At 62.7% G+C, this 44,118-nt stretch carries 40 protein-coding genes and 1 rRNA gene; 20 read left to right on the forward strand and 21 right to left on the reverse strand.

Annotation, left to right across the window (positions count from 1 at the left end):
• Positions 1 to 171 precede the first annotated feature (171 nt).
• Together rrf and Q390_RS0115410 are read left to right on the forward strand one after the other, a co-directional pair.
• Positions 172 to 284, forward strand: a 5S ribosomal RNA gene (rrf, locus tag Q390_RS0115405).
• A 98-nt stretch (positions 285 to 382) separates the two neighbouring features.
• Positions 383 to 1,132 (forward strand): 16S rRNA pseudouridine(516) synthase, encoded by a 750-nt coding sequence (locus Q390_RS0115410; RefSeq protein WP_027996868.1) that lies wholly within the window; start codon positions 383 to 385, stop codon positions 1,130 to 1,132.
• 14 nt (positions 1,133 to 1,146) lie between these two features.
• Here the strand turns inward: Q390_RS0115410 and Q390_RS0115415 are convergent, their stop codons facing one another.
• On the reverse strand, positions 1,147 to 1,572 hold the full coding sequence (locus Q390_RS0115415) for an RNA-binding S4 domain-containing protein (protein ID WP_027996869.1): 426 nt from the start codon (positions 1,570 to 1,572) through the stop codon (positions 1,147 to 1,149).
• Positions 1,573 to 1,937: 365 nt separating this feature from the next.
• Between Q390_RS0115415 and Q390_RS0115420 the strand changes: the two genes are divergently transcribed.
• Entirely contained in the window at positions 1,938 to 2,168 is a 231-nt protein-coding gene (locus Q390_RS0115420) for a hexameric tyrosine-coordinated heme protein (protein WP_027996870.1), read from the forward strand.
• A gap of 150 nt (positions 2,169 to 2,318) precedes the next feature.
• Here the strand turns inward: Q390_RS0115420 and Q390_RS0115425 are convergent, their stop codons facing one another.
• The 10 genes from Q390_RS0115425 to Q390_RS0115470 all read right to left on the reverse strand — a co-directional run bounded on the left by Q390_RS0115425 (position 2,319) and on the right by Q390_RS0115470 (position 11,293).
• A complete protein-coding gene (locus Q390_RS0115425; RefSeq protein WP_027996871.1) occupies positions 2,319 to 3,632 on the reverse strand; it encodes a glycerate kinase type-2 family protein in 1,314 nt (437 codons plus the stop codon).
• Positions 3,633 to 3,646: 14 nt separating this feature from the next.
• The gene (locus Q390_RS18715; protein WP_051603285.1) at positions 3,647 to 6,178 is read right to left on the reverse strand and encodes a Lon protease family protein; all 2,532 of its coding nucleotides are present in this window, start codon (positions 6,176 to 6,178) and stop codon (positions 3,647 to 3,649) included.
• Between the two features lie 133 nt (positions 6,179 to 6,311).
• Entirely contained in the window at positions 6,312 to 7,400 is a 1,089-nt protein-coding gene (hemH, locus tag Q390_RS0115435; RefSeq protein ID WP_027996872.1) for a ferrochelatase, read from the reverse strand.
• Between the two features lie 88 nt (positions 7,401 to 7,488).
• A complete protein-coding gene (locus Q390_RS18720) occupies positions 7,489 to 8,154 on the reverse strand; it encodes an Lcl C-terminal domain-containing protein (protein WP_245606942.1) in 666 nt (221 codons plus the stop codon).
• Between the two features lie 77 nt (positions 8,155 to 8,231).
• A complete protein-coding gene (locus Q390_RS19230) occupies positions 8,232 to 8,591 on the reverse strand; it encodes a TraR/DksA family transcriptional regulator (RefSeq protein ID WP_051603286.1) in 360 nt (119 codons plus the stop codon).
• Positions 8,592 to 8,736: 145 nt separating this feature from the next.
• Positions 8,737 to 8,907 (reverse strand): rubredoxin, encoded by a 171-nt coding sequence (locus Q390_RS0115450; RefSeq protein ID WP_027996873.1) that lies wholly within the window; start codon positions 8,905 to 8,907, stop codon positions 8,737 to 8,739.
• Positions 8,904 to 9,647 carry a cytochrome b/b6 domain-containing protein gene (locus Q390_RS0115455; RefSeq protein WP_027996874.1) on the reverse strand — a complete coding sequence of 248 codons (744 nt, stop codon included), beginning with the start codon at positions 9,645 to 9,647 and terminating at the stop codon, positions 8,904 to 8,906. Before Q390_RS0115455 ends, Q390_RS0115450 begins: the two co-directional genes overlap by 4 nt.
• 13 nt (positions 9,648 to 9,660) lie before the next feature.
• A complete protein-coding gene (locus tag Q390_RS0115460; protein WP_027996875.1) occupies positions 9,661 to 10,212 on the reverse strand; it encodes a diheme cytochrome c in 552 nt (183 codons plus the stop codon).
• A gap of 8 nt (positions 10,213 to 10,220) precedes the next feature.
• Entirely contained in the window at positions 10,221 to 10,643 is a 423-nt protein-coding gene (locus tag Q390_RS0115465; protein WP_027996876.1) for a DUF1924 domain-containing protein, read from the reverse strand.
• A 113-nt stretch (positions 10,644 to 10,756) separates the two neighbouring features.
• Positions 10,757 to 11,293: a cyclic nucleotide-binding domain-containing protein gene (locus Q390_RS0115470; RefSeq protein WP_027996877.1), complete on the reverse strand. Its 537-nt coding sequence runs from the start codon at positions 11,291 to 11,293 to the stop codon at positions 10,757 to 10,759.
• 146 nt (positions 11,294 to 11,439) lie between these two features.
• Here Q390_RS0115470 and Q390_RS18730 point away from each other — a divergent pair, with 146 nt between their 5' ends.
• The 3 genes from Q390_RS18730 to Q390_RS0115485 are packed head-to-tail and all read left to right on the forward strand — an operon-like array spanning position 11,440 to position 13,916.
• Positions 11,440 to 11,820 carry a PepSY domain-containing protein gene (locus Q390_RS18730; protein ID WP_084153958.1) on the forward strand — a complete coding sequence of 127 codons (381 nt, stop codon included), beginning with the start codon at positions 11,440 to 11,442 and terminating at the stop codon, positions 11,818 to 11,820.
• A gap of 24 nt (positions 11,821 to 11,844) precedes the next feature.
• Positions 11,845 to 12,504 (forward strand): response regulator transcription factor, encoded by a 660-nt coding sequence (locus Q390_RS0115480; protein WP_027996878.1) that lies wholly within the window; start codon positions 11,845 to 11,847, stop codon positions 12,502 to 12,504.
• Entirely contained in the window at positions 12,501 to 13,916 is a 1,416-nt protein-coding gene (locus tag Q390_RS0115485) for a sensor histidine kinase (RefSeq protein ID WP_027996879.1), read from the forward strand. The genes Q390_RS0115480 and Q390_RS0115485 overlap by 4 nt, the downstream gene beginning before the upstream one ends.
• 117 nt (positions 13,917 to 14,033) lie before the next feature.
• Here Q390_RS0115485 and Q390_RS18735 read toward each other — a convergent pair whose 3' ends face one another.
• Together Q390_RS18735 and Q390_RS0115495 are read right to left on the reverse strand one after the other, a co-directional pair.
• Positions 14,034 to 16,277, reverse strand: a complete 2,244-nt coding sequence (locus Q390_RS18735; protein WP_051603288.1) for a TonB-dependent receptor — start codon at positions 16,275 to 16,277, stop codon at positions 14,034 to 14,036.
• 109 nt (positions 16,278 to 16,386) lie between these two features.
• The gene (locus tag Q390_RS0115495; protein ID WP_156949934.1) at positions 16,387 to 16,797 is read right to left on the reverse strand and encodes a DUF2946 family protein; all 411 of its coding nucleotides are present in this window, start codon (positions 16,795 to 16,797) and stop codon (positions 16,387 to 16,389) included.
• A gap of 134 nt (positions 16,798 to 16,931) precedes the next feature.
• On the opposite strand from Q390_RS0115495, the gene Q390_RS0115500 reads away from it, so the two are divergent.
• Positions 16,932 to 17,636 (forward strand): HAD family hydrolase, encoded by a 705-nt coding sequence (locus Q390_RS0115500; RefSeq protein WP_027996881.1) that lies wholly within the window; start codon positions 16,932 to 16,934, stop codon positions 17,634 to 17,636.
• Between the two features lie 108 nt (positions 17,637 to 17,744).
• On the opposite strand, the gene hpnE is transcribed toward Q390_RS0115500, so the two are convergent.
• Both hpnE and hpnD read right to left on the reverse strand, forming a co-directional pair.
• The gene (gene hpnE, locus Q390_RS0115505) at positions 17,745 to 19,055 is read right to left on the reverse strand and encodes a hydroxysqualene dehydroxylase HpnE (RefSeq protein ID WP_027996882.1); all 1,311 of its coding nucleotides are present in this window, start codon (positions 19,053 to 19,055) and stop codon (positions 17,745 to 17,747) included.
• A gap of 55 nt (positions 19,056 to 19,110) precedes the next feature.
• Positions 19,111 to 19,950 carry a presqualene diphosphate synthase HpnD gene (hpnD, locus tag Q390_RS0115510; protein ID WP_027996883.1) on the reverse strand — a complete coding sequence of 280 codons (840 nt, stop codon included), beginning with the start codon at positions 19,948 to 19,950 and terminating at the stop codon, positions 19,111 to 19,113.
• Between the two features lie 146 nt (positions 19,951 to 20,096).
• Between hpnD and Q390_RS20575 the strand changes: the two genes are divergently transcribed.
• From Q390_RS20575 to Q390_RS0115550, 8 genes are all read left to right on the forward strand, one after another.
• Entirely contained in the window at positions 20,097 to 21,746 is a 1,650-nt protein-coding gene (locus Q390_RS20575; protein ID WP_027996884.1) for a methyl-accepting chemotaxis protein, read from the forward strand.
• 25 nt (positions 21,747 to 21,771) lie between these two features.
• Positions 21,772 to 22,866, forward strand: coding sequence for a tRNA (adenosine(37)-N6)-threonylcarbamoyltransferase complex transferase subunit TsaD (gene tsaD, locus Q390_RS0115520; protein WP_027996885.1), 1,095 nt, complete (start codon positions 21,772 to 21,774; stop codon positions 22,864 to 22,866).
• A gap of 154 nt (positions 22,867 to 23,020) precedes the next feature.
• Complete coding sequence (locus Q390_RS0115525) at positions 23,021 to 24,454, forward strand: efflux transporter outer membrane subunit (protein WP_027996886.1); 1,434 nt, start codon at positions 23,021 to 23,023, stop codon at positions 24,452 to 24,454.
• A 16-nt stretch (positions 24,455 to 24,470) separates the two neighbouring features.
• Complete coding sequence (locus Q390_RS0115530) at positions 24,471 to 25,832, forward strand: efflux RND transporter periplasmic adaptor subunit (protein ID WP_027996887.1); 1,362 nt, start codon at positions 24,471 to 24,473, stop codon at positions 25,830 to 25,832.
• Positions 25,829 to 26,590 carry an ABC transporter ATP-binding protein gene (locus Q390_RS0115535; protein WP_027996888.1) on the forward strand — a complete coding sequence of 254 codons (762 nt, stop codon included), beginning with the start codon at positions 25,829 to 25,831 and terminating at the stop codon, positions 26,588 to 26,590. The genes Q390_RS0115530 and Q390_RS0115535 overlap by 4 nt, the downstream gene beginning before the upstream one ends.
• 1 nt (position 26,591) lies before the next feature.
• A complete protein-coding gene (locus tag Q390_RS0115540; RefSeq protein ID WP_027996889.1) occupies positions 26,592 to 27,794 on the forward strand; it encodes an ABC transporter permease in 1,203 nt (400 codons plus the stop codon).
• Between the two features lie 189 nt (positions 27,795 to 27,983).
• A complete protein-coding gene (locus Q390_RS0115545; protein WP_051603295.1) occupies positions 27,984 to 29,315 on the forward strand; it encodes a branched-chain amino acid ABC transporter substrate-binding protein in 1,332 nt (443 codons plus the stop codon).
• A gap of 590 nt (positions 29,316 to 29,905) precedes the next feature.
• Positions 29,906 to 31,957, forward strand: coding sequence for a DUF4214 domain-containing protein (locus Q390_RS0115550; RefSeq protein ID WP_084153957.1), 2,052 nt, complete (start codon positions 29,906 to 29,908; stop codon positions 31,955 to 31,957).
• A gap of 192 nt (positions 31,958 to 32,149) precedes the next feature.
• Here the strand turns inward: Q390_RS0115550 and Q390_RS0115555 are convergent, their stop codons facing one another.
• The 6 genes from Q390_RS0115555 to Q390_RS0115580 form a co-directional block, all read right to left on the reverse strand.
• Positions 32,150 to 32,911 (reverse strand): ABC transporter permease, encoded by a 762-nt coding sequence (locus tag Q390_RS0115555; protein WP_027996892.1) that lies wholly within the window; start codon positions 32,909 to 32,911, stop codon positions 32,150 to 32,152.
• A gap of 5 nt (positions 32,912 to 32,916) precedes the next feature.
• The gene (locus Q390_RS0115560; protein ID WP_027996893.1) at positions 32,917 to 33,906 is read right to left on the reverse strand and encodes an ABC transporter ATP-binding protein; all 990 of its coding nucleotides are present in this window, start codon (positions 33,904 to 33,906) and stop codon (positions 32,917 to 32,919) included.
• Between the two features lie 32 nt (positions 33,907 to 33,938).
• Positions 33,939 to 35,081: a lytic murein transglycosylase B gene (gene mltB, locus Q390_RS0115565; RefSeq protein ID WP_051603289.1), complete on the reverse strand. Its 1,143-nt coding sequence runs from the start codon at positions 35,079 to 35,081 to the stop codon at positions 33,939 to 33,941.
• Between the two features lie 30 nt (positions 35,082 to 35,111).
• Positions 35,112 to 37,187 carry a transglutaminase TgpA family protein gene (locus Q390_RS0115570; protein ID WP_027996895.1) on the reverse strand — a complete coding sequence of 692 codons (2,076 nt, stop codon included), beginning with the start codon at positions 37,185 to 37,187 and terminating at the stop codon, positions 35,112 to 35,114.
• 87 nt (positions 37,188 to 37,274) lie between these two features.
• Complete coding sequence (locus Q390_RS0115575) at positions 37,275 to 38,237, reverse strand: DUF58 domain-containing protein (RefSeq protein ID WP_027996896.1); 963 nt, start codon at positions 38,235 to 38,237, stop codon at positions 37,275 to 37,277.
• On the reverse strand, positions 38,237 to 39,157 hold the full coding sequence (locus Q390_RS0115580; protein ID WP_027996897.1) for an AAA family ATPase: 921 nt from the start codon (positions 39,155 to 39,157) through the stop codon (positions 38,237 to 38,239). Before Q390_RS0115580 ends, Q390_RS0115575 begins: the two co-directional genes overlap by 1 nt.
• Positions 39,158 to 39,197: 40 nt before the next feature.
• On the opposite strand from Q390_RS0115580, the gene Q390_RS0115585 reads away from it, so the two are divergent.
• From Q390_RS0115585 to Q390_RS0115605, 5 genes are all read left to right on the forward strand, one after another.
• Positions 39,198 to 40,151, forward strand: coding sequence for a histone deacetylase family protein (locus Q390_RS0115585; RefSeq protein WP_027996898.1), 954 nt, complete (start codon positions 39,198 to 39,200; stop codon positions 40,149 to 40,151).
• A gap of 11 nt (positions 40,152 to 40,162) precedes the next feature.
• A complete protein-coding gene (locus Q390_RS0115590) occupies positions 40,163 to 40,978 on the forward strand; it encodes an enoyl-CoA hydratase (RefSeq protein ID WP_051603291.1) in 816 nt (271 codons plus the stop codon).
• A gap of 28 nt (positions 40,979 to 41,006) precedes the next feature.
• Positions 41,007 to 42,329, forward strand: coding sequence for a mechanosensitive ion channel family protein (locus tag Q390_RS18740; protein WP_051603292.1), 1,323 nt, complete (start codon positions 41,007 to 41,009; stop codon positions 42,327 to 42,329).
• A gap of 136 nt (positions 42,330 to 42,465) precedes the next feature.
• Entirely contained in the window at positions 42,466 to 43,215 is a 750-nt protein-coding gene (locus tag Q390_RS0115600; protein WP_027996900.1) for an electron transfer flavoprotein subunit beta/FixA family protein, read from the forward strand.
• A gap of 58 nt (positions 43,216 to 43,273) precedes the next feature.
• Positions 43,274 to 44,118, forward strand: an 845-nt coding sequence (locus tag Q390_RS0115605; RefSeq protein ID WP_027996145.1) for an electron transfer flavoprotein subunit alpha/FixB family protein, incomplete at its 3' end; no start/stop codon positions are given.

Consider the following 44,118-nt stretch of genomic DNA (forward strand, 5'->3'; position numbering starts at 1 on the left):
CGTGCGGCTTGACCCTATAACTTTGATAGCCTTTGCTTAAAGAAATTTAAGTGATCTTCAAAGATTGTTATGCCAAAGCTGACGCAGTCAAAATACAAATTCGAAAAAAACTGATTCCAGACTCTATGAATTGGCTGTGCTGATCAATGATCAGCGCGGCAACCCTTTATGCCTGATGACCATAGCAAGTTGGCCCCACTCCTTCCCATCTCGAACAGGACAGTGAAACGACTTCGCGCCGATGATAGTGCGGGTTCCCGTGTGAAAGTAGGTCATCGTCAGGCTCTTACAGCCAGCAAATACCCCCCGCTCAGCAATGTGCGGGGGGTTTTGTCTTTCTGCTTTGTGTTCTTGCACTAGGTAAAATTTACTGGATCTGAATATGCAATTGCAGGATATTCTTTTTTCTCAGGGCTTTGGAACGCGACGTGTGTGTTCAGGTTTGGTGCAGCATGGGCTGGTGGAGATTTACGGAGCTGATTCGAAAGAGTCCCCTGTTTTATGCACTGACTCAAGTGCTCGCTTTGAGCCAGAAAACTTATGTTTGCGGATACAGGGAGTGGATTGGCCTTACTATGCAAAAGCCTATGTAATGTTGCACAAGCCAGCAGGAACTGAGTGTTCACAAAAACCATCGACCTATCCCAGTATTTACACTTTGCTTCCGGCTGCGTTGCGCCAGCGCCCGACAAAAAGTGCCGTGCAAGGGGTGCAGGCGGTTGGGCGATTAGATCAAGATACGACCGGGCTTTTATTGCTCAGTGACGACGGACAGTTCATCCATCGCATGAGTTCGCCGAAAAAACATGTCCCCAAGATCTATCAAATCACTGCCAAACATCCAGTGACACCCGAGCAAAAGGAGCGCCTGCTGGCAGGTGTGGTTTTGGATGATGATCCCAAGCCAGTGCGCGCCGCCACCTGTACGCTAGTGGATGAACATCGGTTGGATCTGACTTTGACTGAGGGAAAATATCACCAGGTCAAGCGTATGTTGGCCGCTGTGGGTAACCGTGTGGAATCCTTACACCGCTCGCGCATTGGCGCATTGGAGTTGCCTACGGATCTCGCCGTAGGCCAATGGCGGTGGTTGGCCCAGGAAGATCTGGAAAAGCTGCGTTCGATTAGCTGATCAAAAAATAGAGATCAATCACTGCCATCCACCGAGGCACTCCAGCGGCTGCCCCAAGAGTTGGCACGCTCCATGTCACGTCGGTTGCGTTTGGTGGGACGACCTTCCATCAAAGTATGGGCCGGCTCGGGCGCCAAGCGGCGTTGTTCGGCGGTTTGTTCACGGGCACTGATACTTTCGGCCGTTTCTTCATAAAGTTGCTGCGCTACAGGTGCCGGGCCGCGTGCGTTGCTCAAGCCGCGCACCACCACTGTGCGTGCTATGAGCCCCTGCCGCAGGGCAACGGTGTCGCCACAGTGCACTTCACGTGAGGCCTTGGCCGCTTGACCATTAATGGTGACATGGCCTTTAGCGATTTCATCTGCCGCTAGGCTGCGCGTTTTGAAAAAACGTGCGCACCAGAGCCATTTGTCGATGCGCAAGATGTCGAGCTGGTTCATAGTGCTTATTTTGCCGTGGCGGGGTTTGTGCTGAAGCACGTGCATACCCGCATCAACCCGGAAAAGGATGGGGCAACGATGCCTTGGTGCAGGCCGCGCTATCCACAGTTTGTGCTCAATCTTCCCTGAGAGCGCGTTGAGCGTTCCGTATTGAGAAATCCGACTGGTGGCTGTAGAGCTGCATGTCACCGCGTAGCCGGTGCTGCACCGGGCAGGGTATGGGCCGCGCCGCTGTATCGAGCCCCCTTGCTTTGTACGGATGTAGCGCCGGGCTATGCTGTCGGCCGTGGGCGGCCCGCTGGCCGAGTGGGCGTGCACCGGATCCTTTGCATATACCGGTTTTATTTTTATAAGGAGAATTTTCTATGACTGAAAATTGGCTTCCGACGCTACTGACCGCCACGCCCCAGGAAGGATTTGAACTGGCTATTACGCTGAGCCGCCGTGGCGTCAAATATACGCAGCCTGATCCTGAGAAGTTGAAAAAAATGCGCCCTGAATACGCAGATTCGGCCGATGCACTGACGGCAGCATCCCAAGTGATTGCCATCAATTTTCAGACAGCCTCCGCTGCGAACAACTACTGGCGCAAGTGATGCGTTAATCGAGTCATGCCGTGATGAACCGCGGGCGTCTATGGGATGCCCTTTTTTGTGGATCACTTCACACACTGCATTGCATCAAAAAAATAGCTACTACTGCATGGCCGATAAAGGTTTGGCCCAGTTTTGGCCTAATATTTATTTTCAGGGCAGGTAAAGCGCGCGGAAGTCGTTGACATTGGTGAAGCTTGGCCCGGTCATGACCAGATCGCCGAGCGCGGCAAAGAAGCTGTAGCTGTCGTGGCGATCCAGATGCTCGGCAGGCGACAGGCCGAGTGCGGCGGCGCGTGCCAACGTGCTGGGCGTGGCGAGGGCGCCGGCGTTGTCTTCGCTGCCGTCGATGCCATCGGTGTCAGCGGCCAGTGCGTATACCCCAGGCTCGCCTTGCAGCGCGATGGTGCAGCTGAGCAAAAACTCGCTGGCGCGGCCGCCCCGGCTGGGTGCTTTAGTGGGTTTGCTGGCGCCTAGCGTGACGGTGGTTTCGCCGCCCGAGAGGATGACGCAGGGCCGGGTAAACGGCTGGCCATGCTGCGCCACCTGCCGGGCGATGGCGGCGTGCATCTGGCCGATGTCGCTGCTTTCGCCTTCCAGCGCATTGGACAAGATGTGTGCCGCCACGCCATGCGATTGCGCCAGTGCAGCGGCGGCTTCCAGGCTGTGCTGGGGCGTGGCGATGAGCTGCACGCGCTGGCTGGCAAAGCGCGCGTCGCCGGGTTTGGGTGTTTCAAATTGGCCGCTGCGCAGTCCGGCTAACGCGGCTGCGGGCAAAGTCAACTGATAGCGCTGGCAAATGGCCAAGGCCTCGGCGCAGGTGCTGGCGTCGGGCACGGTCGGGCCGCTGGCGATGGTGGCTGGGTCGTCGCCGGGTACGTCGCTGATCAGCAACGTCACCACGTGCGCCGGTGCGGCCAGTGCTGCCAAGCGCCCGCCTTTGAGGGCCGAGAGGTGTTTGCGCACGCAGTTGATCTCGGCAATGGTGGCGCCGCTGCGCAGCAAGGCAGTATGGATGGCCTGTTTTTCGGCCAGCGTCAGGCCAAGCGCGGGCTGCGCCATCAGCGCCGAGCCGCCGCCCGAGAACAGGGCGATCACCAAATCATCAACGTCCAAACCCTGTACCTGCTGCGCGATGCGCTCAGCGGCGTCTTGGCTGGCGGTATCCGGCACCGGGTGCGCCGCTTGGAGGATGGCAATGCGGCTAGAGGTGTGCCGAGCGCCTATCGGTACATGGCCATAGCGGGTGACAACCAAGCCGCTCAGCGGTGCCTGCACCGGCCACAGCGCCTCCAGCGCTGCGGCCATGGCCGCGCTGGCCTTGCCGGCGCCAATCACCACCGTACGCCCGGCGGGCGGTGCGGGCAGAAACGGCGCCAGCGTGTCCGCCGTTGGCTGGGCGCGCGCCACGGCGACGTCGTAGAGTGCGCGCAAGAAGGCGCGCGGTGCGTGGCTGGCGGGGGTCATGCCGTTGATACTTTCTATGGTTTCTTTGCTGGCGCGACCGTACCGTTATGGCGTGGCCGGCTGGGAAAGCGCAGGCGTGTGTGCCCTGCCACTTGGCAGGCGCGGCGAAAGTCGCGTAGGGTCCGCTCGGCTAGTGCCAAGACGCTGTCCGCTGCTGCCGGCGTGGCGCTGGCGTCTTGGCCGGTGAGCACGGTGATGCCATCGCTGACGTGACCGGCGGTGTAGATGTGAAAGCGCCCGGCGGCCACGGCATCGACCACGCGCTGCTCTAGCATCAGTTGCTGCAGGTTGCGCGCCGGAATCAGGGCGCCTTGCGTGCCGTCCAGACCGGCGGCCTCGCAGACCTTGAACCAGCCTTCGATCTTTTCATTGATACCGCCCACCGGCAGCACCTGACCATGCTGGTTCAGTGCGCCGGTCACGGCAATGCCCTGCGCCAGCGGTACGCCTGATAGGGCAGACAGCAGCGCATACAGTTCGGCGCATGAGGCCGAATCGCCTTCGACGCCGCTGTATTCCTGTTCAAAAACGACAGAGGCGTTCAACGCCAGCGGGGCAATGTGCTCAAACAGGGCGGTCAGGTAGCTGTGTAGGATCAGCACGCCTTTGTCGTGGATGGGGCCGGACATTTCGACCTCGCGCTCGATGTTCAGTAGCCCTTCGTGGCCGGCAAAAGCATGTGCCGTGATGCGCACCGGAAAACCAAAGCGGTAGTCGCCCTGGTCGATTTGCGTCAGCGCATTGACTTGCCCGATGTGGCTGCCGTGCAGGGTGATCAGGCGCTCGCCATCGGCAATGGACTCGTGCAGGCGCTGTTCGGTGTAGTTGTGGCGCAGCGTGCGCGCTTGCAGGGCGGCCTCGATATCGGCAGCTTCGACCCAGGTACCGGCGCGTGCGCGGCACAGTGCGGCGCTTTCCGTAGCCAGGGCTTCGGTCTGCGCAAACAGCGCGCTTTGGCGCGTCTGGTCGTCGGCCTCGCGGTGCGATTGCTCCAGCAGGCGCGCCACGGCGGCGGCTGAAAAATCAGGCAAGCGGCGTTTGCGTGCCATGTGCGCAATGAACACGGCGGTGGCGTGGCGCGTCTCGGGGGTGCTGCGAAAGGATTCGGCGAAATCGACCTTGGCGCGAAAGCGTTGTGAGACTTCGGGGTCGGCGGCTTGCAGGGCGTAGTACTCCTCCACCGAGCCGATCAGCACAATTTTGACTTCCACCTCGACCGGCTCGGGCTGCAGCACCAAGCGGCTGGCGTGGCCGGGGGCACTGGCCGGGGTGTCGTCTTGTTGCACCCGGGCACAGCGCAAAAAGCGGCGCAGGCGCTCCCACAACCCCTCGGCGGCAGCCACGTCGCGCAGGTGCAACATTAAAAAACCACCATGCGCCTTGAGTAGGCTGCCGGCGTGGATGGCGCCCAAGTCAGTGGGTGCGGCATCTTCGTCCGTGCTGGCCTCGACGCTGCCAAACAGACTGCGCAGCTGCGGGTTGTCTTCAATGATTACTGGCGCGGCCGTGCGCCCGCTGTTGTCTACGGCCAGGTGAATGCGGCACTGCGCCAACAAGGCCTCCAGGGCGTCCTTGCGATCTTCCTCGTCGTCTGTGGCGGCCTCGGTGCTGCTGTCGTCGCCCACGCCGTCACTGCCATCGTTGTTCGATGGCAGGAACAGCGCCAACTGTTCTAGCAGCGCTTTTTGTACCCGGCCCAGCCAGTCGGTCAGTTGGGTGTTGACTGGCGTGGGGTCTGGCAGACTGGCGCGCACTGCGCTGTGCAGCCCCTCCAGCGCCTGTGCCAGCAGTGGTGCGATGGTGGTGCGGCGCAGATCGGTGCGGGCCTGCTGGTAGCTGCGTTCGATCGGGCGCAGGGCCGCCAGCACGCGGGCAATTTCTGCACGCAATGCCTGCTCGGCCTCGGCGATGGCGGTGCGCTGCCCGGTGGGCAGGGCGCTGGTTTGGGCGGGTGTTTGTGGCTTGCCGTGGCTATCGAGCAGGGTGAACACCATGTGGCCGCTGTCGCGTGTCAGGGCAAATTGGCGCTGACGTGCAAACGTCTCCAGCGCGGCAAAGGCCTGGTCCTGTTCGGTCTGGTGGCTTTTGTCCAGATCGGTGTTGTCGGCGCGAAAGTCGGCTTCTTCCAAGCGTTTGGCGATGTCGTTTGGCAGCAATTGCAGTGCTTTGTCCATGCCCGCGCGCAGCACGCGTCCCTGGCCTGCGGGCAGGCGCAGCGCGTGCGGGCGCTCGGGTTGATCGAAGTGGTATAGGTAGCACAAATCAGGCGGCACTGGGCACAGCGCGGCGGCTTCGTGCATGGCTTGGGTCAGGAGCGAGGTGCGGCCACTGCCTAGCTCGCCCAGTACGAACAGGTGGTAGTCGGGCTGCTGCATCCCCAGGCCAAAACGTGCGGCTGCGGCGGCGCGCTCTTGGCCAATCCAGGGCAGGGGTAAGTTTTGCAGCTCGCCGGTGTGCGCAAAACCGAGCGTGGCCGGGTCAATGCGCAGGCGCAATTGCGTGGGAGCGAGGGATTGGGGCGGCGAGACAGGATCGGTGGAAGGCATGGTAGGCGCTGCGGGGCAGCACAAAATAAGAGTCAAATAAGGCTATAACGCTTACGGTGTAAGCGCTGTAAGCTATTAAATAAGGAGTATCAGTGAGGGGCTCAGGCTCAAAGGTCTGCGTTACTGGGCCTGGTCAGCGCGGTGCGCCACCGGCCACGGCGTGTGCGCGGGCGCCGGCCAAGGCGATGCTGTCCTCCACCTGCACCGGCCAACCACCCAGGTGTTGCTGCGCAATGTGGCTCAGTGCGGTGATCCAGTCGGGGCTGTCGTTCAGGCAGGGGATGTAGTGAAACTCTTTGCCGCCGGCGTGCAGAAAGGCTTCGCGCGCTTCCTGGCTGATTTCTTCCAGCGTTTCCAGGCAGTCGCCGGTAAAGCCGGGGCAGATCACATCCACCCGGCCGACACCGGCTTTGCCCATCTCGATCAGCGTTGGCTCGGTGTAGGGCTGCAGCCATTTGGCCTTGCCAAAGCGCGACTGGAAAGTCAGCTGCCAATCGTCTTTATGCAGACCCAGCCTCTCGGCCAGCAGGCGGGCGGTTTTGTGGCTTTCGCAGTGGTAGGGGTCGCCCAGTTGCAGCGTGCGCTCGGGTACGCCGTGAAAGCTCATCACCAGCTTGTCGGGCGGGCCGTTGTGTTTCCAGTGCGTTTGCACGCTGCGCGCCAGCGCGTCGATGTAGCCGGGGTCATCGTGGTAGTGGTTGACAAAGCGCAGCTCGGGCACATTGCGCGTGCGCGCCGCCCAGCGGTAGACGGCATCGAACACGCTGGCGGTGGTGGTGGCGGAATACTGTGGGTACAGCGGCAGGATCAGGATGCGGGTGGCGCCTTCAGCCTTGAGAGCGTCGAGTTGACTGGCAATGGATGGGTTGCCGTAGCGCATGGCGTGGCGCACCAGTACGTTGCTGCCGGCTTCGCCCAGCCAGCCGCGCAACAGCGTCGCTTGTTTGGCTGTCCACACCGCCAGCGGCGAGCCGTCCGGTGTCCAGATGCTGGCGTATTTGGCGGCCGACTTGGCTGGGCGCGTGCGCAGAATGATGCCGTGCAGGATCAGCCACCAGATCGGCTTGGGGATTTCGACCACGCGCTGGTCAGACAAAAACTCCCCCAAGTAGCGGCGCAGCGCCGATGCCGTCGGGGCGTCGGGTGTGCCCAGGTTGCACAGCAGGATGGCAGTTCGAGCGGCTTGCCCGTGGATGTAAGGGGGTTCGGTGTGAAAAGACATGCGGCATTCTCGCGCACGGCTTGCAATGGGGATGTCTGCCGCGTGGGCGCCCCCGCCGGTGGCCCGGCTGATACACCTTGCCGGTGCGTCAATCGTGTTCGGTGGCCAGACGCACCAGACGCACTGGCAGCTTGGTGCTGCGCGGAACGTCACCACTGCCCTGGGCGGTCTCCATGTCTACGGCCCAGCCATCCAGCGCAGTCAAGCGGCTACCGGTGACGCCGGCGTTGCCTTGGGTCATGTTGGTGTAGTTGTACTGGTTATTCGAAAAATTCTTGATGTTGGCCGTACTTGTCCAGTGCATGCCGAACGGCGCGGCCGGAAAAAGCAGCGGCGGGATACCCGGCGGGTTGGCTTTTTTATCGACCAGGCGGCGCAGTTCATTGACCCGCGGCAGACGCCAGCGTAGCCCTTCGGCCTTGGCGCGTGCCTGGGCTACGGCGGTGGCTTCAGCGCGTTCAAACAATTGGCGCTGACCGGTACAGGTTTTGCCGTTCCAGTGCATGCCTTCGACGCAGCGGGCCCAGGCCAGCTTGCTACGCCGGTCAATGATGGCGGTGCCATCAGCAGAGGGCCTCAGAGTCGAAGTGGCAGAGGCGCTCGCCGCCGCGGCGGCGGCGGCGGCGTCGGGAGCCTGGACATCAGCTGGTGGTGGCATTGACGTCGGGGCGGGCGCCTGGGCCAGCACTGCGGCCGTCCAGCCCAGCGCTAGGCTGGCAACGACATGACGCCAGACAAAAAGGGCGGATTTCATGGGACTATGGCCTTTCTGAGTGCGTGAATGAGGGGTGGCGCACCGCAGGGCGTGTGGTGCGCGCTATCCGTGCGAGCTTAGTGCGCCGGGTGTGTTTTTTCCCAGCGCGACTTGCAGGCCACGCAGTGCTGGGTTTGTGGCTCGATTTTCAGTCGCTCAAACGGAATGGTACAGCCGCATTCACCGCAAACACCATAGCTGCCATCGGCCATTTTTTCGAGCGCACGGTCAATACGTACCACGTCGGTAGCGTCCAGATCGGTCAGCGCCTGGTTGACTTCACGCGCCACATTGCGTTGCAGCACCGCGCCTTCGTCGGCGCTGGGGGGCGTGAGGTTTTCCTGGTTCTGTTGTATCTGTGCCTGCAGATCATGGCGGCGTGTCAGCAGCAGCGCCTTGAGTTCCTCGTGCTGGGCAAGGGTCATTTTTTGGTTCATGGGGGTGTCTCCGACAAAAGGAAAGGTGGCAGGGAAAGGCTGGCAGCGTGCCCGCTGCGCTCCAGACCAGAATACCTCCTTCAGGCGCCGATATACCAGTGGCTAGCCTCAAGTGTTCGTATTGTCATGCGCCCTTATGGATTTTTTAGAATTCCACCCGCTCGAAATCAGCTTTGCCGACATTGCACTCCGGGCAGCGCCAGTCCACCGGCACATCGGCCCAAGGTGTGCAGGGTGCGATACCGTCTTGTGGCCAGCCGGCGGCTTCGTCATACACCAGCCCGCAGGCGATACACATATAAATATAGGTTTTCATGAAACATGACTTTCTGTTCGGCTGGGGATCAGTCCGTGGGGCGATTGTTGCCATTCCCAGGCGTCGTAGGCGATGACCGCCAGCAGCAGCGCAGCGGCCAGCCAGCGGCGATTTTTTTTCACTAGGTCGGGGCCAGCGCCCGGTGCGCGCCCGGTCAGCATCGGCAGGGCCTGGTTTTTGCGCCGCAGCAGGCTCAGACCGGCGATCAGCGCCAAGTGCAGCAGCACGATGGCCAACATCACCTCGCCAAACCAATCGTGCAGCGCATTGACCCCATCACCGCCCAAAAAATCGCCCCAGTTGTGGTCGCTGGCGTAGCCGGTCAGCGTCAGTGGCAGCACCAGTGCCAGTAAGGTGACCACGGCCAGCGCGGTCAGCAGGTTTTGGCCTTGGCGCCAGTTAATTTGTGCCCATGCGAGCAGGTGCGTCAGGGATCGCAGCCACGCCCCCATGCCATGCAGTTTGCGTAGCATCGCGCTTAAGCGCACTGGGCGTGGGCCGAACAGGCCGTAGGCCAGCCGAAACACCAGCAGACCGGCCAGCGTGTAGCCCAGCGTGAGGTGCAGCAGGCGCCAGCGCTCGCTGTCGGCGCTCAGGTAGGCGCCGAGAAAACTCAAGGCAAAAAGCCAGTGAAACATGCGCATCGGCGCGTCCACCACCAAACGGCTGGGGTGGGGCACTGACTGGGTCGGTTGCGCTGTAGCTGTAGCGTGCGGGTGGGGTACAGGAATGGTTTGCATGGCGGGGCTCGGTTCAGTTTTTCCAAGGCAACCAGCGGTTCCAAGTCTTTTTGGAGTGCTGCATCGGTGCCTCTATGCCGGCAGGGAAGTGGACGTTGTCGTCGTCGTAATCGCCCTCGTCGGCACGGGTGTGGCAGGTGCCGCATTGGGCGGCGCTCTTGATGCTGGCGTGCTGCCAGACGCTGGGGTTGATCTTGCGGTGCTTGTGCTCAAACCAGGCCGAGCGGGTCAGGCGATCCTCGGGCGGCTCTTCGCGTACCCGTTTGTAGGTGCCGGCATGGGCCTGCAGCCAGGCACTGAGTTGTTGCGTGGTGGCGCTGTCCAAGGAGGCGTCGGTGCCAAAGTGCTGATTGAGCCCGACCATGGTGCGCTGCCACGATCGGGCTGGCAACAGGCTGGGCGGGTAGGCGGTGTGGCAGGCACCGCACTCTTGCGTATAGCCGGGCGGGACGTTGCGTGGCATGGCGCGGCCGCTGTCGGCCTGAGCGTTGCTGAGGGCGGCAAAGGCCAGCGTGGTAGTGGCCAAGGCGGCTTGCCAAGAAGGGAGATAAGAAATGGTGGCCATGCTGGCTCCTAGGGTTTGAGGCGGTTGAGGTAGGCCAGCACGTCGGCCTTTTCGTTGGCACTGCATTCCCGTTGCAGCACGTCTTTGCAGTTGCGGCGAAACCATTTATCGACCTTGGCGGTGTCGGTAAAAACTTTGGGGTTAAACGCTGGTGCCAGCGGCGCGATTTTTTTTCCAGTGCTGGCGTGTTCACCCTGTTTGGTGGGCGGGGTGCCGTGGCACGAGGCGCAAGACCACTCGCCGCCATGGCGGGCGTTAAAGAAGGTGGCTCCCTGCTCGGCGTTGCCGGGGCGGCCAGCCTGGGTGCTCCAGTGGCTCAGTTGTTGTGCGGCGGTGGTTTCTGCGGCGTGGCTGGTCAGTGGCAGCCACGCGCTGAGCAGCGTGACCGACAGCACGGCTGCCAAGGAAATGGGGCGTTGAAAAAAAGTCATGGCAAGGGCTTGGGGGCGGTCAAAAAAGAGAGGTCGGCGCGGCCAGAGTGAATGGAGAGACATTCTTGGTGTGCGAACTTGAATCGGGTTTGAAGGCGCTGTTCATCGTCCATTCAGGTGAGCGCGGCCTGCCGATAAAGGCGCAGCGGCACCCGCGTGCGCTCAGGACGCAGCGGCGCCAAGACCCGGCAGACGGTTTCTGGCGCCGCGTCCACCAATAAGGCGATATGGCGCAGTGCCGGAAACATCAGCTGGCCACCCGCGCTGGCTTGTTGCAACAGCGCATGGAAATAGTCGATGCGGTTCTCGACCGAGCCGGTTCTGAGTGCCAGCAGGTGATCGCACGATTGCTGGTGCTGGCGCACCATGACCGCCGATACCGTCAGGCGCCGTACTGCAATGGCTTTGACAGTGCTGGGGATGATCGCCGTGACTTGTGTGCTTGCGCTCAAGTCACACATCGCTTCGGTGCCCACCCAGTCACTCGGCAGCGCCAGCCGCAGGCTGACCCGTGCACCGGGCATGCTGCGTTCCACCAGTAGCATGCCGTCCAGCACCTGCCAGACACTGTTGGCTAGGCTGGCCGGATCCATGACTGCGCTGCGCTTCAACGGCCAGAAGTCGGTTTCGATGGCGTGGAGGGTATTCATGGAGAACTCCGTTCTATGGGTGGTTTGTCTTGTCCAGCGCCGTCAAGGCTTCTGGTTTTGTGCGGCAAGCTTGCGTTGCCGTACCTGTACCCAAGCTGAAAGCGGTGTTCATCAACGGTTCAGGTCTCTACCGGACAATCGCCGTCATGTCCTGTGCTTTTCGTTGCTCTCTCGTCCACCCTGTGCGCCACTGTGCGCTGTTGGTGTGGGTCTGGCTGGTGTGCAGCTTGGGCGCGGCACCCGCCTGGTCGGGCAGCCACGACGACCATGAACGCGCCCTGCAGGCGGTACAGTCCGGCCAAGTGCTGCCGTTGACCACGGTGCTGGAGCGCCTGGGGCGCGAGCACCCGGGCCAGGTGCTGGAGGTCGAGCTGGAGCAGGACGATGGTCAGTGGATTTATGAAATCAAGCTGCTGAGCGCCGATGGCCAGTTGATGAAGCTCAAGCTCGACGCCCGCACGGCGCAGGTGCTGCGCTTGAAAGTACGCGAGGCCGGACGCGGCGGCTCCCATCACCCTGCCCGCTGAAAAACTTTAACCACCGAATCGACGATGCGCATCTTGTTGGTAGAAGACGAACCCACCCTGCGCGCGCAACTGCGCGCCGGTTTGCAAGACGCCGGCTATGTGGTGGATGAAGCCGACAACGGGCGCGACGCCCACTTCATGGGCGATACGGAAAATTTTGACGCCGTGGTGCTGGATCTGGGCTTGCCGCTGATCGATGGCCTGACGGTGTTGCAGCGCTGGCGTGAGGCCGGGCGCATCATGCCGGTGCTGATCCTGACTGCGCGCGGCAATTGGTCAGAGAAGGTGGCCGGCATTGACGCTGGGGCCGACGACTACCTGACCAAGCCGTTTCACATGGAAGAGCTGTTGGCGCGGCTGCGGGCGCTGATTCGCCGCAGCAGCGGCTTGGCGTCGCCGCTGTTGCAGTGTGGCGATTTGGCGCTGGACACGCGCAGTGGTCGGGTCACGCTGGCTGGACACCCCGTCGCCCTCACCAGCCATGAATACAAGGTGCTGGGCTATCTGATGCACCGCCAGGGCAGCGTGGTGTCGCGCACCGAGCTGAACGAGCATATCTACGCCCAGGATGCCGACCGCGACTCCAACACCATCGAAGTGTTTGTCGCGCGGTTGCGCAAGAAACTGCCGGGCGCGCCGATTGAAACCGTGCGCGGCTTGGGCTATCGCCTGCAGCAGCCATGAGTACGCCGCCGCAGCGCCACTGGGCACAGTCGCTGCGCTTTCGGCTGTTGGCGGCCACGCTGGTCGGTTTGGCGGTGGCACTGCTGCTGGCGGGCTGGGTGCTGAGCAGCTTGTTTCGGGAGCATGTGCTGCAGCAGTTTGAAGCCACGCTGACCCAGCAGCTCGATCAGCTCACCGCCCAGCTTGAATTTGACGCGGCGGGCCGGCCGCGTATCGACAGCCAGGCGCTGTCGGACCCGCGCTGGCAGCGGCCATACTCCGGGCTGTATTGGCAAATTGACGAAATGACCCACGACGGGCAGGAGCGCAGCGGTGTGCTGCGCTCGCGCTCACTCTGGGACACCCGTTTGCAGCTGCGGCCCGATGCCATGGCCGACGGCGCGCTGCATGTGCACGAAGGTTTGGGGCCGCAAGGGGCACCCTTGCTGATGCTGGAGCGTTCGTTGCGCGCCGGGGCGGCGCCGGGGTCGCGCTGGCGGCTGGTAGTGGCGGGCGATTTGCAGGAGACGCAGCAGGCGGTGCAGCACTTTACCGGCGTGCTGGTGATGTCGCTGGCGGCACTGCTGGTGCTGCTGGCGCTGGCGGCCTGGGCGCAAGTGGCGGTGGGGTTGCGGCCTTTGCGCGCTTTGCAGCGCAGTTTGCAAGAGGTGCACCAAGGCCATGCCGCGCAGCTGCAGGGCGTGTTTCCGCAGGAGGTGCAGCCGCTGGTCAACGACTTCAACCAGGTGCTGGAGCGCAATGCCGAAGTGGTGGCGCGCGCCCGCACCCATGCCGGCAATCTGGCCCATGCGCTGAAAACGCCGCTGTCGGTGCTGGACCAGGCGACGGCGCAGGTCGGCAATGATTTAGAGCGCTTGGTGCAAGAGCAGCTGGCGCTGGCGCGGCGCCATGTCGATTGGCATTTGGCGCAAACCCGCGTCGCTGCCACGCAGCGCTTGCCGGGTCAGCGCACCGCGGTGGCGCCGGTGGTGGCGGGCCTGGTGCGGGTGATGGAGCGGGTGTACGCAGCGCGGGGCTTGGCGCTGAGCGTCGAGCTGGGTGATACCCCCTTGTTGTTTGCCGGCGAGGAGCAGGACTTGCAAGAAATGCTGGGCAACCTGCTAGACAACGCCTGCAAGTGGGCCCATACGCGGGTGTGCATTCGCGGTGGCCTGATCGCTGGTGCCATGCCGACACGGCTGCGGTTGCAGATTCAGGACGATGGCCCGGGGATTGGAGCCGAACACCTGCAAGCGGTGGTCGCCCGGGGCGTGCGTTTGGATGAGGCCGTGCCTGGGACTGGCCTGGGTCTGGCTATCGTGCAGGACTTGGTGGCTTTGTACGGCGGGCGACTGGCGTTGCAGCCGCTGGCCAGCGGCGGGCTGGTGGTGACGGTGGAACTGGCTGCGGTCGGCTGGCGTTCACCAGAGTGATGGTTTGGAGGGTTAAATAAGCCTCTAACCCTTGCTGGTCATGCGCTTTAAGCTATTGATACGATAGTTGTTTGCGGGAGTGCGGGGCCAGGATCGTGGCCTGACCCCGTAAGGGGCTTAGAACTTCACCGTCAAACCCACATTGAGAGAGCGTCCCATGCCGGGCACGCGCACGCCCCAGGGCACGCCGCCGCCCATGGTTGCGCCCTGGCCCACGTAGGCACCGCCTTGTGGGTGGGCGTACTGACGATCCAACAGGTTGTCTATGCCAGCATCCAAGCTCACTTGCTTCCACTCGTAGCTGGCGCGCAGGTTGAGCAGGCCATAACCGGCGCTGCTCAGTTCGTTGCGCTCAGCGGAGACGCGCGTCTTGGCGGTCACCATGAGTAGTTCGGCGGTGCTGCTCCAGCCACCCTGGCGCTGCGTCAGCGCCAGGCGGGCATTCAGCGGCATGGTGTTGTAGAGGTTGTCACCCGAGGTGCGATTTTTGCCCTTGACGTAGCTGACCATGCCGGTGGCAGTGAACTGGCCCCAGCCACCCAGAGGCCCCAGATCGGCAAAACCGGACAGATCCAGCCCGTGCAGGCGTGCGTCCTGGTTGGCAAAGCGCAGGTAAACGAATTTGTCGGCGCCGCTCAGGTTGGCGTTGCTGCACGCCGCCATGGCGCCCATGCCGCCGCCGCAGCGCTGGGCGTCGATGTAGTTGTTGACATAGGTGAGGTACGGCGTGGCTGTGATGCCCCACTTTTGGCCGCTGGCGTCGTGCCAGTTGGCGCTGGCGCTCAGGGTGTTGGCCACTTCGGGTTTCAGATCGACGTTGCCCACATAGCCATTGCCGTCGCCCGCCAGATTGACCATGCGCATGGCCATGCCGTTGGTGGACCAGCTGTAGCGCTCGTACAGATTGGGCGAACGGGTCTTGTGCGCGTAGCCAAACTCGTAGCTGGCCATCTCGCTCGGCGTGAAGCGTGCCAAGGCGGTGGCGTCGAGGTTGTGGTCGGTGCGCTGGCGGTCAAGTGCATTGAAGGCGTTGGCGTCGGCGCTGTAGCTGGCGCTGTAGCCCTGCACCGCGCCGCTGTTGCTGCGTACGTTAGCGCTGCGCAGACCGATTTGTGACAGCCATTGGGCGCTCCAGCGTGTCTCCCATTCGGCAAACACGTCTAGGCGCTCGCGCTGGCCATTGTGGATATTGTTGAAGGTGTTGGGCGCCATCATCATGCCGCTGCCGGACGGCAGCCACCAGTCGTCCAGGCGGTAGTTTTGCACCTCGGCGCCGACGCGCAAGGTGTCGCGTGCCGACAAGATCACGTCCGCCTTGACCGACACGCCGGTGGTCTTGCCTTCGGTGTCCATCGGCATTCCGGGTGCGTCGCCGTACCAGAACTGCTTGTCTTCGCCAAAGTTCATAGAGTGGCGGGTTTTCTCGTGGTAAGCACGCGCTTGCAGCTGCCCCCAGTCGTACTGGCCTTGGTAGCGCAGATTGATTTGGTGGCTGTCGTTGCGCGTCATGTCCATGCGCTGGTTCGGGTAGTTTTGGTAGGGAATGTCTTGCAGGCCGAGTTTCAGTTCGACCAGATGGGCATCGCCGCGCAACGCAAAACCTAGCGAATGGTTGCGGGTCTTGTAACTGGTCGAGCCGACTTCGTTGCTATCCAGCCATTGCGTTGGCTTATTGGTCGCGGCCGGGCCAGCCGCTTTGAAGTCTTTGGCAGAATGGTAATTGTCGGCCTGGGCGGTTGAGCCGTCGTAGCGCAGGCTCATCTGCTCGGTGGCATAGGTGGCCGAGAGGTTGGCGCCCACGCCGTTGCCGTTGCTGCGGTAGAAAGTCCCCGCTGAGCCCTTGATCAGCGTGCCCTGGCCGGGCGCGGCAAATTCAGGCGGCGTCGCTTCGACCTGGATGGTGGCGCCAATGCTGTCGCCGCCGACGCTGACCGGCACCGCGCCGGCAAATACGCGCACCGTGCCGACACGGGTCGGGTCAATATAAGAAAGCGGTGGGTTCATGTGGTTGGCGCAGGCCGACACCAGATCCATACCATCAATTTGAATGCGCAGCCGGTCGTCCGTCATGCCATGCAGACTGGGCAGGCCCGAGACACCGCCGGCGCCCTGCACGCTGAAGCCGGGCAAGTTGCGCAATAGGTTGGCGCTGTCACTGCTGGCGCTGCGGCCGGCTTGCAGGGTGCTGACATCGATGCTGGTGGCACCCACGGTTTGCATGGTTTTATCGGCCTTGACGGTGACAGGCTGGAGCGTGTTGTCTTGCGCTAGTGCAGCAAAGGGCAGGGCCATGATGAGGGCGCACAAGGGGCGCAGCGCAGGCGTGCGTGAACGTGAATGTGAGCGGGTAGAGAAAGTCATATCGAATCAACCAGAAAGAGGGGCGGGCACAAGCCCAGGGCGCCGCGCTGGTAGTGCTGCCAGCGGTGCGCAAAAGAGGGAGAAGAAGGAGGGAGTCCCGAACCGGGACTCAGGCGCGCGGCGGCGCCTGGGCCGGTGGACGCAGGCTGGCGTGGCGCAGTGCCCGTACCGGGGCGTTGGCTGGCGCGTGCTGGTAGGGCGTGTCACCGGGGGCAGCCAGTGCCGCTGTGGGCTGGTAACTTGGGGCCAGGCCGGCGGCGGCGACGCTGCACACCGGGCAGTTCGCCATGCGTGACAACGCATCGGAGGAATCGGCGGGATCGGACGAGTCGGCGCTGGCGTCGAGCGCGGTGAGCGGGCTGTTGTGGACCGTGCAGATCTCGCCCCACAGGGTTTGCTGCCACAGCATTTGCCCCACATGGCGGGTGCTGAGCTGCGCCATCCACAACTGCGCCAGCACGGCCAGCAGCGCCAGGGCCAAGGCCAGGCGGTGGGGGCGGGGAAGGGAATGTCGCAGCATCACGGTGGGGCATTGTGCCGGTGCCCCCCGCTCTGCCTTTGATGCGCGTCAAGACACCGATGGCCCGCAGCGCGGGCTCTGTTGTCAATGGGCCTGGGGTATTCTTCAACCCCGTTCTTTTTCGCCCCCTTGCCGTGACTCTTGATCTTTCCCGCATCCGTGCCATCACGCTCGACCTGGACGACACCCTGTGGCCGGTCTGGCCCACTATCGGGCGCGCTGAAGAGGCGCTGCAGAGCTGGCTGGCCGAGCACGCACCCGCCACCCGTGCGTTGCAGGCACAGCCAGGTGTGGGCCGTCAACTGCGGGAACAGATGCAGCGTCAGCACCCTGAGCTGGCACATGATTTCAGTGCACTGCGCCGGGGTGCCATCCGCTTGGCTCTGGAGCGCGCCGGCGACGACCCGGTGCTGGCCGAGGCCGCTTTCGAGGTTTTTTTTGCCGAGCGCCAGCGCGTCGATTTTTTTGCCGATGCCTTGCCAGCGCTGGAGTATCTGAGCCGACGCTACCCGGTGGTGGCCTTGTCGAATGGCAATGCCGATGTGCAGCGCGTCGGCGTCGGGCACTACTTTCATGCCTCGGTCAGCGCGCGTGATGTCGGTGCGGCCAAGCCCGATGCACGCATTTTTCAGCGTGGCGCGCAGGCCGCCGGCGTAGCGCCCGAGCAGGTGTTGCACATTGGCGATGATGCCCATCTGGACGGGGTCGGCGCCCTGGCGGTGGGGATGCAGATGGCTTGGGTGAACCGCTCTGGCCAAGTCTGGGAGCATGCAGCGTATGTGCCGCACACCAGCGTGACCGAGCTGGGCGCCTTGTGCGCGCAGTTAGGCCAAGTCTGATGCCTTATGGAACGCCTTGATTAAGGGTAAAAATGGCCTTAAAGCACGGATGGACGTGCGGTTTAAGCTATTTTTTTAGAAGCATTTCAGCGGTGGGCTGCGCAGCTGTCAAACCTTGGTCGCCGCCAGGCCGGCGGCAGTGCCGCTGCGCACCGCGCCTTCCAGCGTTGCGGGGTAGGGGCCGGCGATGTAATCGCCGCAGGCCCACAGACCGGGGGCGAGCTGTGCGCCGGGGCGCTCCAGGGCCGCAGTGCAGGCAAAAGTGGCGCGTTTATCGACCACGGTTTGCACGGTGTGCAACTCTGACAGGCCCAGTTCGTCCTGGGCTTGCTGCAGCACTTGCTGCTCTAACGTGGCACGTTCACCCTGGCTGGTGCTGACCACAAAGGCCAGCAGACCGGACGGGCCGCCGAGCTGGCCCCGGTCAAAAACGAACTGCGCCGGGCGCTCGGTGTTGCTACGCAGCGCCACCATCGGGCGCGGTAGCAGCGCACCGCTGGGGGGGGCCACGCCTTGTACGTAGACGGTGGTGATGGCTTCAAAGCGCAGTGCCTGCGCGCAGGCGGCCCAGTCGCACAGGGGCACTGTCATGGCGTAGGGGGCGCTTTGCGCGCAGTGCGATACCAGGCGCGCCGCTTCGGTGCTGGATGTCGCCAGGATGACGGCATCAAACACCATGCCATCCACGCTCCAGCCACCTTGCGCCGCTGCCACGACCGATTGCACGCGTGTGCCGGTGCGCACAATGGCACCCTGGGCGCGCAGCCAGCGCGCGGCGGCTTGCGGAAACGCCTCCCCCAGATCGATGCGTGGCAACAGCAGGTTGGAGCCACCGCGCCCACTGAACAGGCTGTCTTTCAGTACGCGTAAAAACACTTGGGCGCTGGCCTCGTCGGCGGGGGTGTTCAGGGCGGCGATACACAGCGGCTCAATGAATTCCTGGCGCAGCCGCACTGGCAGTGCCGCGCACAAATCGGCCACCGAGGTCTGGGGTGCACAGGCAAAGCGCGTGCGCTGCCAGCGCAGTGCCAAGCGCAGCAGCGCCAGGCGCTCACGCCAAGACCAGCCGCGTGCGCTGGCAATGCCCAGCAGAGCGTCCCACGGCGGTGCCAGTTTGGGCCACTGCAGGCCGCTGCCATCGGCAAAACGCAATGCCAGCGGCAGGCGCAACAGGGCAATGTCCGGGTTGACACCCACCAGACGCATCAGCCGCAGCGCCTCGGTGTAGGCACCAATCAGAATGTGTTGTCCATTGTCCAGCAGCAGTGGGGCGCCGCTGGCATCTTGGCCGACGAGGGTCCGGGCGCGCCCGCCGACGGTGCGCGCAGCTTCAAATACGCTGGTGTAGTGGCCAGCCTGCACGACCGTTGTGGCCGCTGCCATGCCGGCCCAGCCGGCGCCGATGATGGCCACTTTCATGCGTGCAGCGTCCCGCAGAGAGGCATTGGCCGGAGGGTGTGCAGAGACATTGCCATCACATGCGTCCCAAAGCCTGCATTTTCCAGGCTAGCCAGAATTTGCGCAGCGGTGTCAGGCTGATGCGCTGGTGCAGCACCTGGAAGTTGTCGCGCTCGATCTCGGTCAGCAGCGTGCGGTAGATGCTGGCCATCATCAAACCGGGCTTTTGTGCGCGCCGGTCGGCGGCGGGCAGCAGCGCCAGCGCCTCGTCGTAGAGGCGGTGCGCACGCTCGGCTTGAAAGCGCATCAGTGCGGTAAAGCGTTCCGAGTAGTCGCGTTTCAGCACTTCGTGCGCCTTGACATCAAACTGTTGCAGATCGTTGACCGGCAAATAGATACGTCCGCGCAACGCGTCTTCGCCCACGTCGCGCAGGATGTTGGTCAGTTGCAGCGCTTGGCCCAAGCGGTGCGCATATTCGGTGGTGGTCGGGTCGGTCTGGCCAAAAATCTGTGCGGCCACTTCACCCACTACGCCCGCCACCAGATGGCAGTAGCGCTGCAGCGCGGGGTAGTCGAGATAGCGTGTCTGGTCCAGATCCATCTGACAGCCTTCAATGACCGACAGCAAATGGCGTGGCTCGATCTGGTAGGCACTGGTGTGCGGCATCAAGGCCTGCATTACCGGGTGCGTGGGCTGGCCTTGGAAGGACTGGGTCACCTCTTTTTGCCACCAGGCTAATTTGGTGCGAGCCACGTTATCGTCAGATATTTCATCGACAACGTCGTCAATTTCTCGACAAAAAGCATAAAAAGCTGTAATCGCTGCGCGCCGGGGCCGGGGCAAGAAAAGAAAGGCGTAATAGAAACTGCTGCCTGAGGCAGCGGCTTTTTGCTGGACGTACTGTTCCGGATTCATGGGGAGGGATTGTCCCATGGTGGGTGTGCCTCTGCGCCGTCTTGGCGACCCGGATCGATAAAGCCGGTGCTGGTCTTTGTTACAGCGTGAGTCAAGGAGCGACCAGCTATGATTTCATCGCCTGTAACTAATTGAACTCCTCTTCCATGTTGAACAACCTGCGCATCACCCAGCGCTTTATCGTCATTCTTTGTGCCTTTTGGCTGTCTGGCGCGGTGGTGATCGCAGTCAGCGTGTGGGGGTTGTCTTCAGCACGCGACAGCCTGAAAACCGTGCACGAGGATGCCATGCACGCGGCTTTGCTGGCCGATGAGAACATCGTCATTCAGCAGCAGACCCGGATGCAGGTACTGCTGGCTTTTCAGCATGCACCCGATAGTGCTCTGGTCGGCGTCCACAACCATCCCGCAACGATGCATCTGGAGACCATTGCGACCAACCAGACACAGGCGGGAGCTTTGATCAAAGAACTCGAAGCCAGGGCTATCGATCCGCAGGCCCAGCAATTGCTCCAGTCTTCCCAAGGGGTGCGCAAGGTTTGGCGCGAAAAATTGGGCCACACCCTGGAGGCGATCAAAGCCGGGGATTTCAGTCCGCAGGTGATGACGAATTTCCTCGAGGCCAGTCGCAACGAAGGTGAAGCCGTTGCCAAGTCGATGATGGCGTTTCGCGACTATCAGACCAAACGTGCCGATGCGGCCTCCCAGGCGGCCCAAAAGCGCTATGAAATCGCCATGGTGGTGTTTGCACTGGCCACCTTTTTGCTGGGTGCTCCGGCCTCGGTGATGGCGCTGGTACTGCTAGCGCGGATGCGCAAGGGCTTTGCATCGGCCAATGCGATGGCGGCGGCGATTGCCGCCAGTGACCTGACGCACAAAGAGGAGTGCTCGGGGGGCGATGAAATTTGCCAACTGCTCCAGCAGATGGAAACCATGCGCAGCAGCCTGCACCATATGATTGTGCAGGTGCGTACCGGCTCTGACACCATTGCCGGCGCTTCTGCCGAGGTCGCCATGGGCACGCAAGATTTGTCCAGCCGCACCGAGGCGCAGGCCAGTTCGCTGGAGCAGACGGCAGCCGCCACCGAGCAACTCTCCAGCACGGTGCAGACCAATGCCGAAAGCGCCCACCGGGCCAGTCAGCTGGCGGGCGACGCCACCGGCGTGGCCGAGCGCGGTGGCGCTGCGGTGGCGCAGGTGGTGGGCACCATGGAGGCGATCAACACCTCGTCGCGCAAAATTGTTGACATCATTGGCGTTATCGACGGCATTGCCTTTCAGACCAATATCCTGGCGCTCAATGCGGCCGTCGAGGCGGCGCGCGCTGGCGAGCAGGGCCGGGGCTTTGCCGTCGTGGCATCGGAAGTGCGCAGCCTGGCTGGACGCTCCGCCGACGCTGCCAAAGAGATCAAGGCTTTGATCACCGATTCGGTCGATAAGGTGGGCGTGGGCACCCAGCAGGTGGCGCAGGCGGGTGCGACCATGCAAGAAATCGTCACCGGTATCCAGCGCGTTTCTGACATCGTGGCAGAGATTGCCTCGGCCAGCCGCGAGCAGTCGATGGGTATTGTGCAGATCAACCAGGCGGTGACGCATCTGGATACCGTGACGCAGCAAAATGCCGCTCTGGTCGAAGAAACCTCTGCCGCCTCCGGTGCTCTGCAAGATCAGGCACGCCAGCTGGCCAGCGTGGCTGCGACCTTCAAATTGCAGTCGGGCGCTGGCCTGCAGCACTCCGCTGCCGTGCGTGCCCCAGCCAGAAAAACAGTCAGCCCCAAAGCCCTGACCATGCACTGATCTCCCCCCTACACTTACGCCCACTATGGACGTAAAGACAAACTTATTGGTGCTGGGCATCGAATCCTCGTGTGATGAAACCGGCGTGGCGCTGGTGCAGGCCCACGCCGGCGCTGCTGTGCCGACGCTGCTGGCGCACGCCTTGCACAGTCAGATTGAAATGCACCAGGCCTATGGCGGCGTGGTGCCCGAGCTGGCCAGCCGCGACCACATTCGCCGGGTGCTGCCCCTGACCCAAGCCGTGCTGGCCGAAGCCAGCCGTTCGCTGGCCGAGGTCGATGTGATTGCCTATACGCGCGGCCCTGGCTTGGCTGGGGCGCTGCTGGTGGGGGCTGGTGTGGCCTGCGCCCTGGGGCTGGCGCTGGACAAGCCCGTGCTGGGCGTACACCACCTGGAAGGGCATTTACTCTCGCCCTTTTTAAGCGCCGATCCGCCGCAGTTTCCGTTTGTTGCGCTGCTGGTGTCTGGCGGCCACACGCAGCTGATGCGGGTCGATGGCGTGGGTCAGTACCAGATTTTGGGCGAAACCATTGACGACGCGGCGGGCGAAGCCTTCGACAAATCAGCCAAGCTGATGGGCCTGGGTTACCCTGGTGGGCCGGCGTTGTCGCGTTTTGCTGAGCAGGGCGACCCAGCGGCGTTCAAGCTGCCGCGCCCACTGCTGCACAGTGGCAACCTGGATTTTTCTTTTGCCGGCCTGAAAACTGCCGTGATGACGCAAGCTAAAAAGCTCGGCGATGCGCTGGAGGCGCGCAAGGCCGATCTGGCGGCCAGCACGCAGGCGGCCATCGTCGATGTCCTGGTAAAGAAATCGCTAACGGCCTTGCAGGAAACCGGTTTGTGCCGCATCGTGGTGGCCGGCGGAGTGGGCGCTAACCGTCAGCTGCGCGCGCAGCTGGACACAGCGTGTGCACGCCTGGGAGTGCGTGTGCATTACCCCGAATTGGACTTGTGCACTGACAACGGTGCCATGATTGCCCTGGCCGGCGCCATGCGCCTGCAGTCCGGCCAGCAGCAGGCGCAGCGCGATTACGCCTTTGACGTCAAGCCGCGCTGGCCGCTGGATGCGATTGCGCCGGTGGTGGCCAGTGGCGCATCCGCCAACGATGTGCTGCGCTGACCGGCTGCCAGTGCGACTGCGGTGTATGAACGCGACGTTGTGACGTCGCTGTTGCGCGCAGCTTTACGCTGCATTCACCTGCCCGAGAAGAAGCCGACGGATGGCACTTGCAGAATGGTCTTTGATGCCATCGACCGGAAACAACCCAGATTCCATGATTTCTTTTTTTCTCCATCGCCCGCTGCTGCCTGCTGCGCTGGTCTTGCTGCTGGCCGGTTGCGCCGCTGTGGCGCCGCCGGCCACTGGCGTCCTCGATGTGGCATTGCCCCCGGCGTGGTCGGCCGCTGCCCCACCCGAACCTCTTGCTGCCACCTCGCTGGTGCAGTGGTGGCAGCGTTTTGACGATCCGCAACTGACCGCCTTGGTGGCGCAGGCGCTGCAGGCCCACACCAGCGTGCGCACGGCGCAGGCAGCATTGCAACAGGCGCGGGCCCAGGTCGATGTGCAAAACGCCGGTCTGGCGCCGCTCGTCGGGGTATCGGCATCGGCACAGCGCGGCAAATCGGGCGGCGCTGGCGCCAGCAACAGTTTTCAGGCTGGGTTCGACGCCAGCTGGGAGCCGGATGTGTTTGGCGGCCAGCGCAGTGCCATTGCAGTCAGCCAAGCCGACGCCCGCGCTGCTCAAGCCAATCTGGGCGCGGTGCAGGTATCACTGGCGGCCGAGGTGGCGCTGAACTACATCACGCTGCGCAGCTTGCAGGAGCGTCTGGCGATTGCAGGCAACAACCTGGCCAGCCAGCAAGAAACGCTGCAGATCAGCCAGTGGCGCCTGCAGGCCGGCTTGGTGACGTCCTTGGTGACCGAGCAAGCACGCGCCGCCACGGCGCAGACGGCAGTGCAGATACCGGCGCTGCAGGCCAGCATGGCGCAGTCGCGCCATGCGCTGGCGGTGCTGACCGGCCAGGCGCCCGGTGCACTTGAAGCGTCTTTGGTCGCCGTGCAACCAGTGCCGCAACCCGCCGACACGCTGGCGCTGGCCATGCCTGCCGACACCCTGCGCCAGCGTCCCGATGTACTGGCGGCCGAACAGCGCGTCAGCGCTGCCTGGGCGCGCGTGGCCCAGGCGGATGCAGCACGCTACCCCGACTTTCGCTTGAGCGGCTCGCTGGGCCTGCGCGCGCTCACTCTGGGGGCGCTGAGCAACGGCGCCTCGGTGGCCAACTCTCTGCTGGCCAGCTTCAGCGGTGTGCTGTTTGATGCCGGTGCTGCGCGCGCGCAGGTGCGGGTGCAAGAAGCCAGCGCCGAGCAGGTGCGCCTGAACTACCAGGCCACCGTGTTGACTGCGTTGACCGAGGTGGAAGATGCTCTGGTCGCCCTGCGTGGTGACCGCGAGCGGCTGGTGCAACTGCGCATCGCCGCCGAGGCTGCAGGCAACGCCGCGCTGCTGGCCAACGACCGCTACACCAGTGGGCTAATCGATTTCCAGACGGTGCTGGAGACCCAGCGCACGCTGCTGGCGACGCAAGACAGCGTGGCCAGCACGGCTGCCAGCCTGAGTGCTGACCATGTGCGCCTGTACAAGGCACTGGGCGGCGGCTGGCAGCCCGAGGAATTTTTGTCTGTACCCGCCGCGCTGCAGGCGCACTGATTTCACCCGGATTGCCATGACTTCTTCTGAAAAAAAATCATCCACTGCCGCCGCTATGCCCGATTCCTCCAGTGCCACGCCAACCAGCCTGCAGGCCCTGTTGGGCACCGGTGCTGCGCGCCGCTGGTGGCAGCGCGCGCCGCTGTGGATCGGTGTGGCCGTGCTGCTGGCGGGTGCGGGCGGCTATGTGTATTGGCAAAAGCAGCAAGCAGCCGGCGCTGCGCCGCGTTTTGTCACTGAGCCGGTGCAGCGCGGCAATCTCACGCTCACGGTGGCGGCTACCGGCACCTTGCAGCCGACGCGCTCGGTGAACATTGGCAGCGAACTGTCGGGCACGGTGCGCCGCGTGCTGGTGGATGTCAACGACCAGATCAAAAAAGGCCAGGTGCTGGTCGAACTGGACACGGCCAAGCTGTCGGCCCAGGTACTGCGCTCGCGTGCTGCGCTGGCCGCCGCCTATGCACGCCAGGCGCAAACCGCCGCCACCGTGAAAGAAGCCCAGGCCAGCATGGGGCGGCTGGAAGAAGTGGCGCGCCTGTCGGGCGGCAAGGTGCCCTCGGCGTCCGAGCTGGATGGCGGGCGCGCCACCCTGGAGCGCGCGCTGGCCGATGCCACCAGTGCCAGCGCCAGCGTGCAGGATGCCAAGGCGGCGTTGTCCACCGATGAAACCAACCTCTCCAAAGCCTCCATCACCTCGCCCATCAATGGTGTGGTGCTGACGCGCACGGTGGACCCCGGCAACGCCGTGGCCGCCTCACTGCAGGCGGTCACGCTGTTTACCGTCGCGGAAAATTTGAGCCAGTTGCAGTTGCAGGTGAACGTGGACGAGGCCGATGTCGGCTCGGTCAAGGTCGGGCAAAAGGCCAGCTTTACTGTCAGTGCCTATCCCTCGCGTCCGTATCCGGCGCGCATCACCCGCGTCGCCTTCGGTTCGACCAAGACCGACAACGTCGTCACCTACATCACTTGGCTGGACGTGGACAACTCTGATTTGAGTTTGCGTCCGGGTATGACGGCGGCGGCCACCATCACTTCGACCGAGCGCAATGACGTGCTGCTGGTGCCCAACACGGCCCTGCGTTTCACCCCCGTAGCGGCAGGCGCGCCAGGGGCAGCGGCCAGCGGCTCCGGCGGCGGTATCCTGTCGCAACTCATGCCGCGGATGCCGCGCTCGGGTACACGGCGCAGCGCCGGCGCCTCCGAGAAAGGCACCGCTGGCAAGACGCGCCAGATCTGGCTGCTCAAGGACGGCGTGGTCGAGCCGCTGCAGGTCAGTGTGGGCATCAGTGACGGGCGCATGACCGAAGTCAGCAGTGCGCAGTTGCAAGTGGGCATGAACGTCATTACCGACCAGCGCTCCGCTGCTGCCGCGCCATGAGCCAAGAGTTGCCGCTGATCCGCCTGCGCGGCGTGACCAAGGTGTACGGCGAAGGCGTGCTGGCGTTCCAGGCGCTCAAGGGCGTCGATTTGGACATTGCACGCGGTGACTTTGTCGCCATCATGGGCCCCAGCGGCTCGGGCAAATCCACCGCCATGAACACGCTGGGGTGCCTCGACCGCCCGACCACCGGCGAATATTTGTTCCAGGGCGTGCATGTCGAATCACTGACGCGCGACCAGCGCGCGCTGTTGCGCCGGCGCTATTTTGGTTTTGTGTTTCAGGGCTTCAACCTGCTGGCGCGCACCTCGGCGCAAGAAAACGTCGAACTACCGCTGTTGTACCGGGGTGAGACGGCCCATGCGCGCCACACTGCTGCCGCGCGCGCACTGGAATCGGTGGGACTCAAGGGCTGGGAGCACCACACGCCCGCTGAACTGTCGGGTGGGCAACAGCAGCGCGTGGCGATTGCCCGCGCCATCGTTACCGAGCCGGCGGTGCTGCTGGCCGACGAGCCCACCGGCAACCTGGACACGCACCGCAGTTTGGAGATCATGGAGTTGATCTGGCGCCTGAACCACGAGCGCGGCATTACCGTGCTGATGGTGACGCACGAGGCCGACATGGCCGCTTATGCCCGGCGCATCGTGCGCTTTGTTGATGGAGTGGTGGACAGTGATGCGCCTAACGCCCACCCGGCGGGTTTGCGCATTGCCAGCGTCGAGCCAGCGCCAGTTGCCACAGCGGAGGGGTCCTGACATGTGGCTCAGTACCCTGCTGCTGGCGCTGCGCTCCATCCGGCGCAACCTGATGCGCTCGTTTTTAACCATTTTGGGCATCGTGATTGGCGTCAGCGCCGTCATTACCATGGTCACGCTGGGCAACGGCGCCACGCTGGCGGTGCAGAACCAGATTTCTGGCCTCGGTACCAACCTGCTGCAGGTGCGTCCGGGCCAGCGCATGGGGCCGGGCAGTGGCGGCGCGGCGGCGTTCAAGGACGTGGATGCCGATGCCATTGCCCAGCAAATCGGCGGCATTGTCGCCGTGGCCCCCGAAGGGCGCACCGGTGCCACCGTGGTGGCGGGCGGGCGCAACTGGACGACCAGCATCATCGGCAGCACCAATGCCTGGCTGCAAACCGGCAACTGGACGGTGCAAAGCGGGCGCGAATTTAGCAACGACGAATTGCGCGCCGGCGCAGCGGTGTGCCTGATTGGCTCCACTGTGCAGCGCGAGCTGTTTGGCGGCAAGGATGCCGTCGGCCAGCAGTTGCGCGTGAAAGCCTTTTCGTGCGAAGTCGTGGGCGTACTCGGCTCCAAAGGGCAGGGCGCTTTTGGCAACGACCAAGACGATGTCGTGCTGGTGCCGCTCAAAACCTTGCAGCGGCGCGTCACCGGCAGCACCCGCGTGCAAACGCTGCTGGTGTCGATGCAAGACGGCAGCGACCCTGAGCGTGTCAAAGCCAGCCTGACGCAACTGCTGCGCGAGCGGCGCAAGCTGGCCGAAACCGATGAGGACAACTTCAACGTGCTCGATACCAAGCAGCTGGCCGACACGCTGTCGGGCACGACCAAGGTCATGACCACCCTGCTAGGCGCGGTGGCGGCGGTGAGCCTGCTGGTGGGCGGCATCGGCATCATGAATATCATGCTGGTCAGCGTGACCGAGCGCACCCGGGAAATCGGCCTGCGCCTGGCGATTGGCGCGCTGGAGCGCGAAGTGCTGCTGCAATTCTTGATTGAAGCGGTGGTGCTGGCGGCGCTGGGCGGCCTGCTGGGCATCGTGCTGGCCACAGGTGCTTCCATGTTGCTGGCCAACGTGATGAGCGTGCCCTACGTCTTCAACGTTAGCGTGAACGTGATGTCCTTCGTCTTTTCGGCCGGTATTGGTGTGCTGTTTGGCTACTTCCCCGCCCGCCGCGCCGCGCGCATGGACCCGATTGAGGCACTGCGGCATGAATAAAGCGGTGTTTTTGATTTTTAGGTCAAAACAGCCTCTAGCCCAATAGATACGTGCGTTAGAAGCTATCAAAATAATATGGCGTGATACAGGGGCTGGGTGGCGCAATCTGTTCGTTTTTGCCCGATACACTGCAATCCCGCTTCGGGTGAGCCGCCGTGGGTTTTTGCAGATTTGGAAGAAATTACCACCATGACCTTTTCGTTTATCGCTCCCCTGCGCCGCCCGGTATTGACCGCGGCTGCCGCCTTGGCATTGGCTTGCACGCTGGCACCCACCAGCTTTGCGCAAACGGCAGCCCCCGGCACCCCAGCGGCCGTGGCCACCGCGCAGCCGATCAAAGTGGCGCTGATTGAGAGCCTGTCCGGCCCCTTCGCCAACACCGGCGAGGCGGTCTATCGCAACATCTTTTGGGCGATGGAGCGTGTCAACGCCCGTGGCGGCGTGGCTTTGCCGGCCGCGGCGGGTGGCGCGCGGCCCCTGGTGCTGCAGCGCTACGACAGCAAGGGCCAGAATGAAGAAGCGCTGTCGGCACTGCGCGCTGCCATCGACGACGGTGCGCGCGTGGTGATGCAGGGCAACTCGTCCGCCACGGCGGCCGCGCTGATCGATGCCATCAACAAACACAACGAGCGCGAGCCCGATAAGCGCGTGATTTTCTTGAACTACTCGGCAGTCGATCCGCTGCTGACCAACGAAAAATGCAGCTTTTGGCACTTTCGTTTTGACGCCCACGCCGATATGCGTATGACGGCGCTGATGGACGTGGTGCGCGCCGACAAAGCATTGAAAAGCGTCTACTTGATTGGTCAGGACTACAGCTTTGGTCAAGCGGTGCTGCGCGAAGCCAAAAAGCAACTCGCCGCCCAGCGCCCGGATGTCGCCATCGTCGGTGACGAGCTGCACGCCGTCGGCCGCGTGAAAGATTTCGCCCCCTACGCCGTCAAAATTAAAAGCAGCGGCGCGCAAGCCGTCATCACCGGCAACTGGGGCAACGACTTGACGCTGCTGGTCAAAGCCGCGCGCGAAGTCGGTTACACCGGAATTTTTTACACCTTCTACGGCAACGCGCTGGGCGCTCCGGCGGCGCTGGGCGATGCGGGTGTCGGCAAAGTAGTGGCTGTGGCTGACTGGTTGCCGAACGTGCAAAGCGCGCCGAGCGAAGCGTTTTACCAATCGTTTCGCAGCCGCTTTCCCAAGCCGCAAGACGATTACGTGCACATGCGGATGCAGTTGATGGTGGAAGCCTTGGCCCAGTCCATCGAGCGTGCTGGCAGCGTGGATGCCACGGCAGTAGCGCGCCAGATGGAAAGCGCCAGTGTGCAACTGGCCGGTCGCAGCGGCACCATGCGCGCCGGTGATCACCAATTTCAGCAGCCGTTGGTGGTGGGGGTGATGGACAAACAGGGCAGCACCGGCGTCAAGTTCGACGTTGAAGGCTCCGGCTATGGTTTTCGTGTGCTGCGCGACATTCCTGCCGCGCAAACCCAGCAGCCGCACAGCTGCAAGATGCAGCGGTTTTAATGCCATCAGAGCGTTTTTGACTGATTTGTCAAAGGGCGCTTTTTACCTATCCCTGCCCATCAATCAAAAATAATAGCTAATACCGCTGATATTCATTTGATTTCAGATGATTTTTCGTCTGAAAACAAATAAATACGGGCGCTATATGCTCACTTTTTAGATTTTTTTACACTGGCCGGGTTGCCAGTCAAACTGCTACCCCAGTCAGCACTCAAGAGGAAGACGCCGATGCAAGGCATGAAAAACTGGTACCAGGAGCACCCACATCTGTTCCACAAGAGACCATAGGACCGTCTGGGATGCGACAGATATATCTCCGAAAAAATGCCTGCACCATCAAATAAAAAATACGCAACTTATTGATTTGATTGCAAATTTTATTTTGCTGTAATTTTAAAATAGATTTAACTGCCGATTTAAAAAACGTCCTGTATACTGATTTTGACAACAAAAATAAAAAGTTACGAAGAAATCCGTCTCTGCTTTTTATGCCTCAAGTGATCCTTATTTGCTTGTGGAGTTCTGTTAAACGCCAATTTAAATGGCAACTCAAACGGCGGCTTAAAAAGCGCTAAAAATCGGAGATTTTCATGGCTACAAATAAACAAATGATCGCGGCGTTTTACCTGTCCTACTACGGCCGTCCGGCTGATGCGGGTGGACTGGCTTACTGGACAGAGCAGCTTGACCTGAGCGGCGGAAATCTTGGCGTCATCGTCAATGCGTTTGCCAATTCAGCAGAATCTACCGCAAATTTTGGCGCGCTGACTACAGCACAGCACATCGCCCAGCTGTATCAGGACTTGCTGGGCCGCGCGCCTGAAGCCGCTGGCGCAGCGTACTGGCTTGGCGAAGTCACCGCGGGTCGCATGACCATCGCCCAGCTGGCTATCAACGTGTATGTGGGCGCGCTCGGCGCAGACGCCACCACCGTGCAGGTGCGCCAGCAAGTGGCCGACCAACTTACTGCCGCGCTGCCCGCCAACGGCACCGGCTACAGCGGTCAGGGCGCCGTTGAAGCGGGCCGGCTGATTATCCAAGCGGCCAAGGCAACCACCAGCGCTGCAGACATCGCCGCCTTGGCTACCGCAGGGGTCAAACTGGCCGCCAGCGCAACCGCCAACCCTGCCGTTATGACCGCGCTGATCGGCGCTAATGGCCATCTGACCGACTTGCTGGGCACCACCGCAGGTGCAGCCACCCCCCTGGATTTGGTTAACCTGATCAACACCATCATGGATACGGCAGCCGGCAATAGCACTTCTCTGACTACGCTGCTGGGCACCACAGGAACGTTAACCGATTTGGTCACTCACCTGCCCTCAGGTGTCACGCTGACAGGCTTGGACAGCGCTATCCATTCAGGCGGATTTGCTGGTGGTGCGGCGGTAGTGAATTCCGGTGGTGCTACAGACCCAGTATCCATCCTTACCACCGCCCTCGATACCCATATCGGTGGAGGTGAAGATAATTTATTTTCTGGAATTTTCAGTGATGGTGGGACCAATACGTTTAATGCGGGGGACACACTCAACGGTGGTCTTGGTTCGGATACGCTGCGGATCGGCAGTAGCATAGCGGCTACCGCCATCACATTAGATGACACTTTTTGGACAAATATCTCCAATATCGAAAAAATCGAAATACTGACTACGACTGATGGCGTACAAACATTGACTCTTGGTAATAATTTTTATGCTGCCTTCACCAGTGTAGATATGAAGACCGATTCCACTGCCGGTGCGATTAATATGACCTTGGGCGGAAATGTCAGTAAAGGGGTCAAGCTCACGACTACCTCTACTGATGGTATCCAGACCCTCCATACTGGCACAGGTGCGGGTCTTGTGACTGTGGATGCAATTTCTACTGCGGGTGGGTTGAATATCAGTGGCTCAGATGTCACTGCAGTCACAACCCAATCTACCGCTGGCAATCAGATTATCAATGTGACCAATGCAGCTTCATCGGCTATCACGGTCAATGCAAGTTCTACAGGTGGTACGCAGAGCATTGCCACGGGTGCAGGTGATGATATTATTAATACTACCTCTACTACTGGGGTTGTCTCTATTACCGGGAAAGCGGGTAATGACATTATCACTCTGAAGACCCATACAGGAGTTGATACGATCATTTTCTCTGGTGTTGCGCTGGCGGACGGCGCCTCCGTCGCCGCTCAAGTGGCGGCCAATGGTGTGGATGTCATCTCTGGTTTTGTTTCCGCCAGCGATAAAATTAACGTGAGCGCTCTGAATACTGCAGCTGCCATGACGGATGTGACTACAGCAGCACTTGCAGATTCTCTGATACTTGTTTCTGGTAAGGCGATCAGCGTCAGCGCGACGGGATTGGCTGCCGGTCTGACGACAGGCGGTACTGCTGTCATTGCAGCAGGCGAATGGAACAATATGATTAAGGTCGCCGCCTATCTGGATGAGTTGATGACCGTGACCTCAGGGGCTCAACACAACGTCATTGTGTTGAACGATACTTCTGGCAGCAATAACACGACGTATGTGTATGCACTGTCTAATGTCGGCAGTGATATCACGATTGATGCGGCTGACATCGTCTTGGTGGGCACCATCACGCACACGGCTGGTACGGCGATTCTGGCTACTGCCCTTGCCTTTGCTTAATCGGTAAATTCTTTGGCGAGGCAATTGGCCATTTCACTCAGCGCTATCAAGATGCGCTAAGTGCTTGGTTATTGCTCTCCTTGCATTGAGGTGCCGCAATGAAAAACCCCGCTTCCCAAAAGAAGGCGGGGTTTTCTATTTGGCTGTCCGAAATCAGCAATCTGGCTGCGCAGCCAGCCCGGCTGCTCCCCCTCAGCGCCGAATTCGGTGTCCCGTCTTGAACACCCACCACACCACGCCCAAACACGCGGCCATAAAGCCCAGCGTCATGCCGGTGCTGACGCCAATGTGCACATCGGCCTGGCCGTAGAAGGCCCAGCGCAGGCCGCTGATCAGGTAAACCACGGGGTTGAACAGCGACACCTTTTGCCAAATGGGCGGCAGCATGTTGATGCTGTAGAAGGCGCCGCCTAAAAAGGTCAGCGGCGTGATGACCAGCAGCGGAATGACCTGCAGCTTTTGAAAGTTGTCGGCCCACAGGCCGATGATGAAACCGAATAGGCAGAAGGTGATGGCCGTCAGCACCAGAAAGCCCACCATCCACACCGGGTGCGCGATTTCGTAGGGCACGAACACGCGCGCCGTGGTCAGGATCAGCGCGGCCACCATCAGTGACTTGGTGGCGGCTGCGCCGACATAGCCCAGCAGTACCTCCACCCAGTTGATCGGTGCGCTCAACAGCTCGTAGATGGTGCCTGACCACTTGGGCATGTAGATGCCAAAGGCGGCGTTGGAAATGCTCTCGGACAACAGCGACAGCATCAGCAGGCCGGGGATGATGTAGGCGCCGTAGCTGACGCCACCGATGTCGCCCATGCGCGAGCCAATCGCCGAGCCAAAGACGATGAAATACAGCGCCGTGGTCAGCACCGGCCCGACCAGGCTGCCCATCCAGGTGCGCAGGGCACGGTGCATCTCAAAACGGTAAATGGCGCGCACGCCGTGCAGGTTCAGGCCGGTCATGCGGTGGGGGCTTTCTGTTCGCTGGGTTGCGTGTGCACCAGGCTGACGAAGATGTCTTCCAGTGAGCTTTCACTGGAGTGCAGGTCCTTGAAATCGATGCCGTGTTCGGCCAACGCGCGCAACAGCGCGGCAATGCCGGTGTCTTCCTGCTGGGTGTCGAAGGTGTAGACCAAAGTGGCGCCGTCCTGGCCCAGCACCAGCGGCCAGCGTGCCAGCGCGTCGGGAATGCGCGCCATGGGTTGCTGCAAGGTCAGCGTGAGTTGCTTCTTGCCGAGCTTGCGCATTAGCACGTTCTTTTCTTCCACCAGGATCAGTTCGCCCTGGCGGATCACGCCGATGCGGTCGGCCATGTCTTGGGCTTCTTCGATGTAGTGCGTTGTGAGGATGATGGTGGTGCCGGCGCGCTGCAGTTCGCGCACCAGGCGCCACATGTCGTGGCGCAGTTCCACGTCTACACCGGCGCTGGGCTCGTCGAGGAACAAAATTTTGGGCTCGTGCGACAGCGCCTTGGCGATCAGTACGCGGCGTTTCATGCCGCCCGAGAGAGCCAAAATTTTGCTGTCCTTCTTGTCCCAGAGCGACAGGTCTTTCAGGATTTTTTCGATCAGCGCCGGGTTGGTGGGCTTGCCAAACAGGCCGCGGCTGAAGCGCACCGTGTCCCACACGGTCTCAAACGAGTCGGTGTGCAGTTCCTGTGGCACCAGGCCGATGGTGGTGCGCGCGGCGCGGTAGTCGCGCACAGTGTCGTGGCCGTCGGCGGTGATGGTGCCGGCGCTGGCGTTGCTCATGCCACAGATGATGCTGATCAGCGTGGTCTTACCGGCGCCATTGGGGCCGAGCAGGGCAAAAATTTCGCCCCGGCGGATGTCCAGGTCGATGCTTTTCAGCGCCTGAAAGCCGCCGGCGTAGGTTTTGCTCACGCCGCGTACGCGCACGATGGCGTCAGCGGTTGGAGCGCGGGGTGGAGTCGAAGAGGTGTGGGGCATGGAGCGCATCGGTGCAAGTGAATAAGAGCGGCTTAGCGCTGGCGGACGCGTGCGGCAGCCACTTCGCGCCCGAGTTCAATCACTGCCATGGCGTAGTAGCTTGACCAGTTGTAGCGCGTGATGGCGTAGAAATTGCCGGTGCCGGCCACATAGCTGGGGGTATCGCCGCCGTTTTGCAATTCGATCAGCGCCAGCGGGCCGTTGTGCTGCGCGCCGCTGCCTTGCAGCACGGCGCCTTTGGCGGCCATCTCGGCGGGGCTGAAGGTGGGCTTGATGTCGGGCGCCATCAGTGTCGGCATGTCCAAGCGCACGGGGTCGAATTCGACCGGGTAGGTCGGCGCCATGCCGGGGGTCCAGCCGTGCGCGATGAAGTAGTTGGCGACCGAGCCGATGGCGTCCTGCGGGCTGGCAAACAGGTCGATGTGGTCGTCGCCGTCAAAGTCAACGGCGTAGCGCACCCAGCTGGATGGCATAAACTGGGGCAGGCCCATGGCGCCGGCATAGCTGCCGCGCGGCTCGAAGGGGTTGGTGTGGCTGCGCTGCATCAGGCTGAGGAACTGCTCCAGTTCACCCCGGAAGAATTCCCGGCGCTCCAGCGCGCGCGGGTGCGCCGAGGGAAAGTCAAACGACAGCGTGGCCAGCGCGTCGATGACGCGGAAGTTGCCGATGTTCTGGCCGTAGATGGTTTCCACCCCCAGGATGCCGACGATGATTTCTGCCGGCACACCGTACTGGCGCTCGGCGCGCGCCAGTGCCGCACTGTGCTGTTGCCAAAAGCGCACGCCGGCGCGGATGCGAATCGGCTCGATGAAGCGGCTGCGGTAGGCGCGCCAATTCTTGGCGCTGCTGCGGGCCGGTGGCAGCATCAAGGCGGGCACTTGCGGCAAAAAACGCGCCTGGCCGAGGGCCTCGCGCACCCAGGCAGGATCGAGGTCGCGGCGTGCGGCCAGATCGTCGGCAAATTGCATGGCGTCGGCGCGGCTGGCGTAGGGGGTGCTGCCTTCTACGGTCTTGCTGCGTGGGGTAGGTGCTTTCTCGGCGGGGGCCGTGATCGCCGTCCTGCGGAGTGTATTTTTAGGGTCATTTTGGGCTATAGCGCACGTAGATATTGCGCTTATAGCTATGAAAAAAATAGCGGAAGGGGTGCGTCGAAAGCAAGGCGGAATCAGGATCATGGAGGGTATTTTCGCCTTTGGAACAGATTCTTACGCGCTCGGGGCCATTGGCCAGGGGAGTTGGCGTGCTTGGCGCCGCAGGGCGTGCAATGGCATGTGGGCGTGGCTGACCGGGGCGTAGCGCAGGGACTCCAGTTGCAGCAGCCACTGCGCCAGCGGATCGGCGCTGGTACCAAAGTGCGCTCGCGCCAAGCGCGCCATGGTGCGCGGCGGGGTGCTGTCAGGCAGGCTCAAGCCTGCGCGCGCTAAGCGCTGGCGGGTGCGCTGCAGCAGCCGCAGCCAGGGATCGTGCTGGCGCCGCTCCCACAGCGCCCAGACGGCGCCAGCCAGCGCCACCGCGCCCACCAGGCTGGCCAGCAGGCGCGCCAGGTCTTGCCCACTGGGCGCCTCAAAGCCCAGCGCCTTGAGCAGGTTGAGCTGGCGCGTTTGGGTGTAATTCAGTACCCACTGGTTCCAGTGGTTGTTCACCGCCTCCCAGACGGCGCGCAGGTGCTGCGCCATGCCGGGGCTGATGACAGCGCCCATGGCGTTGCCAAAGGCGCTGCGCGGTGCCAACAGGCGCTGAAACTGCCCCACGCGCCCGGGTGAGACGGCGCCGGTCGGATCGACGCGCACCCAGCCGCGCCCGGCGATCCACACTTCGGTCCAGGCATGGGCGTCGCTTTGGCGCACCGTCCAGTAGCCATCGACGCTGTTGCGCTCGCCGCCTTGGTAGCCGGTAACGATGCGCGCCGGGACGTCGGCCGCGCGCATCAGTACGGCGAAGGCGGAGGCGATGTGCTCGCAAAAACCGGCTTTTTTATCAAACCAGAACTCGTCAGCGGTGTGCTCGCCATAGATGCCGGGCTCCAGCGTGTATGCGTAGTCCCCGGTGCGCAACAGCGTGAGAGCCGCCTCGATCAGCGCTGGCGTGCCGCCCTGGACTAGGGCGGGATCGGCCAGCAGTTGCTGCGCCAGCGCCCGGGTGCGCGGGTTCGAACCCTTGGGCAGGCGTGAGAACAAGCGCAGTGGGTCCATTGCCTTGGCGTTATCGGCGCGCTCCAGTGGACCGTAGCGAAACTGTGGGTAGCTGGTGGCGCGGTAGCGCGTGACTTCGGTGATCGGGCGCGTGGTCAACCACTGCAGGTCGTTGCCCATGAACACCCCGGTGCCACGGATGTCGGGCCGCTCGGGCGCTGCGTCCAGCACCAGCAGCCACGGGCGACGGTGGGGCTCCAGGGTGACGGCGTAGTGCAGCGGCTCACCCTGCACCTGCAGGTGGGCGGCGGCTGCAGCGTTGGCGGTCCTCGAATCGGCCACCCAGGCTGGGCCGTTTTCCAGAGAGCTACTGCGCCAGTTGCGCCCGTCAAACTGTCCCAGCACCGGGCCGCGAAAGTACAGCTGGGACTGCGGCGGTGCCGCGTTGCCGGGGGTATCAAACAGCACCCGCAGGGCGACGCTGTCGTCCAGCGCCAGCGCGGCAATGTGGCCCACTTGCATGCTGCCCGACAGCCCGGAGCGCCCGACCCGATCATCGCTGGGCATGCCCCACAGCGGCGCCATGCGCGGAAACAGCACAAACAGCGCCAGCATGATCGGCGCGCCCAGCAGCGCCATGCGCGCCGCCATGCGCAGCGACTGCGCCAGCGGCGGGCGCCCGACCGGCAGGTGGGCGTTGACCAGCGCCGTCAGCAGGCCGAGCAGACCAATCAGCATGGCAGCGGCCACGGCCAGCGATTGCGAGAAGAAAAAATTGCTGAGCAGGGTGAAGAAGCCCAAGAAGAAAATCACCATGGCGTCGCGCCGCGCGCGCATCTCCAGCGTTTTGAGTCCTAGCAAGATCACGATGAGCGTGACGCCAGGGTCGCGGCCGATGATGGTGCGGTAGGTGGCCCAAGTGGCGGCGACCGCCAGGCCCAGCAGCAGCATCGCCACCCAGGAGCGTGGCAGCGGGTGCCCGCGCCAGGCCAACACGCCGCGCCATAACAGCAAGCCGGCAGCAAAAGCGCTGGCCCACAGCGGCAAATGGGCGCTTTGCGGAGCGATCACCCAAGCAATGACCAGCAACAAAAACAGCGTGTCGCGGGCCTCGCGGGGCAGGGCAGTGAGCGTTTGGCGCAGGCGCATGGGCGGGCTTTTAAAGGAAAAGGAGCATTCAATGCGCTACTATATATATAGCTAATACCGCTTTTATATAAAGGGCTAGAGGCTTATTTAATACAAAGCTAATGCCTGCAGGCAGCGCTGGCGTTGCGCGGCGCCATGGTCGGGGGCGATGTCTGCATTGGGCAGGCGCAGGCCGTAGTCCAGTCCGAGGCGCTCGGCCTCCAGCACCCAGGCCGTCAGGCGTGACAGGCGTGCTTCGGGGTCTTGCAGGCCGGTGCGCTCGGGCGACAGCCACAGCTGGCTGCGCTGCAGGTGTTCGGCATCGCGGCTGACCAGGTGGTCGCTGCCCCGGGCAAAGGCCTGTGCGGCTTTTTTCCAGACCACCAGTTTGAGCGGGTCGCCCCGGCGGTAGGCGCGCACACCGTCAAAGTCGCCACTGCCCTGGCTGGCACTGCTGGCGGTGCTGCCGGCGCTGGGTTCGCCCAGCGGCAGCGGCGGGGGGGGGGGTTCGGGGGTTGGGTAGATCAGCAGCTGCACTGCGGGCCGCCACAGCGCCCAGACGCGAAAGGTGCCCAGCGGAAAACGCGTTTCTGCCGTCAGCAGCGGCGCAGTGTTGAGGCCGCGGCGCGGCGCCGTAAACGCCACCTCAACGCTGGCGCTGCCCTGGGCCGGCACGTCGCTAAAGGCCCACTGGCCGCTGCCATGGACCGCCATTCCAATACCAAAGCGCGCATTGCGCCGGGTGCTGGTCAGTTGTACTTCCAGTAAGCTGCTGTGGCCCAGAAACTGCGGCTCGGGTGGTTTCAGGTGCAGGCCCATGCCGCGCAGCGTGGCGTGGCTGATGTGCATGGCGACCACCGCGCTGCCGGCGAGCAGAAAGGTCAGCAAATAGCCCAGGTTGAGCTGAAAGTTGATCGACGTCACCAGCAGCACCAGCAGGGTCAGCGCCAGCATCCAGCCGGCGCCGGTGGGCACGATGTAGACGTTGCGCTGCGTCAGTTGCAGACTGTCCTGGCGCGGCAGGCGGGACTGCCACCAGCGGGTGAGGCGGCTGCGCAGGTTCAAGTCCATCAAGGCAAAGGCACCGCGTCCACCATGGCCTGCACCTGTGCCACGGCGCCGCGCCCGGCGCTGCCTACGGGCACCAAACGGTGGGCAATGGTTTGCGCCAGGATGGCCTGCACATCGTCTGGGGCGACGTAATCGCGTCCGCTGATCAGCGCCTGCGCCTTGGCGGCGCGCACCAGCGCAATGCCGGCGCGCGGCGACAAGCCCTGCACAAACCACTGGCCCGAGCGCGTGGCGGCAATCAGGTCTTGCACATAGTTGAGCAGCGGATCGGCCGCGTGCACCGCCAGCACCTGTTGCTGTAGCGCGGCCAGTTCACCTTCTGCCAGCAGCGCGGGCAAGGTGGCGGCCATATGGCGCCGGTCGCTGCCGGCCAGCAACATGCGCTCGGCAGCGCGGTCCGGGTAGCCGAGCGAGATGCGCATCAGAAAGCGGTCCAGCTGCGATTCCGGCAGGGCGTAGGTGCCCAGTTGGTCGTGCGGATTTTGCGTGGCGATGACAAAAAACGGCTGCGGCAGGGCGCGGGTTGCGCCTTCCACCGTGACCTGTTTTTCTTCCATGGCTTCAAGCAGGGCGCTTTGCGTTTTCGGGCTGGCGCGGTTGATTTCGTCGGCCAGCAACACCTGGGCAAATACCGGGCCAGGGTGGAAGACAAAAGCTTCTTTGCCACGCTCGTAGACCGACAGACCAATGAGGTCGCTGGGCATCAAATCAGCGGTGAATTGCACACGCGCAAATTGCAGTCCGAAGGAATGTGATAAAGCGTGTGCCAGTGTGGTTTTGCCGACGCCGGGTACGTCCTCAATGAGCAGATGGCCGCCGGCCAAAAGACAGGCCACACAGTCTTGCACACGGGCGTTTTTACCCACAATCACCGTGTTAAGCTGTTCCAAAAGAGAGTTTATTTTGTGCTGTGCTTGCATGGTGTGACGTTATACGAAAACTACAGATGGGGACATAAGTGTGAGCAAAACTGGCTATTTCACCCACCGCGACTGCTGGAAACACGAGATGGGCCCGGGTCACCCCGAGTGCCCGGAGCGGCTTGATGCTATCGAAGACCGGCTGCTGGTCAGCGGCGTTTTCGATGCCCTGGAGCGCTACGACGCGCCGCAGGCCGCTGCCGCCGATCTGGAACTGGCGCACGACCGAATGCATGTGGCCGTCATGCGCGGTTACTCCGAATTGCTGGCCGAAGAAGTGCTGGCCGGTGGTCCCGAGTTTTCCCAGATCGATCCTGATACCTCCATCAATGTGCACACTTGGAACGCTGCGCTGCGCTCGGCCGGTGCTGGCATGGCTGCCACCGACGCCGTGATGGCCGGCGAGATTGAAAACGCCTTTTGCGCCGTGCGTCCCCCGGGCCACCACGCCACCCGTAACAAGGCGCAGGGTTTCTGCTTTTTCAACAACGTCGCCATCGCTGCCAAGTACGCCCTGGAGCGCTACCACCTGCAGCGCGTCGCGGTGGTGGACTTTGACGTGCACCATGGCGATGGCACCGAAAACATTCTGGCGGGCGACATGCGCGCCCTGATGGTCGGCATCTTCCAGCACCCGTTTTATCCGTTCTGCGGTGACCAGAATCCGGCGGCCAATATGGTCAACGTGCCCATTCCGGCGTATACGCGCGGCATGGAGATCCGCGAAATGATCGAGATGGCGTGGATCCCGCGCTTGGAAGAGTTCCAGCCCGAGATGATTTTCATCAGCGCCGGTTTTGACGGGCACCGCGAAGACGACATGGGCCAGCTCGGCCTGACCGAGCAGGACTTTGCCTGGATCACGCAGCGCATCAAAGACATTGCCAAGCGCTATTCCAAAGGCCGAATCGTCTCCCTGCTCGAAGGCGGTTACGTCATGAACCCGTTGGCACGCAGCGTGGAAGCGCACATCCGCGTGCTGGCCGATTTGTAAAGGACTCTTCCATGACTGCACCTGTGGTTCCTGCCGCTCCCGCCGTCGCTGGCGACATGCCTTTGTGTGTGCGCCGCGATGCGCGCGGCGTCGTCACCCTGACGCTGAATGACAGCGCGCGCTTCAATGCGCTGGGCAGCGAGATGCTGGCGGCGCTGCAGCAGGCGCTCGACACCGTGGCGCAGGACGACAGCGTGCGCGTGGTGGTGCTGGCCGCCACGGGCAAGGCGTTTTGCGCCGGGCACAACCTGAAAGACATGGCGGCGCACCCCGAGCTGGCCTGGTACCAGCAACTGTTTGCCCAGTGCAGCCGCATGATGCTGAGCCTCCACAAGCTGCCGGTGCCGGTGATTGCACGCGTCCAGGGCATGGCCACGGCCGCCGGTTGCCAGCTGGTAGCACAGTGCGACCTGGCGGTGGCCGCCGACAGCGCCACTTTTGCCACCAGTGGTATCCACTACGGCCTGTTTTGCGCCACACCCAGCGTGCCTTTGTTGCGCAACGTGCCGGTCAAGCGCGCCATGGAAATGCTGCTGACAGGCGACTTCATCGACGCACCGACGGCGCTGGCGCAGGGTCTATTGAACCGCGTGGTGCCAGCGGCAGCGCTCGATACCGAGGTCGAAAAATTGGTGCAATCGATTTTGCAAAAGCCGCGCGTGGCCCTTGCCATGGGCAAGGCGCTGGTTTACCAACAGCGCGAACTGGGGGTGGAGGCGGCCTACCAACTGGCCGGCCAGACCATGGCCACCAACATGATGGATGCGGCTGCACAAGAGGGCGCGCAGGCATTCGCGGAAAAACGCCTCCCCACCTGGAAGCAGTGATGCCCCGGCGCAGCTGCTGTTCGTCCTGATGCTGCAAGACTTGAAGAGCTCACTGCACGCCCTGTTGCAGGCCGGTGTGCTGATCGAAATAGCCGTGCTGCTGGGTTGCGTCGGGCTGGCCTGGGGGCTGTCCACGTTGCTGCGCCGTGCCATGCGGCGCGTTTCCCCGGACTCGATTCTTTTTGGTCACAAGGTGTTTGATGGCGCGTTGTTTCCGCTGTTGCTGCTGGGGTTGACCTTGGTGGCGCGTGCTGTCTTGCAGCCGCTGATGGCGTTGGCGCTGTTCAAGCTGATCCTGCCGGTGCTGCTGTCACTTTCCCTCATCCGCGTTGGTGCCAAGGTGCTGCAGGCCGCCTTTCCTGTGGCCCATGCGGTGCGGGTGATCGAGCACTCGCTGTCGTGGCTGGTCTGGTGTGCTGCGGTGCTGTGGATCACTGGTGTGCTGCCGCTGGTGCTGCAAGAGCTGGATGACATTTCCTGGAAAATCGGCAGCAGCCGTATGTCGCTGCGTACCCTGCTGGATGGGATCATCCTAGCCGGCGTGGTGCTGCTGGTCGCCCTGTGGATCTCTTCCGTGCTGGAGTCGTGGTTGTTGCGCTCGGCCACCGGCGGCGCCTTGTCGCTGCGCAAGGCACTGAGCAATGCCGTGCGCGCCTTGCTGATCTTCATTGGCCTGATCGTGGCGCTGTCGGCGGTGGGCATTGACCTGACCACGCTGTCGGTGCTGGGCGGCGCCGTCGGTGTCGGTATTGGTTTGGGTCTGCAAAAACTGGCGGCCAACTACGTCAGCGGCTTTGTCATCCTGGCCGAGCGCAGCATCCGTATTGGCGACAACGTGCGCGTGGACAGTTTTGAGGGCCGCATCACCGCCATCAATGGACGCTACACACTGATCCAATCGACCAGTGGGCGCGAATCCATCGTGCCCAACGAGATGCTGATCACCAGCCGGGTAGAGAATTTATCGTTGGCGGACACGCGCGTCTGGCTGTCCACGGTGGTGAGCGTGGGCTATGACAGCGATGTCGATCTGGTGATGCGCTTGCTGAAAGACGCAGCGCTGGCCGCCCCGCGCGTACTGCACGAGCCGGCGGCCCATGCGGCGCTGTCGGCCTTTGGTGCCGACGGGCTGGAGTTCACGCTTGGTTTCTGGATCGCCGATCCGGAAAACGGCGCGCTCGGCCTGCGCTCGCAGATCAACGTGGCCATCCTGCAGGCGCTGCGTGCGCATGGCATCGATATTCCGTACCCGCAACGTGTCGTGCACCTCCCGGCCGCCACCGTCGCCGCCTTGGCCGTCATGCCCCATCCCCCACCCAGTACAACTACCGCCACCGATACGGGTCTATAATTTATAAAAAGCACGATCGTTCTTTTTTGTGCCTTGGTTTTACATAAGTGCCAGATGGCAGTGATGGGTTGCCGCCCGGCATAGAATGTTTCAGTTTACGTAAACGTCAATTCAATTAACTCTAGGAGCCGCAGCAATGAAGGTTTTGGTCCCGGTCAAACGCGTGGTCGACTACAACGTGAAAGTTCGAGTGAAGTCGGACGGCACGGGTATGGACATCGCCAACGTCAAGATGAGCATGAACCCCTTTGACGAAATCGCTGTCGAAGAGGCCGTGCGCTTGAAAGAAAAAGGCGTGGTCACCGAAGTGATTGCCGTCTCCTGCGGCGATGCCAAGTGCCAGGAAACGCTGCGCACTGCCATGGCCATTGGCGCCGACCGCGCCATCCTGGTGCAGACCGATGCCGAACTCCAGCCGCTGGCCGTGGCCAAGCTCTTGAAAGCGCTGGTCGATAAAGAGCAGCCCGGCTTGATCATCCTGGGCAAGCAAGCCATTGACGACGACGCCAACCAGACCGGCCAGATGCTGGCGGCGCTGGCGGATCTGCCCCAGGGCACCTTTGCCAGCAAGGTGGAAGTGTTGGGCGAGAGCGTGCAAGTGACGCGCGAAGTCGATGGCGGCCTGGAAACGCTCTCGCTGAGCCTGCCGGCGGTGATCACCACCGACCTGCGCCTGAACGAGCCGCGCTACGTGACGCTGCCCAACATCATGAAGGCGAAAAAGAAACCGCTCGACACCTTCACCCCGCAAGACTTGGGTGTGGACGTGAGCGCGCGCCTCAAAACCCTCAAAGTATCCGAGCCGCCCCAGCGCGGCGCTGGCATCAAGGTGCCCGACGTGGCCACGCTGGTCGAGAAACTCAAGAACGTGGCCAAGGTCCTGTAAAGCGCCAGCGCACGCACCCCCTGTCCATGACTGAACAAGCTATTTGGAAACCCACACCATGACCGCACTGGTTATTGCCGAACACGACAACAGCGCCATCAAGGGCGCCACGCTCAACACCGTCACCGCCGCCCTGGCCTGCGCTGGCGAAGTGCACGTGCTGGTGGCCGGCCACAACGCCGCCGCTGCTGCGCAGGCCGCAGCGCAAATCGCTGGCGTGGCCAAAGTGATCCATGCCGACAGCGCTGAGCTGGCCGACGCCCTAGCGGAAAACGTCGCTGCGCAAGTGCTGGCGCTGGCCGCCAACTACAGCCACCTGCTGTTTGCCGCCACGGCAGCCGGCAAGAACGTCGCCCCGCGCGTCGCGGCCAAGCTGGACGTGGCGCAGGTGAGCGAAATCACCAAAGTGATCAGCGCTGACACCTTCGAGCGCCCGATCTACGCTGGCAACGCCATTGCCACGGTGCAAAGCCTGGACGCTACCAAAGTCCTCACCGTGCGCAGCACCGGCTTTGACGCCGCAGTGGCGACGGGTGGCAGCGCCGCGGTCGAAACCGTAGCTGCGGCGGCGGGCGCTGGCCAAAGCCGCTTCCTTGGCCGCGAAGTGACGAAAAACGACCGCCCCGAGCTGACGGCGGCCAAGATCGTGGTCTCGGGCGGGCGCGCGCTGGGCAGCAAAGAGCAGTTTGACGCGGTGATGGAGCCGCTGGCCGACAAGCTGGGCGCCGCGCTGGGCGCCAGCCGCGCGGCGGTGGACGCGGGCTACGCACCCAACGACCTGCAAGTGGGCCAGACGGGCAAGATTGTGGCGCCGCAGCTGTATGTGGCCGTCGGCATTTCGGGTGCGATCCAGCACCTGGCGGGCATGAAGGATTCGAAGGTGATCGTAGCGATCAACAAAGA

The organism is Simplicispira psychrophila DSM 11588 (assembly GCF_000688255.1).
GTDB classification, from domain to species: Bacteria; Pseudomonadota; Gammaproteobacteria; order Burkholderiales; family Burkholderiaceae_C; genus Simplicispira; species Simplicispira psychrophila.

What these genes read in the sequence shown, in the direction of transcription:
- Q390_RS0115410 (WP_027996868.1), top strand. Translation starts at nt 383, where the DNA reads ATGCAATTGCAGGATATTCTTTTTTCTCAGGGCTTTGGAACGCGACGT.
- Q390_RS0115415 (WP_027996869.1), bottom strand. Translation starts at nt 1,572, where the DNA reads ATGAACCAGCTCGACATCTTGCGCATCGACAAATGGCTCTGGTGCGCA.
- Q390_RS0115420 (WP_027996870.1), top strand. Translation starts at nt 1,938, where the DNA reads ATGACTGAAAATTGGCTTCCGACGCTACTGACCGCCACGCCCCAGGAA.
- Q390_RS0115425 (WP_027996871.1), bottom strand. Translation starts at nt 3,632, where the DNA reads ATGACCCCCGCCAGCCACGCACCGCGCGCCTTCTTGCGCGCACTCTAC.
- Q390_RS18715 (WP_051603285.1), bottom strand. Translation starts at nt 6,178, where the DNA reads ATGCCTTCCACCGATCCTGTCTCGCCGCCCCAATCCCTCGCTCCCACG.
- hemH (WP_027996872.1), bottom strand. Translation starts at nt 7,400, where the DNA reads ATGTCTTTTCACACCGAACCCCCTTACATCCACGGGCAAGCCGCTCGA.
- Q390_RS18720 (WP_245606942.1), bottom strand. Translation starts at nt 8,154, where the DNA reads ATGAAATCCGCCCTTTTTGTCTGGCGTCATGTCGTTGCCAGCCTAGCG.
- Q390_RS19230 (WP_051603286.1), bottom strand. Translation starts at nt 8,591, where the DNA reads ATGAACCAAAAAATGACCCTTGCCCAGCACGAGGAACTCAAGGCGCTG.
- Q390_RS0115450 (WP_027996873.1), bottom strand. Translation starts at nt 8,907, where the DNA reads ATGAAAACCTATATTTATATGTGTATCGCCTGCGGGCTGGTGTATGAC.
- Q390_RS0115455 (WP_027996874.1), bottom strand. Translation starts at nt 9,647, where the DNA reads ATGCAAACCATTCCTGTACCCCACCCGCACGCTACAGCTACAGCGCAA.
- Q390_RS0115460 (WP_027996875.1), bottom strand. Translation starts at nt 10,212, where the DNA reads ATGGCCACCATTTCTTATCTCCCTTCTTGGCAAGCCGCCTTGGCCACT.
- Q390_RS0115465 (WP_027996876.1), bottom strand. Translation starts at nt 10,643, where the DNA reads ATGACTTTTTTTCAACGCCCCATTTCCTTGGCAGCCGTGCTGTCGGTC.
- Q390_RS0115470 (WP_027996877.1), bottom strand. Translation starts at nt 11,293, where the DNA reads ATGAATACCCTCCACGCCATCGAAACCGACTTCTGGCCGTTGAAGCGC.
- Q390_RS18730 (WP_084153958.1), top strand. Translation starts at nt 11,440, where the DNA reads ATGTCCTGTGCTTTTCGTTGCTCTCTCGTCCACCCTGTGCGCCACTGT.
- Q390_RS0115480 (WP_027996878.1), top strand. Translation starts at nt 11,845, where the DNA reads ATGCGCATCTTGTTGGTAGAAGACGAACCCACCCTGCGCGCGCAACTG.
- Q390_RS0115485 (WP_027996879.1), top strand. Translation starts at nt 12,501, where the DNA reads ATGAGTACGCCGCCGCAGCGCCACTGGGCACAGTCGCTGCGCTTTCGG.
- Q390_RS18735 (WP_051603288.1), bottom strand. Translation starts at nt 16,277, where the DNA reads ATGACTTTCTCTACCCGCTCACATTCACGTTCACGCACGCCTGCGCTG.
- Q390_RS0115495 (WP_156949934.1), bottom strand. Translation starts at nt 16,797, where the DNA reads ATGCTGCGACATTCCCTTCCCCGCCCCCACCGCCTGGCCTTGGCCCTG.
- hpnE (WP_027996882.1), bottom strand. Translation starts at nt 19,055, where the DNA reads ATGAAAGTGGCCATCATCGGCGCCGGCTGGGCCGGCATGGCAGCGGCC.
- hpnD (WP_027996883.1), bottom strand. Translation starts at nt 19,950, where the DNA reads ATGAATCCGGAACAGTACGTCCAGCAAAAAGCCGCTGCCTCAGGCAGC.
- Q390_RS20575 (WP_027996884.1), top strand. Translation starts at nt 20,097, where the DNA reads ATGTTGAACAACCTGCGCATCACCCAGCGCTTTATCGTCATTCTTTGT.
- tsaD (WP_027996885.1), top strand. Translation starts at nt 21,772, where the DNA reads ATGGACGTAAAGACAAACTTATTGGTGCTGGGCATCGAATCCTCGTGT.
- Q390_RS0115525 (WP_027996886.1), top strand. Translation starts at nt 23,021, where the DNA reads ATGATTTCTTTTTTTCTCCATCGCCCGCTGCTGCCTGCTGCGCTGGTC.
- Q390_RS0115530 (WP_027996887.1), top strand. Translation starts at nt 24,471, where the DNA reads ATGACTTCTTCTGAAAAAAAATCATCCACTGCCGCCGCTATGCCCGAT.
- Q390_RS0115535 (WP_027996888.1), top strand. Translation starts at nt 25,829, where the DNA reads ATGAGCCAAGAGTTGCCGCTGATCCGCCTGCGCGGCGTGACCAAGGTG.
- Q390_RS0115540 (WP_027996889.1), top strand. Translation starts at nt 26,592, where the DNA reads ATGTGGCTCAGTACCCTGCTGCTGGCGCTGCGCTCCATCCGGCGCAAC.
- Q390_RS0115545 (WP_051603295.1), top strand. Translation starts at nt 27,984, where the DNA reads ATGACCTTTTCGTTTATCGCTCCCCTGCGCCGCCCGGTATTGACCGCG.
- Q390_RS0115550 (WP_084153957.1), top strand. Translation starts at nt 29,906, where the DNA reads ATGGCTACAAATAAACAAATGATCGCGGCGTTTTACCTGTCCTACTAC.
- Q390_RS0115560 (WP_027996893.1), bottom strand. Translation starts at nt 33,906, where the DNA reads ATGCCCCACACCTCTTCGACTCCACCCCGCGCTCCAACCGCTGACGCC.
- mltB (WP_051603289.1), bottom strand. Translation starts at nt 35,081, where the DNA reads ATGATCCTGATTCCGCCTTGCTTTCGACGCACCCCTTCCGCTATTTTT.
- Q390_RS0115570 (WP_027996895.1), bottom strand. Translation starts at nt 37,187, where the DNA reads ATGCGCCTGCGCCAAACGCTCACTGCCCTGCCCCGCGAGGCCCGCGAC.
- Q390_RS0115575 (WP_027996896.1), bottom strand. Translation starts at nt 38,237, where the DNA reads ATGGACTTGAACCTGCGCAGCCGCCTCACCCGCTGGTGGCAGTCCCGC.
- Q390_RS0115580 (WP_027996897.1), bottom strand. Translation starts at nt 39,157, where the DNA reads ATGCAAGCACAGCACAAAATAAACTCTCTTTTGGAACAGCTTAACACG.
- Q390_RS0115590 (WP_051603291.1), top strand. Translation starts at nt 40,163, where the DNA reads ATGACTGCACCTGTGGTTCCTGCCGCTCCCGCCGTCGCTGGCGACATG.
- Q390_RS18740 (WP_051603292.1), top strand. Translation starts at nt 41,007, where the DNA reads ATGCTGCAAGACTTGAAGAGCTCACTGCACGCCCTGTTGCAGGCCGGT.
- Q390_RS0115600 (WP_027996900.1), top strand. Translation starts at nt 42,466, where the DNA reads ATGAAGGTTTTGGTCCCGGTCAAACGCGTGGTCGACTACAACGTGAAA.